This window comes from Pseudomonas sp. URMO17WK12:I9 (genome assembly GCF_900230165.1).
In the GTDB taxonomy this organism is placed as follows: Bacteria; Pseudomonadota; Gammaproteobacteria; order Pseudomonadales; family Pseudomonadaceae; genus Aquipseudomonas; species Aquipseudomonas fulva.
The window spans coordinates 1-55,866 of sequence record NZ_OCMQ01000015.1 but is presented as its reverse complement, the minus strand read 5'-3'; the positions used below and the strand labels follow the sequence as shown (position 1 = coordinate 55,866).

General features: G+C 60.4%; 57 protein-coding genes, 1 pseudogene and 1 riboswitch. Of the genes and pseudogenes, 27 read left to right on the top strand and 31 right to left on the bottom strand.

Annotated features, from left to right (window positions below; genetic code table 11):
- Positions 1-129: 129 nt before the first annotated feature.
- Positions 130-1,458, bottom strand: coding sequence for an MFS transporter (locus tag CRP40_RS20690; RefSeq protein WP_027915625.1), 1,329 nt, complete (start codon positions 1,456-1,458; stop codon positions 130-132).
- A gap of 161 nt (positions 1,459-1,619) precedes the next feature.
- Here CRP40_RS20690 and CRP40_RS20685 point away from each other — a divergent pair, with 161 nt between their 5' ends.
- Positions 1,620-2,717 (top strand): sugar diacid recognition domain-containing protein, encoded by a 1,098-nt coding sequence (locus CRP40_RS20685; RefSeq protein ID WP_027915624.1) that lies wholly within the window; start codon positions 1,620-1,622, stop codon positions 2,715-2,717.
- A 132-nt stretch (positions 2,718-2,849) separates the two neighbouring features.
- Positions 2,850-3,989, top strand: coding sequence for a glycerate kinase (locus CRP40_RS20680; RefSeq protein WP_027915623.1), 1,140 nt, complete (start codon positions 2,850-2,852; stop codon positions 3,987-3,989).
- A gap of 18 nt (positions 3,990-4,007) precedes the next feature.
- Here CRP40_RS20680 and CRP40_RS20675 read toward each other — a convergent pair whose 3' ends face one another.
- Both CRP40_RS20675 and CRP40_RS20670 read right to left on the bottom strand, forming a co-directional pair.
- Positions 4,008-4,994 carry a site-specific integrase gene (locus CRP40_RS20675; protein WP_132578993.1) on the bottom strand — a complete coding sequence of 329 codons (987 nt, stop codon included), beginning with the start codon at positions 4,992-4,994 and terminating at the stop codon, positions 4,008-4,010.
- A 62-nt stretch (positions 4,995-5,056) separates the two neighbouring features.
- Positions 5,057-7,144 carry an EAL domain-containing protein gene (locus CRP40_RS20670; RefSeq protein WP_027915621.1) on the bottom strand — a complete coding sequence of 696 codons (2,088 nt, stop codon included), beginning with the start codon at positions 7,142-7,144 and terminating at the stop codon, positions 5,057-5,059.
- 134 nt (positions 7,145-7,278) lie between these two features.
- Positions 7,279-7,395, top strand: a riboswitch (TPP riboswitch).
- A gap of 82 nt (positions 7,396-7,477) precedes the next feature.
- Here CRP40_RS20670 and CRP40_RS20665 point away from each other — a divergent pair.
- The 3 genes from CRP40_RS20665 to codA all read left to right on the top strand — a co-directional run bounded on the left by CRP40_RS20665 (position 7,478) and on the right by codA (position 10,165).
- Positions 7,478-8,125 carry a TenA family protein gene (locus tag CRP40_RS20665; protein ID WP_027915620.1) on the top strand — a complete coding sequence of 216 codons (648 nt, stop codon included), beginning with the start codon at positions 7,478-7,480 and terminating at the stop codon, positions 8,123-8,125.
- Complete coding sequence (tenA, locus tag CRP40_RS20660; RefSeq protein ID WP_027915619.1) at positions 8,122-8,784, top strand: thiaminase II; 663 nt, start codon at positions 8,122-8,124, stop codon at positions 8,782-8,784. The genes CRP40_RS20665 and tenA overlap by 4 nt, the downstream gene beginning before the upstream one ends.
- A gap of 139 nt (positions 8,785-8,923) precedes the next feature.
- Positions 8,924-10,165: a cytosine deaminase gene (gene codA / locus CRP40_RS20655; protein WP_027915618.1), complete on the top strand. Its 1,242-nt coding sequence runs from the start codon at positions 8,924-8,926 to the stop codon at positions 10,163-10,165.
- Positions 10,166-10,176: 11 nt separating this feature from the next.
- On the opposite strand, the gene CRP40_RS20650 is transcribed toward codA, so the two are convergent.
- The 3 genes from CRP40_RS20650 to CRP40_RS20640 form a co-directional block, all read right to left on the bottom strand.
- Positions 10,177-11,124 carry an ornithine cyclodeaminase family protein gene (locus tag CRP40_RS20650; RefSeq protein WP_027915617.1) on the bottom strand — a complete coding sequence of 316 codons (948 nt, stop codon included), beginning with the start codon at positions 11,122-11,124 and terminating at the stop codon, positions 10,177-10,179.
- The gene (locus CRP40_RS20645; RefSeq protein ID WP_033695114.1) at positions 11,121-12,116 is read right to left on the bottom strand and encodes a threonine/serine dehydratase; all 996 of its coding nucleotides are present in this window, start codon (positions 12,114-12,116) and stop codon (positions 11,121-11,123) included. The genes CRP40_RS20650 and CRP40_RS20645 overlap by 4 nt, the downstream gene beginning before the upstream one ends.
- A 102-nt stretch (positions 12,117-12,218) precedes the next feature.
- Entirely contained in the window at positions 12,219-12,824 is a 606-nt protein-coding gene (locus CRP40_RS20640; protein ID WP_027915615.1) for a PAS domain-containing protein, read from the bottom strand.
- Between the two features lie 258 nt (positions 12,825-13,082).
- Here CRP40_RS20640 and CRP40_RS20635 point away from each other — a divergent pair, with 258 nt between their 5' ends.
- Positions 13,083-14,072 (top strand): DNA-binding protein, encoded by a 990-nt coding sequence (locus tag CRP40_RS20635; protein ID WP_027915614.1) that lies wholly within the window; start codon positions 13,083-13,085, stop codon positions 14,070-14,072.
- Between the two features lie 53 nt (positions 14,073-14,125).
- Positions 14,126-14,296 carry a DUF6021 family protein gene (locus tag CRP40_RS22065; protein WP_165919237.1) on the top strand — a complete coding sequence of 57 codons (171 nt, stop codon included), beginning with the start codon at positions 14,126-14,128 and terminating at the stop codon, positions 14,294-14,296.
- Positions 14,297-14,396: 100 nt separating this feature from the next.
- On the opposite strand, the gene CRP40_RS20630 is transcribed toward CRP40_RS22065, so the two are convergent.
- Together CRP40_RS20630 and CRP40_RS20625 are read right to left on the bottom strand one after the other, a co-directional pair.
- On the bottom strand, positions 14,397-14,666 hold the full coding sequence (locus tag CRP40_RS20630) for a hypothetical protein (protein ID WP_027915613.1): 270 nt from the start codon (positions 14,664-14,666) through the stop codon (positions 14,397-14,399).
- Between the two features lie 7 nt (positions 14,667-14,673).
- Positions 14,674-15,174, bottom strand: a complete 501-nt coding sequence (locus CRP40_RS20625; RefSeq protein ID WP_027915612.1) for a DUF4142 domain-containing protein — start codon at positions 15,172-15,174, stop codon at positions 14,674-14,676.
- A gap of 140 nt (positions 15,175-15,314) precedes the next feature.
- Here CRP40_RS20625 and CRP40_RS20620 point away from each other — a divergent pair, with 140 nt between their 5' ends.
- Positions 15,315-16,895, top strand: a complete 1,581-nt coding sequence (locus CRP40_RS20620) for a sensor domain-containing diguanylate cyclase (protein ID WP_027915611.1) — start codon at positions 15,315-15,317, stop codon at positions 16,893-16,895.
- Positions 16,896-16,913: 18 nt separating this feature from the next.
- Here CRP40_RS20620 and CRP40_RS20615 read toward each other — a convergent pair whose 3' ends face one another.
- A complete protein-coding gene (locus CRP40_RS20615; protein WP_027915610.1) occupies positions 16,914-17,609 on the bottom strand; it encodes an MgtC/SapB family protein in 696 nt (231 codons plus the stop codon).
- A gap of 394 nt (positions 17,610-18,003) precedes the next feature.
- On the opposite strand from CRP40_RS20615, the gene CRP40_RS20610 reads away from it, so the two are divergent.
- From CRP40_RS20610 to CRP40_RS20565, 10 genes are all read left to right on the top strand, one after another.
- Positions 18,004-18,474 carry a sterol desaturase family protein gene (locus CRP40_RS20610; RefSeq protein ID WP_027915609.1) on the top strand — a complete coding sequence of 157 codons (471 nt, stop codon included), beginning with the start codon at positions 18,004-18,006 and terminating at the stop codon, positions 18,472-18,474.
- Between the two features lie 125 nt (positions 18,475-18,599).
- On the top strand, positions 18,600-19,487 hold the full coding sequence (locus tag CRP40_RS20605) for a Dyp-type peroxidase (protein ID WP_027915608.1): 888 nt from the start codon (positions 18,600-18,602) through the stop codon (positions 19,485-19,487).
- 82 nt (positions 19,488-19,569) lie between these two features.
- The gene (locus CRP40_RS20600; protein ID WP_027915607.1) at positions 19,570-20,478 is read left to right on the top strand and encodes an aldo/keto reductase; all 909 of its coding nucleotides are present in this window, start codon (positions 19,570-19,572) and stop codon (positions 20,476-20,478) included.
- Positions 20,479-20,482: 4 nt separating this feature from the next.
- Positions 20,483-21,766, top strand: a complete 1,284-nt coding sequence (locus tag CRP40_RS20595; protein WP_027915606.1) for an MFS transporter — start codon at positions 20,483-20,485, stop codon at positions 21,764-21,766.
- A gap of 146 nt (positions 21,767-21,912) precedes the next feature.
- Positions 21,913-22,086: a KGG domain-containing protein gene (locus CRP40_RS20590; protein ID WP_027915605.1), complete on the top strand. Its 174-nt coding sequence runs from the start codon at positions 21,913-21,915 to the stop codon at positions 22,084-22,086.
- A gap of 60 nt (positions 22,087-22,146) precedes the next feature.
- Entirely contained in the window at positions 22,147-22,344 is a 198-nt protein-coding gene (locus CRP40_RS20585; RefSeq protein WP_027915604.1) for a hypothetical protein, read from the top strand.
- A 21-nt stretch (positions 22,345-22,365) separates the two neighbouring features.
- Positions 22,366-23,712 carry an iron-containing redox enzyme family protein gene (locus CRP40_RS20580; RefSeq protein ID WP_027915603.1) on the top strand — a complete coding sequence of 449 codons (1,347 nt, stop codon included), beginning with the start codon at positions 22,366-22,368 and terminating at the stop codon, positions 23,710-23,712.
- Complete coding sequence (locus tag CRP40_RS20575) at positions 23,712-24,665, top strand: class I SAM-dependent methyltransferase (RefSeq protein ID WP_027915602.1); 954 nt, start codon at positions 23,712-23,714, stop codon at positions 24,663-24,665. The genes CRP40_RS20580 and CRP40_RS20575 overlap by 1 nt, the downstream gene beginning before the upstream one ends.
- A gap of 219 nt (positions 24,666-24,884) precedes the next feature.
- Positions 24,885-25,472 carry a nucleosidase gene (locus CRP40_RS20570; RefSeq protein ID WP_027915601.1) on the top strand — a complete coding sequence of 196 codons (588 nt, stop codon included), beginning with the start codon at positions 24,885-24,887 and terminating at the stop codon, positions 25,470-25,472.
- A 104-nt stretch (positions 25,473-25,576) separates the two neighbouring features.
- Positions 25,577-26,437 carry a Ku protein gene (locus CRP40_RS20565; protein WP_027915600.1) on the top strand — a complete coding sequence of 287 codons (861 nt, stop codon included), beginning with the start codon at positions 25,577-25,579 and terminating at the stop codon, positions 26,435-26,437.
- A 6-nt stretch (positions 26,438-26,443) separates the two neighbouring features.
- Here the strand turns inward: CRP40_RS20565 and CRP40_RS20560 are convergent, their stop codons facing one another.
- Genes CRP40_RS20560 through ligD form a run of 5 tightly spaced genes read right to left on the bottom strand, consistent with a single transcriptional unit; the run spans position 26,444 to position 32,072 of the window.
- Positions 26,444-27,118, bottom strand: coding sequence for a glycosyltransferase (locus CRP40_RS20560; protein ID WP_027915599.1), 675 nt, complete (start codon positions 27,116-27,118; stop codon positions 26,444-26,446).
- Positions 27,115-27,714, bottom strand: coding sequence for a class I SAM-dependent methyltransferase (locus tag CRP40_RS20555; protein ID WP_027915598.1), 600 nt, complete (start codon positions 27,712-27,714; stop codon positions 27,115-27,117). The genes CRP40_RS20560 and CRP40_RS20555 overlap by 4 nt, the downstream gene beginning before the upstream one ends.
- Positions 27,715-27,725: 11 nt before the next feature.
- Positions 27,726-28,481 (bottom strand): PIG-L family deacetylase, encoded by a 756-nt coding sequence (locus CRP40_RS20550; RefSeq protein ID WP_027915597.1) that lies wholly within the window; start codon positions 28,479-28,481, stop codon positions 27,726-27,728.
- Entirely contained in the window at positions 28,478-29,521 is a 1,044-nt protein-coding gene (locus CRP40_RS20545; protein WP_027915596.1) for an acyl-CoA dehydrogenase family protein, read from the bottom strand. Before CRP40_RS20545 ends, CRP40_RS20550 begins: the two co-directional genes overlap by 4 nt.
- Positions 29,522-29,555: 34 nt before the next feature.
- Entirely contained in the window at positions 29,556-32,072 is a 2,517-nt protein-coding gene (ligD, locus tag CRP40_RS20540) for a DNA ligase D (RefSeq protein WP_027915595.1), read from the bottom strand.
- A gap of 147 nt (positions 32,073-32,219) precedes the next feature.
- On the opposite strand from ligD, the gene CRP40_RS20535 reads away from it, so the two are divergent.
- Positions 32,220-32,678, top strand: coding sequence for a hypothetical protein (locus CRP40_RS20535; protein WP_027915594.1), 459 nt, complete (start codon positions 32,220-32,222; stop codon positions 32,676-32,678).
- A gap of 2 nt (positions 32,679-32,680) precedes the next feature.
- Positions 32,681-32,905, top strand: a complete 225-nt coding sequence (locus tag CRP40_RS20530; protein ID WP_027915593.1) for a metallothionein — start codon at positions 32,681-32,683, stop codon at positions 32,903-32,905.
- 178 nt (positions 32,906-33,083) lie between these two features.
- Here CRP40_RS20530 and CRP40_RS20525 read toward each other — a convergent pair whose 3' ends face one another.
- Genes CRP40_RS20525 through CRP40_RS20510 form a run of 4 tightly spaced genes read right to left on the bottom strand, consistent with a single transcriptional unit; the run spans position 33,084 to position 36,935 of the window.
- Positions 33,084-34,037 (bottom strand): lysylphosphatidylglycerol synthase domain-containing protein, encoded by a 954-nt coding sequence (locus tag CRP40_RS20525; protein WP_027915592.1) that lies wholly within the window; start codon positions 34,035-34,037, stop codon positions 33,084-33,086.
- Positions 34,037-35,239, bottom strand: a complete 1,203-nt coding sequence (clsB, locus tag CRP40_RS20520) for a cardiolipin synthase ClsB (protein ID WP_027915591.1) — start codon at positions 35,237-35,239, stop codon at positions 34,037-34,039. The genes CRP40_RS20525 and clsB overlap by 1 nt, the downstream gene beginning before the upstream one ends.
- Positions 35,236-36,021, bottom strand: coding sequence for an endonuclease/exonuclease/phosphatase family protein (locus tag CRP40_RS20515; RefSeq protein ID WP_027915590.1), 786 nt, complete (start codon positions 36,019-36,021; stop codon positions 35,236-35,238). The genes clsB and CRP40_RS20515 overlap by 4 nt, the downstream gene beginning before the upstream one ends.
- Positions 36,018-36,935 (bottom strand): DUF72 domain-containing protein, encoded by a 918-nt coding sequence (locus CRP40_RS20510; RefSeq protein WP_027915589.1) that lies wholly within the window; start codon positions 36,933-36,935, stop codon positions 36,018-36,020. Before CRP40_RS20510 ends, CRP40_RS20515 begins: the two co-directional genes overlap by 4 nt.
- Positions 36,936-37,122: 187 nt before the next feature.
- Between CRP40_RS20510 and CRP40_RS20505 the strand changes: the two genes are divergently transcribed.
- Positions 37,123-37,674, top strand: a complete 552-nt coding sequence (locus tag CRP40_RS20505; RefSeq protein WP_027915588.1) for an ATP-dependent Clp protease proteolytic subunit — start codon at positions 37,123-37,125, stop codon at positions 37,672-37,674.
- A 44-nt stretch (positions 37,675-37,718) separates the two neighbouring features.
- On the opposite strand, the gene CRP40_RS20500 is transcribed toward CRP40_RS20505, so the two are convergent.
- Both CRP40_RS20500 and CRP40_RS20495 read right to left on the bottom strand, forming a co-directional pair.
- Positions 37,719-38,117 carry an NUDIX domain-containing protein gene (locus tag CRP40_RS20500; protein ID WP_027915587.1) on the bottom strand — a complete coding sequence of 133 codons (399 nt, stop codon included), beginning with the start codon at positions 38,115-38,117 and terminating at the stop codon, positions 37,719-37,721.
- Positions 38,118-38,207: 90 nt separating this feature from the next.
- Complete coding sequence (locus CRP40_RS20495) at positions 38,208-42,347, bottom strand: CheR family methyltransferase (protein WP_027915586.1); 4,140 nt, start codon at positions 42,345-42,347, stop codon at positions 38,208-38,210.
- 265 nt (positions 42,348-42,612) lie between these two features.
- Between CRP40_RS20495 and CRP40_RS20490 the strand changes: the two genes are divergently transcribed.
- Positions 42,613-42,840, top strand: coding sequence for a general stress protein (locus CRP40_RS20490; RefSeq protein ID WP_027915585.1), 228 nt, complete (start codon positions 42,613-42,615; stop codon positions 42,838-42,840).
- 131 nt (positions 42,841-42,971) lie between these two features.
- The gene (locus CRP40_RS20485) at positions 42,972-43,241 is read left to right on the top strand and encodes a DUF6555 family protein (RefSeq protein WP_027915584.1); all 270 of its coding nucleotides are present in this window, start codon (positions 42,972-42,974) and stop codon (positions 43,239-43,241) included.
- 25 nt (positions 43,242-43,266) lie between these two features.
- On the opposite strand, the gene CRP40_RS22060 is transcribed toward CRP40_RS20485, so the two are convergent.
- Positions 43,267-43,437: a hypothetical protein gene (locus tag CRP40_RS22060; RefSeq protein WP_154665202.1), complete on the bottom strand. Its 171-nt coding sequence runs from the start codon at positions 43,435-43,437 to the stop codon at positions 43,267-43,269.
- 155 nt (positions 43,438-43,592) lie between these two features.
- Positions 43,593-44,207 carry a response regulator transcription factor gene (locus CRP40_RS20480; RefSeq protein ID WP_027915583.1) on the bottom strand — a complete coding sequence of 205 codons (615 nt, stop codon included), beginning with the start codon at positions 44,205-44,207 and terminating at the stop codon, positions 43,593-43,595.
- A 115-nt stretch (positions 44,208-44,322) separates the two neighbouring features.
- On the opposite strand from CRP40_RS20480, the gene CRP40_RS20475 reads away from it, so the two are divergent.
- Positions 44,323-45,945, top strand: coding sequence for a hybrid sensor histidine kinase/response regulator (locus CRP40_RS20475; RefSeq protein ID WP_027915582.1), 1,623 nt, complete (start codon positions 44,323-44,325; stop codon positions 45,943-45,945).
- 18 nt (positions 45,946-45,963) lie between these two features.
- Here the strand turns inward: CRP40_RS20475 and CRP40_RS20470 are convergent, their stop codons facing one another.
- The 6 genes from CRP40_RS20470 to CRP40_RS20440 form a co-directional block, all read right to left on the bottom strand.
- The gene (locus tag CRP40_RS20470) at positions 45,964-46,260 is read right to left on the bottom strand and encodes a hypothetical protein (RefSeq protein ID WP_027915581.1); all 297 of its coding nucleotides are present in this window, start codon (positions 46,258-46,260) and stop codon (positions 45,964-45,966) included.
- Between the two features lie 396 nt (positions 46,261-46,656).
- Entirely contained in the window at positions 46,657-47,910 is a 1,254-nt protein-coding gene (locus tag CRP40_RS20460; protein ID WP_027915580.1) for an arsenic transporter, read from the bottom strand.
- A 7-nt stretch (positions 47,911-47,917) separates the two neighbouring features.
- The gene (locus CRP40_RS20455) at positions 47,918-49,168 is read right to left on the bottom strand and encodes an MFS transporter (RefSeq protein WP_027915579.1); all 1,251 of its coding nucleotides are present in this window, start codon (positions 49,166-49,168) and stop codon (positions 47,918-47,920) included.
- 309 nt (positions 49,169-49,477) lie between these two features.
- The gene (locus tag CRP40_RS20450) at positions 49,478-50,089 is read right to left on the bottom strand and encodes a class I SAM-dependent methyltransferase (protein ID WP_027915578.1); all 612 of its coding nucleotides are present in this window, start codon (positions 50,087-50,089) and stop codon (positions 49,478-49,480) included.
- Positions 50,090-50,943: 854 nt separating this feature from the next.
- Positions 50,944-51,279 (bottom strand): hypothetical protein, encoded by a 336-nt coding sequence (locus CRP40_RS20445; protein ID WP_050587348.1) that lies wholly within the window; start codon positions 51,277-51,279, stop codon positions 50,944-50,946.
- The gene (locus CRP40_RS20440) at positions 51,272-51,799 is read right to left on the bottom strand and encodes a hypothetical protein (protein WP_141400918.1); all 528 of its coding nucleotides are present in this window, start codon (positions 51,797-51,799) and stop codon (positions 51,272-51,274) included. The genes CRP40_RS20445 and CRP40_RS20440 overlap by 8 nt, the downstream gene beginning before the upstream one ends.
- Positions 51,800-51,890: 91 nt before the next feature.
- Between CRP40_RS20440 and CRP40_RS20435 the strand changes: the two genes are divergently transcribed.
- Both CRP40_RS20435 and CRP40_RS20430 read left to right on the top strand, forming a co-directional pair.
- Entirely contained in the window at positions 51,891-52,166 is a 276-nt protein-coding gene (locus tag CRP40_RS20435) for a helix-turn-helix transcriptional regulator (protein WP_027915576.1), read from the top strand.
- A gap of 120 nt (positions 52,167-52,286) precedes the next feature.
- Positions 52,287-53,563, top strand: a pseudogene (locus CRP40_RS20430) (site-specific integrase).
- Between the two features lie 131 nt (positions 53,564-53,694).
- Here CRP40_RS20430 and CRP40_RS20425 read toward each other — a convergent pair.
- From CRP40_RS20425 to CRP40_RS20415, 3 genes are all read right to left on the bottom strand, one after another.
- Complete coding sequence (locus CRP40_RS20425; RefSeq protein ID WP_027915575.1) at positions 53,695-54,327, bottom strand: hypothetical protein; 633 nt, start codon at positions 54,325-54,327, stop codon at positions 53,695-53,697.
- A gap of 144 nt (positions 54,328-54,471) precedes the next feature.
- Positions 54,472-54,849: a DUF2513 domain-containing protein gene (locus CRP40_RS20420; RefSeq protein ID WP_027915574.1), complete on the bottom strand. Its 378-nt coding sequence runs from the start codon at positions 54,847-54,849 to the stop codon at positions 54,472-54,474.
- A gap of 121 nt (positions 54,850-54,970) precedes the next feature.
- A complete protein-coding gene (locus tag CRP40_RS20415) occupies positions 54,971-55,672 on the bottom strand; it encodes a UvrD-helicase domain-containing protein (protein ID WP_050587347.1) in 702 nt (233 codons plus the stop codon).
- A gap of 78 nt (positions 55,673-55,750) precedes the next feature.
- On the opposite strand from CRP40_RS20415, the gene CRP40_RS22120 reads away from it, so the two are divergent.
- The coding region (locus CRP40_RS22120; protein ID WP_141400917.1) for a transposase at positions 55,751-55,866 on the top strand (116 nt) is incomplete at its 3' end.

Below are 55,866 nucleotides of genomic sequence, written 5' to 3'. Positions count from 1 at the left end.
TCGACGCCGATTTACCCGAACGGGCTGCGTCGAGCTGACGACTGGAGTGCTGTACAGGGAACAAGAGGATCAGCCTTCCTTGCACGGGTCTGGATGACCCAATGCAAGGAAGCGCTGTTGACGCGACCGTCAGTCGGCTATGGCAGGCGCCGGCAGACGAGTACGGGTGGCGCGCAGGGCCACCAGGCTACCCAGCACGATCAACGCCGCCAGGGCGTAGAGGGCAGCGTCGGTCGAGCCGGTCTGGTCCTTGATGAACCCGACCAGGTAAGGGCTGAGAAAGCCCGCCATCTGGCCCACCGAGTTGATCAGCGCCAGGCCTGCCACGGCCGCACCTGCGCTAAGCAACGCCGTGGGCATCGGCCAGAACATGGGTAGGCCAGTGAGGGCGCCCATGGTGGCGATGGACAGGCCAAGGATGGCGATCGCCGGGGTGGCCGCGAAATTCACGGCCATCAGCAGGCCCACGGCGCCCATCAGCATTGGCACTACCAAGTGCCAGCGGCGCTCGTTGCGAAGGTCCGCCGAGCGCCCGCACAGGATCATGAAGACTCCGGCCAGCAAGTAGGGAATGGCGCTCAGCCAGCCAATGAGCAAGGGGTTGTCGAAGCCCATGTTCTTGATGATCGAGGGCAGCCAGAAGTTGATGGCGTACACACCGCTCTGGATGCAGAAGTAGATGAAGCCGAAGGTCCAGATCAGTGGGTTGGCCAGCACGGCCAGGACGCTGTCGCCGGTGGTAGGCGGCTTGCTGTCGGCATCGGCCTGCAGGTCGGCGGCAATCAGCCGGCGCTGCTCATCGCTCAGCCAGGTCGCCTTCTGATAGCCATCGCTGAGCAGGAACACCGCCAGCACGCCGAGCGCAACGGTTGGCAGCCCTTGAATCAGGAACATCCATTGCCAGCCGGCAAGGCCATGTTGCCCGGCGGCGAAGTGTTCGAGGATCCAGCCGGAAAACGGGCTGCCCAACAGACCCGAGACCGGGATCGCGGACATGAACAACGCCATGATGCGGCCACGTCGCGCACCGGGGAACCAGCGCGAAAGGTACAGCACCACACCCGGGAAGAAGCCTGCCTCGGCGGCGCCTGTGAGCAGGCGCAGGGCATAGAACTCGGTGGGGGTCGTCACGAACAGCAAGCAGGTGGACAAGCTGCCCCAGGCAATCATCATCAAGGCGATCCAGCGCCGTGGGCCGAAGCGGTTGAGCGCCAGGTTGCTGGGAAGGCCGCACAGGACATAGCCGATGAAGAAGATGCCGGCGCCGAGGCCGTAGACGGTTTCGCTGAATTTGAGCGCGTCGAGCATCTGCAGCTTGGCGAAGCCGACATTGACGCGGTCGAGGTAGTTGAACAGGTAGCAGATGAAAATGAACGGAATCAGCCGCAGGGTGATGCGCCGGTACAGCGCATTGCGGGTGGTGTCCGTGCCTTGGTCAGGGGCGGGGCTGTGTGCCATGATCGGGTTCTCTGTTGTTATGGTTGTCACCGCGTCGCCTGTTCCGGCGCTCGCCTGAACGAGTCTCGGGGACGGCGGCGTGGCTGTCTTTGTGCTTTTGCACAAGCCATGGGCCTTGCTGCTGTGCCCGAGCCCAACCGCACGCCCCCAAGGACCGTTGAATGTTCGAACTCGACCACGACCTGGCACAGGATATCGTAGACCGTGCCATGGCGATTCTGCCCTGCAACGTCAACGTCATGGACAGCCACGGCCTGATCCTGGGCAGCGGCGAACCAGAGCGCGTCAACACGCGGCACGAAGGCGCCCAGTTGGTGCTTGCCAATGGCCGCATCGTGGAGCTTGACCAGGAAGCGGCACGCTGCCTCAAGGGCGTGCAGCCGGGGGTGAACCTGCCCCTGATGCTCGACGACCGGCTGATGGGCGTACTGGGCTTGACGGGTGATCCGCAGCAGGTTCGGGTGTATGCCGAGCTGGTGCGCATGACCGCCGAAATGCTGCTGGCCCAGCGTCACCTGCAGGCTGACCAGCAGTGGCGCAAACAGCGCTGCGACGATTTGCTGGCCCTGCTGCTGGGCGGAACCGGCGACGCCTCGCGGCTGCTGGACGAAGCGCGCCAGTTGGGGCTCAAGCCGCAACTACCGCGCATTCCCTGTCTGTTCGAGCTGGCCAGTGGGCCCGACGCCGAGGCGCTGGCAAGCTGGCTGATGAGCCGTTACCCGGACAGTTGGTGCGTCAGCCCAGCGCGCCACTCGCTGCTGTGGTGTCGCCCGGCAGGCGTGGCGCTGGAGGCTGCACGGCTGGTCGAGCGCATAGAGCGGCACGGTTGGGCAGTTGAGCGCTTGGCCATGGGTTCTGCCGCGCAGGGTCTTGAGCAGATGCGCCGCGGCTACCGGCGTGTGCGCGACCTGCTTGCCTATGGGCGTGAGGTGGTGCCCCAGGAACGGCTGCTGAGCTTGCAGCGCTACCGCCTGCCAGCCTTGCTCTGGCGCCATCGCAACGATGAGGCGCTGGACGAACTGCTCGAGCCGTTGCTGCGCATCCAGGCCCGCGACAGCAGCGGGCAATTGCTGGCCACGCTGCGCGCCTGGTGCGCCCACGATGGTCAGAGCCAGGCCTGTGCCGAGGCGCTGGGTATTCACCGCAACAGCCTGCGTTACAGGCTTGAACGTATCGCCGAGCTGGGCGAGGTGGACCCGACGCGCCTGGAGGGCCTGCTCAGTTTGTACCTGGGGCTGCAATTGCTGCCTACCCGATAGCGCGCACTGGCTGGGCAGGGCCGCCGGGCGCTGGCATCTGCCCAAACAAACTGTCGGGCGGTTTGTGCATTTGACCGACGCCGCCTTGCTGGTCAGCTGTCAGCATGCCGCTACCCGGACAGGAGAATCATCATGAAGATCGTCATCGCGCCTGACTCGTTCAAGGACAGCCTCGAGGCGGCCGACGTGGCGCGCGCCATCGCCGCCGGCCTGGCCAAAGCATTGCCCGACGCCCAGTTGATCGAGTGCCCCATGGCCGACGGTGGCGAAGGCACGATGCAGGTCATTCTCGCCGCCAGCGACGGCGAGCTGCGCCGGCTTACCGTGCGCGGCCCGTTGGGCACGGCTGTTGAGGCAGGCTGGGGCTGGCTGCCCCAGAGCCGCACCGCAATCATCGAAATGGCCCAGGCCAGTGGCCTGCAACAGGTGCCCACCGGGCAGCGCGACGCTTGCCGCAGTTGCACCTGGGGCACCGGCGAGCTGGTTGCCGCGGCGCTCGACGCTGGCGCGCAGCGCGTGGTGCTGGCGATCGGCGGCAGTGCCACCAACGATGCTGGCAGTGGCATGCTGCGCGCCTTGGGCCTGCGTTTGCTGGATGCAGACGATCAACCACTGGCCGAGGGTGGCCTGGCCCTGGGTGACCTGGCGCGGCTCGATGCCAGCCAGCTGGACCCGCGTCTGGCGCACGTGCAGTTCGAAGTGGCGGCCGATGTCGACAACCCATTGTGCGGCCCACAAGGCGCATCGGCCATATTCGGGCCGCAGAAGGGTGCCAGCGCGCAGCAGGTTCAGGCCTTGGACCAGGCGCTCGGTCACTTCGCCGACCACTGCGCCCGCTTGCTGGGCCAGGATGTGCGCGATTACCCAGGTTGCGGCGCCGCCGGAGGCATGGGCTTTGCGGCCAGGGCCTTCATGGGTGCCCAGTTCCGAGCCGGTGTGGAAGTGGTGGCCGAACTGGCGGGCCTGCAAGCTCATGTCAGGGACGCAGACCTGGTGGTGACCGGGGAAGGCCGCTTCGATGCCCAGACCCTGCGCGGCAAGACGCCGATGGGGGTGGCCCGGGTCGCCAAGCGTCATGGCGTGCCGGTGATCGTGCTGGCGGGCATGCTCGGCGAGGGCTACCAGCAGCTGTATGCTCATGGCGTAGATGCCGCCTTTGCGCTAGTGGATGGGCCCATGACCTTGGACCAGGCGTGCCGCGACACCGCCCGCTTGCTTCAAGCCCGCGCCTGCGACATCGGTCGGCTGTGGGCCTGCCTCAAGCGCGTCTGAGCCAATAAAGGGCGCAGCTCAGGGTGCCAGTACCGGCAGGGGTGTGCTGGGCAACAGGGCCAAGTCACCGAAGCGTTGCGTCGAATCGATGTAACGCAGCGCGGACTTAGCATCCTTCCAGCCCACGTAGCTCATGAGCGACTTGAGCTCCCAGCCATTGGCGCTGGCCCAGGTGGCAAAGCCGCGACGCAGTGAATGACCGGTATACAGCGCTGCTGGCACTTGGGCGCGGGTCAACATGCGCCGCAGCAGGCCCACCAGGCTGTTGCTGTTGAGCGGTTGGTCACCGAGGTTGCCCCAGCGGTCGAGCTTGCGGAACACGGGGCCGTGGGCGATGCCGGCTACCTGCACCCATTGCAGGTAGGCCGTTACCGGGCACAGTGCCTTGAGGGCAGGGGTGCGATGCTGTACGCCCAGTGCCTCGCGGTCGCCTTTACTGCGCGGCACGAACAGCGTGATGCCCACGCCCGCTTCGGCCTGAATGTGTTCGACCCGCAAGCGTGCCAGTTCATCGCCGCGAAAGCCACGCCAGAACCCTATCAGCAGCAATGCCGTGTCGCGCCGGGCGCGTCGCAGCCCGGCCACATCGTGGCTTGCCTGTGCTTGGCGGGCCTCTTGCTCGAAGCAGGTCACGGCCGTTTGCAAATGTTGCAGCAACAAGGGTGCTGCCTGCCTGGGCGGGGTGGGATGAAGCGTGCGGATGCCCCGCAGTACCTGGCGCACCACCGGCGCTTTGGTGGGGTCGGGGAAGCCTTGGCTGATGTGCCACTGGCTGAGGGCCGCCAGGCGCTGGCGCAGGGTGCTGACCGCATGCTGCTGGGCGTGGTCGGCCAGGTATCGGGCGATGCTTTCGGCGGTGGCCGGTAGAAAACCGCCCCATTGGGTTTCGAAATGATCCACTGCCGCCTGGTAGCTGCGGCGGGTGTTGTCACGCGTGGCGGCGCGCAGGTAGCGCTCGATATCGGTCATGGTGCGGGCGTCGGCGGGTGGGTGCAGTGGTACCACCTTAACCCCTGAGGCCTGTTGGCACCAAGGGTTAGCCAGGGGCTTGCATTCAGTGCCTGGCTTCAGTGCAACGCGGCGAGGGGCTGCGCCTTACCCCTGAAGGGCGCGTAGTCACGCAGTTGCGCGGCGGACAGGGGCCGACTGAAATGATAGCCTTGGGCAACATCGCACCCCGCCAGGCGCAAGCACACGACCTGCTCGCGGGTTTCCACGCCCTCGGCCACCACCACCAGGCCCAGGCGCTTGGCCAGGATGATGGTGGAGGCCACGATGGGGCTGTCGTCCGGACTGTTGGAGAGCGAGGCGATCAGGGATCGATCAATCTTCAGCTTGCTCAGGGGCAGTGCATGCAGATGGGCAAAGCCTGCATAGCCCCGGCCGAAGTCGTCCAGGCTGATCCCGATGCCTGCCTGGCGCAGGCGGTGCAGATGCTCGATTGCCGGGCCCTCTGGATCGAGGATGGTGGTTTCGGTGATCTCCAGTTCCAGGTGCTCGGGCCCAATGCCGTGGTCGCTCAGGTGACTGAGCAGACGCGCGGCGAAGTCAGGCTGAAGCAGCTGCAGGGCAGATACGTTGACGGCCAGACGGACCAGTCGGCCTTCCATCTGCCAGGCCGACAAGGCCTCGCAGGCCAGGCGCAGCACTTCCCAGCCCAACTCGACGATAAAGCCGCTGCGTTCGGCCAGGGCGATGAAACGGTCGGGGTAGAGCAGGCCGAACTCCGGATGCTGCCAACGCACAAGCGCTTCATAGCCTGCGACCTGGTGGTCATCGAGATCGATCTGCGCTTGGTAATGCAGGACGAATTGCCTGCCTGCCAGTGCCGTGCCAAAAGCTTGCTCCAGGGTAAATGCCTGGATGTCGGCCACGTTCAGGGAGGGGTCGAAGTAGCGGTACTGCGCGCGGCCTGCCTGTTTGGCCGAATACATGGCCGCGTCAGCGCTGCGCACCAGGCTGTCGATGTCCTGGCCATCGCGCGGGCAGATACTGACCCCGATACTGGGACTAGTATTGACCTCCTGGCCATCCAGGGCATAGGTGGCCGACAGCCTGCGCACCAGTTCGCGTACCCAGGCATCGATCTGCTCCTCGCTGCGCTCGCCTGCGAGCAGCACGACAAACTCATCGCCACCAAAGCGCGAGGCTTCATCGCCGGGTTCGAGCAAGCGCTGGATGCGGCCGGCCACGGCCTGCAACAGCAGGTCACCGACCTTGTGGCCTAGCGAATCGTTAATGGACTTGAAGCGGTCCATGTCGATGAAAAGGATGGCCATCAGTTGCCGCCTGCCACGCTGATGGATCAGCGCAGCACCTGCCACTTCGACGAATTGACGACGGTTGTGCAGGCCGCTGAGATGATCGGTGGCGGCGGCATGACTGCTGCGCCGGTGTGCATCCTCCAGGCGCCCGATCAGCTGCTGGTTGATGTGCTGGGCTTGCTCCAGCGCCGTGAAGGCGTCCTGACGCTTGCGCAGCAGGCGCAGGGTCCAGGCCAGGCTGGCCAGGATCATCAGTGTCATGCCAAGGGTCAGCCAGAACTGCCGGGCATAGGCCGCGTCGACGGCCCCGGTGATCTCGTTCTCGCGCTGGCCAATGATGAGGGTAAAGCCATGCTCGGGCCGGCGCCTGAATACGCTCTGGTAAGCGTCACCTTCCAGGTACTGGGTCAGCACGCCCGCAGGGGGGCCGTCAGTTGGCAGTGGCGGCTGCAAGGCAGCAGTGATCGGCACCAAGCCGCGATCGCCAAAGCGAAGGCGTTCCGTGCCGTCGGCCTGCCAAACACTCACGCGGGTCGAGTCGCCCAACTCCACTTCTTGCAGCAATTGCGCCAAGGGCTGGGCGGCGAGGTGCACTGCAACCGACGTAGTGCATGCTTTGGATTGCTCAGGCGAGGGCCTGAGTACCTGGGAGGCGGTCGCACACGCTGCGCCGTCGGTAACTGCTTGGGCACGGTCGAGCAATTGGCTGACGTTCTCGGCAAGCAGGTTGGCCAGCCGCTGATGTTCGCTGCCACGGTTGATCAGGGCGTCCTGCCGAGCAGTGGATTTCTGCGCAACATGCACCCCCCACAGAAAGGCCAACGAGGCAGCGCACAGCAGCAGGATCAGCAGCCTGAGCAGGCTCGCCGACGAGAGTGAACGTCGTGTCAATTGCAGTGTTTCCCGGCCTTGGGTGAGGCCCGGACATTACGACAGCAACATGACAGGGCCATGACTAATGGCAAATAGCCTGTAGCGATGCCTGTACGAAAGATGACAGCCGCGGGTCAAGTCGGGTATACCTTGCCGCTACCAAGGGGAGCCCGATAACGGGCTGAGAAACCGCTGAGCCTGGTGCAGCGCGGTGACCCTTCGAACCTGATCCGGATAATGCCGGCGAAGGGATGGGGTGCAATTCCACCTGCCTTTCTGCCGGTCTCAAGGCGAGACCCCATTCATGACGATTGTCCAGGTCTCGCTGCCACCTCCACCAAGGACAGCGCCATGACCGAAGGTTTCACCCAGACCCTGCGCCGCCAGAGCGAGGCGACATGGGCCGCCGCCACGGGCCATCGTTTCGTGACTCAACTGTGTGACGGCAGCCTGCCTGACCCGATCATGATCGACTACCTGGTCCAGGATCATCGCTTTCTGGACAGCTTCCTGATGCTGCTGGGCGCCGCCATTGCCAGTGCCGACACCTTCGAGGCGCGCCTGCGCTTGGGGCGATTCGCGGGCATGATCAGCAGCGAGGAGAACACCTACTTTCTGCGGGCGTTCCAGGCGCTGGGTGTCAGCCCGGCGCAGCGTGAAGCGCCGATGGACACGGTGCCCACGGCGGCCTTCAAGGCCATCATGCGCGAAGCGGCCGCCACCCGCTCGTATGCCGCAGCGCTGGCAGTGCTGAACGTCGCCGAAGGCCTTTACCTGGACTGGGCGCTGCGCGCGCCCAAGCCCCTGCCGCCGCGCTTCATCCACGCCGAATGGATTACCCTGCACGACAATGCGGATTTCCAGGCTTTCGTGGCGTTCCTGCACGCCGAACTGGATCGCGTCGGCCCTCAGCAGGCCGCCGTGGCGCAAGACTTTCACCAGCGCACCGTGGCGTTGGAGCTGGCCTTCTTCGACGCCATCTACCCGGAGGCTCAATGAACATGGACATTTTCGATCGGCTCAAGCAGGCCGCTGCACCGCAGTGGCACAGTTACGTGGACCATGCATTCGTGCAGCAGATGGGCGATGGTACGTTGAGTGAAGCCGCGTTTCGGGCCTATCTGGTGCAGGACTATCTCTTCCTCATTCAGTTTGCCCGCGCCTGGGCGCTGGCGGCTTACAAAAGCAGGCGGCCTGCCGATATCCGTGCCGCTCAGGCGGGGCTCGCAGCGATTCTCGACGAAACCGACTTGCACGTGCGTTTGTGCTCACGCTGGGGCCTGAGCCAGGCTGACATCGAGGCCGCCCCCGAGCATCCGGCCACCGTGGCCTACACGCGGTATGTACTGGACTGCGGTGCTGCTGGCGACTTGCTGGAGCTGCACGTGGCGCTGGCGCCCTGTGTAATCGGCTACGCCGAGATCGGGCAGTCCCTGGCCGCACGTATCGGCAACCTGGCCGAGCACCCCTATCGCGAGTGGATCGGCGAATACGCCGGTGCCGGCTACCAGGCCGTCGCAGCAGCTGCACGCACCCATCTGGATTCATTGGCGGCCCGCAGCATGACGGATCAGCGGTTTGCCGAACTGGCCGCGATCTTTGGCCAAGCTTCGCGGCTCGAGGCCGATTTCTGGCAGATGGGTCTGGACATGGCGTGACGGGGCAGCCCCATGCCTGGATCGCCACTGGCTCCGTGCGCCATTGGCTGGCAAGCTGTGGTGCACAAGGGCTGGGTGCGGATGAACGCCGCGACTGGCCCGCAGCGCTCGAATACGATCCAGGACGAGGAAGGACAGCATGAACATCATCAATGCACGGCTGCGTGGCAAACCTGGCCTGTTTCGCATCGAGCTGGCGGGCCAGCGTATTGGCGCGATCACCGCGCAGGACGCGGGCGTGCTGCCCGTGGCCGGCGCTGACCTGGATGCCGGCCAGAACCTGGTGGTACCACCCTTCGTCGAGCCCCACATCCACCTCGACGCGACCCTGACGGCCGGGCAGCCTGAATGGAACATGAGTGGCACGTTGTTCGAGGGGATCGAGCGCTGGGCCCAGCGCAAGCAGAGCACCACCCATGAAGACATCAAGACCCGGGCCAAGACCACCCTGGACATGCTGGTTGATCATGGGATCCAGCATGTGCGCACGCATGTGGACGTTACCGAGCCCGGCCTGGTGGCACTCAAGGCCATGGTCGAGGTCCGCGATGAAGTGCGTGATCACGTTGACCTTCAGATCGTTGCCTTTCCTCAGGAGGGTATTGAATCCTACCCTGATGGCCGCGCATTGATGACCGAGGCGGTGGCCATCGGCGCCGATGTGGTTGGCGGCATTCCCCATTTCGAGAACACCCGTGAGCAGGGTGTGTCGTCGATCCAGTTCCTGATGGATTTGGCAGAACGCACCGGCTGCCTGGTGGACGTGCACTGCGACGAGACCGACGACCCGCAGTCGCGATTCCTGGAGGTACTGGCCGAACATGCTCGGGTCCGGCAGATGGGGGCAAGGGTGACTGCCAGCCACACCGTGGCCATGGGTTCGTACGACAATGCCTACTGCTCGAAGCTGTTTCGGCTGCTGAAGCTGTCAGGCATCAACTTCGTGTCATGCCCCACGGAGAGTATTCATCTGCAGGGGCGCTTTGACACCTATCCGAAGCGTCGCGGGGTCACCCGCGTAGCCGAACTCGACCGCGCGGGCATGAACGTGTGCTTCGGCCAGGACTCGATCGTCGATCCGTGGTACCCCTTGGGTAACGGCAATATCCTGCGGGTACTGGAGGCGGGCCTGCACATTTGTCACATGCTGGGCTATCAGGACCTGCAGCGCTGCCTGGACCTGATCACCGACAACAGTGCGCGCGCCTTGAACCTGGGTGAGGGCTATGGCATCGAGACCGGTCGCCCTGCGAACCTGCTGCTGCTCTCGGCTCCGGACGACTACGAGATGGTGCGCAGCCAGGGCCACGCGCTGGTGTCGGTGCGCAATGGAAAGGTACTGATGCGGCGCCGGCCTGCGCAGGTACAGCGCGAATTTTGAACCCGGCGCTTTCAGGCGCCGATGGCCGCCAGCACACAATCGGCGATCTGCGCATCCTGGATGGCGACGCCGGTCAGGTCGGCCAACGTGATCTGGTCATCAGACTCCCGGCCATGGGCTCGGCTTGCCAGCAGCGTTCCAAGTTCGACCAGTTGGCTAGCTGTGATCAGGCCTTTTGCGATCGCATGGGACACTTCGCCGTACTGGGTGCACTGAGTGACGGAGTCGACGACCACGCGGTCGGCCCTGGCGACCAGCGCAGGGTCCAGCTCTTGCTTGCCAGGCCCGTCCGCACCCACAGCGGTAATGTGAGTGCCTGGTTGTATCCAGTGCGCCTGCAACAGCGGCTGGCGCGAAGGGGTGGTGCAAACGATGAGATTGGCAAGGCCGGCCAGTTCTGCGGCATCCAGTGTACTGCGCACGGTAAAGCCAAGTCCTCGCGCCATCGCGATGTAAGCGCCTAGTGCCTCGGAGTGACGCCCCCAGACGATCACCTGGCGGCAGTCGGTGACGCTGCGCAACTGCGCCAATTGCATCCTGGCCTGCATGCCTGTGCCCAGTATGCCGATGGCCTTGACTTGAGACGGCGCGAGCAGCCGTGCCGCGATCCGCCCCGCCAGTGCTGTGCGCATCGCCGTGAGCCAGCCTTGGTCCTGGAGCAGGGCCAGCGGCTGGCCGGTGTGGGCCGAAAAGACCATCATCAGCCCGTCGTTGCTCGGCAAGCCGTTGGACGGGTTGTCGTAAAAGCCGGTGGACACTTTGACAGTGAACGTGGGGCTGCCGGCTTTGTAGGCTGACTTGATGCAGCAATCCCCGTTGGTTTCGGCGAAGGTGAATGCTTGCACGGGCGGTACCTGGACGTTGCCAGCGGAATAGGCGATAAAACCCTCTTCGATAGCCCTCAGTGCTCGCTCGGTGTCCAGGCTCGTCAGGATCTGGGGCTTGGCGATCAGCTTCATTTCACGGCCTCGAGGAAGGTATCCAAGGCGATGTTACGCCCACACAGCACCACGGCCACACGCTTGCCCTGGTATCGGTGCGCGCATTTTTTCATGGCGGCCACGGCGACAGCTGCCGCGCCTTCGATGATCCAGCGCTCGCTGCTGGCGATGTCGCGCATGGCGGCGCGTATTTGCGCTTCGCTGACCAATACGGTGTCGGTGAGCAAGGCCTTGCACAGGGGCAGGGTGATGGCGCCGGGCTCGACACCGCCCGCCGTGCCGTCGGACAGCGTGGCGCTGGCAGGGACCTCGACGATCTTGCCGGCCTTGAGCGACTGCTCGAGGGCTGGATCATTCTCGGGCCAGCAGCCGATGATATCGACACCCGGTGCCAGGGTACGCAGGGCAGCGCCGATGCCGGCGATCATGCCGCCACCCCCCACCGCGACGAACACGGCGTCCAGGTCCGGCGCCTGCTCGAACAGCTCCATACCGATGGTGCCCTGGCCGGCGATCACCTGCAGATCGTTATAGGGCGATACGAAAGGCACACCCTTGGCCTGGGCTTGCCTGGCCGCTTCCAGTTCCGCGCTCAAGGGGTCGGTCGGCAGGCAGATCACTTCAGCGCCGAGGTTGCGCATGGCTTCGACTTTATAGGTGGACGCCGTCGTGGTGGTGTAGAGGGTCACCGGAACCCCGGCGGTCTTGCCGGCCAGGGCCAGCGCCTGGCCGTGGTTGCCGGACGAGGCGGCGATGACGCCGTGTTCACGTGCACTTTCTGGCAAAAGCCTGACTTTATTGCTGGCCCCGCGAAACTTGAAGGAACCTGTGGGTTGCAGGTGTTCGCACTTGAGCCATACGTCCACGCCGGTCGTTGCCGATAGAGGCTGGCTGCGCGTCAGCGGGGTTGTGCTCACGGCTGGCCGCAATGCGGCATGAGCATGCTTGATTGCCTCGAACAGAGCATCAAGGTCAGTTTCGCAAACGGTTGGCGTTGCAGGGTTGGACATGAGTTTCAAGCTCCGTATGGAATCTCCGTCTACGGTAGACCTGTTGTCTATATTCTTGCAAACACTTCTTTTAGCGCGGAGCAGGCCTCGGCATCGAATTCGTCATGCCTTGAGCGCCTTCAGGTATTTGTAAACCGTCGCACGTCCCATGTTCAGCACATTGGCCACATAGTCCACGCCAGTTCGGCCTTCGAATGCGCCTTCGGCGTGCAAAGCCTGAACAAGACTGCGCTTGTCCTTCATCTGCAGTGTCTGCAGAGACAACGTGCGCGCCTTGAGCCAGGCATGCATGAAGGTATTGATGCGCTCCTGCCAGTCATCACGAAACAGCGCCTGGGGCTGCTCGACCAAGCGTCCCATCTGAAAGAACGCTTCCAACGCTTGGCGGGCGTTTTCAAGCACCGACAGGTCTAGGTTGATGCACAGCAAGTGCCGCGCGTCACCTTGCTCATCACGCAAGACCGTACTGATGGAGCGAACCTTCTGACCGTTCCAGTTCACCTTTTCATAAGGGCCCAGCTTGGCACCGCCGAGCAGGTCGTCCAGATCCTCGGCGATCGCCGAGTCATCACCCAGGCTTCGCTTGGAGATGTTGTTGGCGATATGCACCACCGTCTGGGTCTGCAGGTCATGGACGACGACTTCAGCGTGTGGATATAGCAGCAGGGCGATGCTTTCGGCGATGGCCTGGTAGTTCTCGAGCGACATGCGGGACCACTGTGCATTTTTAGGAAGCGCTTATGGTGGCCCTGGGAGCTCGCTCGCACAAGGCGCCGTATGGCACGCGAGCACAGGGTGTACGCCAACCTGCGCTGATTACGCTCAAGATGGGCTGAAAATCGATATCACATTCGATAAGCCGTGATTATTCCATGTTAGCTAGGTCTTGTGTTTCCGGCTAATAACTAACAAAATCAGTATGTAATTACATATTACATACAACATTACGAAATCGTAGGAGCGCGCATGGCACGTGGCGGGATCAACAAGGTGGTTGTGCAACAGGCCAGGCAGGCACTGATCGCAAGGGGGGAGAACCCCAGTATCGATGCCATCCGCATCGAGCTAGGCAACACGGGCTCGAAAACCACCATTCACCGCTACCTCAAGGAGCTCAACGGTCAGCAACCAATGCCCTCCGAGGGCGGCGCGCCAATCAGCGAGGTGCTAAGCCGCCTGGTAGGGCAGTTGGCGACGCAGCTGCAAGACGAAGCGGACTTGGTGATCGAGCGCGCTGAAAGCGTGTTCACCGAGCAGCGTGAAGCGCTCGAAGTGGCCTTGGCGAAAGCCCAGCAAGCGCTTGCAGCGGCTGAACAACAGCACGAAATCGATGCAGCCGCCTTGCGCGCGGAATCGGAGAAACTCAGCAGCACCCTCAGTACGCTGCAGGCTGAGCAGCTGCGCAGCGCCAGCCTCAACCAGTCCTTGGGGGAACTGCAGGTGCGCCTTGCAGATAAGGATGAGCAGGTCAAATCCCTGGAAGACAAGCACCGGCACGCCCGCGATGCGCTTGAGCACTACCGCACGGCAAGCCGCGAGCAGCGCGAGCACGAGCAGCGTCGTCACGAGGCTCAACTGCAGCAGATGCAGGTCGAGGTACGGCAGTTACAGCAGGCCATGATCGTCAAGCAAGACGAGCTCACTCGCCTGCACCGTGATAACGAGCGCCTGCTGGGCGAGAACCGCCAGGCGAGCAACGAACGGCGGGCTCAGGAGCAGCTGCTTGAGCAGCGCGACGCCCAGATCCAAGGCTTGCGCACGATGCTGGCGCAGGCCCAGGGGGGGAGCGACGAGCTACGCCGCCAACTGGATGTGCAGGCCAGAGTGCTGGAGGACAGTAGGGCGTCGTGTCGGGACCAGGCGCTCAAGCTTGAAGCGCTGGAGCGGGCGTTGGCCGAGAACCAAGCGTCGCTGCGCCTGTGTCAAGACCAGCTACGGGATGGCGAAGATAAATAAAACTTTCTGGCGCACCGGCTTTCTTCCCTAGACAGCCATTTGGAGAAGACCGCATGAGCGAACAAGGCACAACCCACGGCACGCAGCACGGGCCTCACTCGACTGACGATGCCGAGAAACCGGATGATCTTGGCTTTGACCCTGACTCTCCTGACCTCGATGATCCTCAGGTGGACCCGCAAGGCCCCGCTAAACCGCCACGGGATGTAGAGAAGAACACCTGAAAGACACGTACCAAACAAAAGGCCCTGGTCGCTAAGATCAGGGCCTTTTACATGATGCGTCCATATCAGGGCGGGCTTTGCCGGCGGTTACCGGTGAACGTCAGGCTTGCGCCTGTTTGTCCACTTCAGCCTGCTTGGCCGCCTCGACACCCTTGGCCGAGAGCTTGATCGGGTAGTTGAGCGTCACCTCATGATCAGCATCGACACTTACGCTACCATCGTGGATCAGGCCATCGTCCTGCAGCGATTTCAGCATGCCGGCAACGGCTTTTTCACCGCGGTAGTTGTCCAGCAGCTCCTTGCCCAGGCCATGAGGGTGAGCATGGTTGAGTCGAGTCAAAATTTCGCTTTTCAGTGCGTCGTTACTCATGCTTGCCTCACTTGCCGTGATGGGTTTGCAGTGCCTTGGCTTCTTCCAGGTGCTTTTCAAGGGTAGGCAAGGTCTTGGCAGCGAATGCCTTGAGCTCAGCCTTGTCCGAAGAAGCGGCTTCCTTCTTGAACAGTTCGACGGTTTTCTCGTGAGCATCGACTTGATTGTTCACGTAGGACTTGTCGAAGGACTCGTCACGCCATTCCAGAATCACTTTCTTCACTTTGTCGGTAATGGCCGCGTCATCGGGTACCGAGATGTCCAGCTTTTTCGCGATGTCTGCCAGCTCCTGGTTGGCCTGGGTATGGTCGGTCACCATATGCTGGGCAAAGGTCTTGATCTCAGCGTTCTGACTCTTTTCCAGGGCAAGCTTACCGGTCACGATCTCTGCGATGCCGGCTTCGGTAGCCGCGTCTACGAAGTCGTCCGAGCTAGCAGCAAAGGCGTGAACCGAAGCCATGCCCAGCACCATGGAAAGGCCGACGCGCTTGATGAAGAGATTGCTCATGTTTCACTCCTTAAACGATGCCGCGACATCAGTGTCGCGTACTGTTGAGGGCGCGCGCAGGCCAAAGGTTTCATCTTTTTTGCATCATCAGGGTGTGGCAGTGGTCAACTGCGTTGACGAAGAACGTGCAGGGGATGTGCATGCGAAGCGCCAGGCAGACCGACGAAGAAACAGCCCTTGCGCTGGCGGGCCAGGGGCGAGCGGTGGCCCTGTTTCGTCTGGTGCTGGCGTTCATGTTGGTGGTCATGACGACGTTCGCAGCCGTAGAGGGCTGGCGAATCTGGCGTGATTACCGGGACGCGTTCCACAATGCCGCGAACATGGTGACCAATTTGGCCCAGGCCACCGCACAGCATGCCGAGGACGCCATTCGCCAGGTCGATTCAATCAGCGCGGCGCTGGTGGAGCGGGTGGAGGGCGATGGGTTCGAGCACTTGGATCGCAAGCGCCTGCATGGGCTGCTCAGCCAGCAAGTACGCATCATTCCGCAACTTCACGGCCTGTTCATCTACGACAGCCACGGTCGCTGGCTCGTCACGGACCGGTCGACAACGCCACCAGCTGCTAACAATGGCGACCGTGATTACTTCATCTATCACCGCGACCATCCTGACAGCGCCATTCGTATCGGTGCAGTGGTGCGCAGCCGCTCGACGGGTGACCTGATCGTACCTATTTCAAGGCGTCTGAATTACCCGGATGGACGTTTTGCGGGGGTACTGCTTGGCACCATCAAGGTCGACTGGTTCGTGCGTTACTACGGAGAATTCAAGATCGACGAGCGTGGTGCGCTGGTGTTGGCCAAGCGCGACGGTACGATTTTGGTGCGGCGTCCATTCGTCGAGCCGCTGCTTGAACGCAACCTGGCCAACAGCGACATTTTCAAACACCACCTGCCATACGCTCCCCAGGGGTTGGTCGAAGCGGTAGCCGTTGTCGACGGCACGCCGCGCCTGTATGCCTACCGAGCCTTGGCCAGCTACCCACTGGTGGTCGAAGCGGGCCTTTCTCGCGAGTCGATCATCGCCCCCTGGCGCCAGGACGCGATCAAATCGCTGCTCGTGTTACTGGTGCTGGTCATGGTCCTTGCGTTGTTCGGTTGGGTGGTCCTGCGCCAGGTGCGCGAACGCATCGTGATCGAGCGCGCCCTGCACCAGGCACACCAGACGCTCAAGACCCTCGCCTTGACCGACAGCCTGACAGGGTTGGGCAATCGTCGCAGGTTGGACGCGGTGTTCGAGGCCGAGCTGCGCCGTGCCCGACGACAGGCGTACCCAGTGTGCGTGGTGATGCTCGACCTGGATCACTTCAAGGCCTACAACGACCGTTACGGACATGGGGCAGGCGATCAGTGCCTGCAGCGCGTTGGCGAACTGCTGCGCCAGGCTGCCCAGCGTCCGGCAGACCTGGCGGTACGCTACGGGGGCGAGGAATTTACCTTGCTGTTGCCCGACACGGATGTACGGGGAGCGAAGGCGTTTGTCGAGTCGCTGCAGCAAGCCCTGCGCAAGGAGATGATGGTGCATGCGGGCAGCCCACTTGGGATTGTTTCATTCAGTGCGGGTATTGCGGTGGCGGAACCCGCGCGCAGTGAACAGAGTGCGCAGCAGCTATTGGAAGCGGCAGATGCGGCCCTGTATGAAGCCAAGCGCCAGGGCCGGGACCGCTACGCGGTTGCTGATCCTGAAGTACGGCATGGGGATGCGGGCAGCCCGGCCTAGCCCCGGCAGGCACTGGCCTCACGCCTGAAGTTGCCAACGTACCGAACTGACGCCTTTCTCCAAGCTGACCCGGCTGACCAGCCGCTCCAACTGGGCTGGCGCCTGTGAGGTACCCAGTAGCTGGGCGCGCACCTCCAGCCGGGCCGGTTCTGCCAAGTCCTCGCTATGCAAGGACTGCAGGCGCAGTTGAGTCTCGCCGAAGCTGTGCAGCATCAAGCTGCGGACCTGAATTTCATCCTGGGCTCGACAGACGATACGCACCTCGAACTGCTGCTCCACCTCCGTGGCAGGCACAACCTCCTGGCGGTCGAGGCGCTGGGCAATATCGCGCAGCAAGATGTTGGCGCACAGCACGACCACTGCACCCAAGGTTGCTTCGAGTAGCAGCCCCAAGCTGCACAACACGCCAATGGCCGCGGTGCACCATAGCGTTGCGGCGGTGTTCAGCCCACGCACGTTGAAGCCGTCACGCATGATGACGCCGCCGCCCAGAAAACCGATGCCCGACACCACATAGGCCGCCACCCGGGAGGCATCGGTAGGTGCCATGCCCGGGACCGTCTGGGTCATCAGCACGAACAGGCAGGCACCCGTGCTGACCAGGCCATTGGTGCGCAGGCCAGTCAAGCGCTGACGCAGTTGACGCTCGGCGCCGATCAAGGCCCCTAGCAGCAGGGCGGTGCTGACACGCAGCAAGAATACGTTCCAATCCATAACAAACCTCTTCCGCGGGCACAGGCCCGCTTCAACGCCATCACTCAGGAGGGCGCGGTGGTAACAACCAGAGATGCGAAAGGACCACGGGAAAGGAGGGGGCGATGCTGTGCATCGGCTACCTTGGCAACTCGGCCAGGCAGCATGGGAGACTGACTGGCTAGCGCGCTGCGTGGGCCTGTCGCAAGCGACTGGGGCTAGTGTCCAATGGAGGGCTCCTGTTGATGAATGCAAAAGTGCGGCGCGGACGATAAGCCCGACCCTTGATCAGGTCAAGGGTAAAAACATGACAATGGCTTCATCCGGAAAAGCCTGACAAGCCGGCGGGTACGATGGAAAAATCCACGTTCAATGGTTAACCTTTTGCTTTTTACGGACCGTCGCGGGCTGATTCATGCTGTTCAATATCCTCGTCCTGCTTGGCACACTGGTGGCCATGGAGGGTGTCGGCACCTTGGCGCACAAGTACATCATGCATGGCTGGGGCTGGTGGCTACATCGCTCGCACCACGAACCCCACCTGGGCGTGCTTGAAACCAACGACGTTTACCTGCTGGCACTGGCGGTCATTTCGCTGGCACTGGTGGCGGTTGGCAAGGCCGGGCACGCGCCATTGCAATGGGTCGGAGGCGGGGTGGCGGCTTACGGCGCGCTGTACGTGATTGCGCATGATGGCTTTTTTCACCGTCATTGGCCGCGCAAGATGCGCCCGGTGGGGCGCTACCTGACGCGCTTACACCGCGCCCATCGGTTGCACCATGCCGTCAAAGGGCGCGAGGGTGGTGTGTCGTTCGGTTTTTTCTACGCACCTCCGCTAAAGCGCCTGGTGCGCGAGCTGCGGCGCAACAGGGACGCCGGTCACTGAGATCTCACGCGCACAGGCGCTTTAGCTGAGCGAGTTCCCCCGCGATCCTACCGGTTCGGGCATACATTGCACTGTCTGGGTCTGCGCAGTAGCATGCGCGCTTTTCAGCCCAGGACTCGCTCTTCATGTCGTATCAGCAAGGTCTGCTTGCCACGCCCGTGCCGGTGCACGCGCGTCACCTGTTCTTTTCCATCGAGTCAACCGAGGCCGTGCCTGCGGCGTTAGACGCCTTGCTGGGCCATGTCGACGGCCTGCGCGTGACACTGGGTGTGGGCGCGCCGTTGGCAAAAGCGCTGAACGCTCACGTCGAAGGCCTGACCCCGTTCCCGCTGCTGGACGCCGCGGTCGAGAACCCCAGTACCCAGCACGCGCTGTGGCTATGGTTGCGGGGTGACGAACGCGGGGACCTGTATCTGCAGGCCCAGGCGCTGGAGCGCCTTCTAAGCCCGGCGTTCGCGCTGGTTGATCACGTTGATGGTTTCCTTCACCAAGGCGGCCGGGATCTGACCGGCTACGAAGACGGCACGGAAAACCCCAGTGGCGATGACGCCATCGAGGCCGCCATCCTGGGTGAAGGTGCGCCAGGGTTGCAGGGGTCGAGCTTCGCCGCATTTCAGCTGTGGAAGCACGACATGCAGTATTTCAAATCGCTGCCTCAGCAGGTGCAGGACAACATCATCGGCCGTCGCCTGAGCGACAACGAAGAGCTGGATGATGCGCCCGAGTCAGCGCATGTGAAGCGTACTGCCCAGGAAAGCTACGCGCCCGAAGCTTTCATGGTGCGTCGCTCGGTTTCCTGGGCTGACACCCGCGGTGCGGGGCTGGCATTTGTGGCCTTGGGTACGTCTTTCACCTCGTTCGAGGTCCAGTTGCGCCGCATGAGTGGGATGGAAGACGGTGTGATCGATGCTCTGTATCAGTTCACCCGCCCGCTAACCGGAGGCTATTACTGGTGCCCGCCGATGACGCACGATGTTGTGGATCTGCGCCTGCTGTTGCAGGCTGAGCGTTAAACATCCAGATACACAAGATGATCGCAAGGCGTCTATGAAGAACTAGCATTGGATATTTCCGCTGTGTTACCGGAGAGTTCCTATGTATGGACGTCGGGAAGTCCTACGTGCAGGCGCTGCGATCGGTCTGCTGGCCGCCAGTCCCTGGCTGAGCGCAGCTGCACCGGCGAGCATGCTGTCGCGCCCCATCCCGTCAACGGATGAGCGACTGCCGGTGATCGGCGCTGGCACGTCAGGCAGCTTCGAAGTCGCGGCAGGCTCAGCGGACTATCGGCAGCTGTATCAAGCGCTTGAAGCCTTCTTCGCAGGTGGCGGGCGGGTCATCGACACCTCTCCCAATTATGGCGGAGCAGACAGTATCCTGGGGCAGTTGCTCGACGAAGGCGGGTGGCACCGCCAGTGCTTCATTGCCACCAAGATCGCCGCCAACAGCCGCGCAGATGCCCAGGCCCAATGGGCCGGCACGCTGCGCAGCCTGCGCACGGACAGCGTGGACCTGCTACAGGTGCACAACTTGCGTGACTGGCAGCAGCAGTTACCTTATGCACGTGAACTCAAGCAACAGGGCAAGACGCGGTATGTGGGCATTACCCACTATCTGAACGCTGGGCACGATGAAGTGGCCGCAATCGTGCGCAGCCAGGCCCTGGACTTCATCCAGATCAACTACGCGGTCAATGCCCCCGGCGCTGCGCGTGAGCTTCTTCCCCTGTGCCGTGACAAGGGTGTGGCGGTGCTGATCAACCGCGCCTTCGATGACGGTCGTCTGTTCGCCACGGTCAAGGACCGCGCGCTTCCAGAATGGGCACAGGAGCAGGGCATCGGTAGCTGGGCACAGCTGTTCCTGAAGTTCGCCCTCAGCCACCCGGCGGTCACCGCCGTCATACCGGCTACTGGCCGACTGGACCGTCAACTGGACCAGCTCAAGGCAGGGCAGGGCCCGTTGCTTACCCAAGCGCAGCAGCAAGCGCTCATCGAGCAGTTCTCCTGACATCATGGTGACGTGGCGGCAGCGCCTGCAGCGGATGCTGGACATGCGGCCCGGGGAGGCGCCAGCCGTCCTGGCAGGCAGCCTGCTGTTCTTCATGCTGTTCACGGGCTATTTCATGCTGCGGCCCGTGCGTGAAACCATGGGCGTTGCCGGTGGTGTCGAAAACCTGCAATGGCTGTTCACCGGTACCTTCATCGCCACTGTGGTATGCCTGCCTGTGTTTGGCTGGCTGGCCTCCCGTGTACGACGCCGGTACATACTGCCTTGGACCTATGGCTTCTTCATCTGCAACTTGCTCGCCTTTGCAGCGTTGCTGGCACGCCACCCCGACGGGCCTTGGGTGGCACGAGCGTTTTATATCTGGTTGTCGGTATTCAATCTACTGAGTATCTCACTGGCTTGGAGTGTGCTTGCCGACCTGTTCAGCACCGAGCAAGGCAAGCGCCTGTTCGGTGTAATGGCAGCAGGGGCAAGCCTGGGCGGGCTGAGCGGGCCGCTGCTCGGCACACTGCTGGTGGCGCCTCTTGGACACCCAGGCTTGTTGACGCTCGCGGCGTTACTGCTGCTGGGCAGCGTACTGGCCGCCTGGGTGTTGCAGCATTGGCGTACGACTAACCCTCTACCGACCCGCGAAGCCCCCCATGAAGGCCGCGCGCTGGGTGGCAATCCGTTTTCAGGCGCAGCGGCGGTGATGCGTACGCCGTATTTGCTCGGGATCGCCGTGTTCGTCGTGCTGCTGGCCAGTGTCAGTACATTCCTCTATTTCGAACAGGCCCGCATCGTCAGTGAAACCTTTGCCGACCGCACTCGCCAGACGCAGGTGTTCGGCGCCATAGATGCAATCGTTCAGGCACTGGCTATTCTGACGCAGCTGTTTCTCACCGGTCGACTCGCCCGACGCCTGGGTGTGAGGGTATTGCTGGTGGCAGTGCCCCTGGCCATGGCCGCTGGGTTCGTATGTTTGGCTTTGTCACCTGTCTTCGTTTTGTTCGTCATCGTGATGGTCGTACGGCGTGCCGGCGAGTACGCCCTGGTACGGCCAGGACGCGAGATGCTGTTCACGGTGGTCAGCGCCGAAGACAAATACAAGGCCAAGAACTTCATCGACACCGTGGTGTATCGAGGCGGTGACGCGGTCAGCGGCTGGATAAAGCGGGGCCTGGACCTTATCGGGGACCATCCACAAGTGGCCATGTTGATCGGGGCGACACTCGCCGTTTGCTGGGCCGCAACCGGTCATTGGCTAGGTGGCCAGCAGGGCCGACGGGACAAAACGCCAGGCCGGTGACGGGGGCGCGAACTATTGGGCATACCCTTGTTTAAGCCGTTTGTCCGAAGCCTTCTCGATAATGCGAATCCTGGCGGACGTCCGGACTCCCAATTCATGTACGGCATTGGCGCCGTGCATTCCGAAGTCATAAGAGGTTTCAGATCATGGCCACTAAAGACAATAGCCGTAGCGGTAACCAGCAGGGCAGCCAAGGCGGTAGCAAACATTCGGGCAACGTCGCCAATGACCGCGAGAAGGCTTCCGAAGCCGGCAAGAAGGGGGGCCAAGCAAACGCTGGCCACTCCAGCGAGTCGGGCCGCAAAGGCGGCAAGTCATAAGTGAAGCCTTGCAGTGCGAGGCCCGCCTGGCACTGCGTTTACTCGAGCAAGGAGCCTGCCATGCGCACATTCCCACTGATCATACTGATTGGTGCCTTGACCATCGTCGGCGGTTGTTTTGACCGCGACAATAATCACCCCGGCAAGGATTCCGATGCCAGCAAGCCGTCCTTGCAGATGCAAAAACCCGATGAAAACGCTGCACCCCGTTCTGCGCCAGCCCCTGAGCCGATGACAGGGCAGAAAGCCAATCAATAATACGCGCACGAGGAATATGCCATGACGGTCATGACCCGCCAGACCGCCGCGATGGTCCAAGCCCCATCTGTCGCCCCCAGCCTGAAGGACCGTTACCACGCCTTGCTCGAGGGCCATGACACCAGCAGCCGGGCCTGGCTTGATGCCCAATTGGAGCAAGCTCAGGACATGCCTGACGACTTGCCAGATGATCCGGCGCAACTCGACGCCTGGAGCTTGCAACACGCTGCCGGTGTGGCCGAGGGCTACAAGGCCTATCTGGATCAGCGCAAGCAGGGCGGCCCGCGGCGCTTTTTTGCTAACCGGGCCCAGGCCTTGTGGTTCCTGCAACAAGTTGAGCCCACCAAGGTTGTAGACGGTGCCTGGCTGTTCAGTGCTTTGCGGGAATGGCAAGATCCACGCTATCACGGTCTTATCCGTACGTACCTCGAAGAACTGGGCAGCGGTGATCCTCGCTGCAACCATGTATTAATCTACCAGCGCCTGATGAGCCGGCTCGGCTGCCTGGAGCGTCCGGACCTGGAGGATGGTCGCTACTTGCAGGCATCCTTGCAATTGGCGCTCGGCGAGTATGGCCAGGACTATCTACCCGAAGTGATTGGCTACAACCTTGGCTATGAACAGCCGCCTTTGCATCTGCTGATTACAACGTACGAATTGGCAGAGCTGGGTATCGACGGATTTTACTTCCAGCTGCATGTCACCATTGACAATGCCGCCAGCGGGCATGCCCATCTGTCGCTCCAGGCGCTGCGCCAATTGTGCCCGGCCGATGACGTGGCGGGTTTTTATGAGCGCGTCCGTCGGGGCTACCAGCTCAATGATCTGGGGATCAGCACCCCTGCGCTCATCGCACGTTTCGACTTGGAAGCAGAGCTGCTCCAGGCCCTGGAACACAAGCGCAATTTCGGTCAGTTCATGCATTCGGACCACTGCCGTCTGCAAAAGCGCACCATTAATCAGTGGCTGGCCGAGCCGGGCGCCATGCCGGCCTTTCTTGAAGCCATGCAGGCCCAAGGCTGGATTCGCCGAGGCGAGGCTCCCGAGCAAAGCCGCTGGTGGAAACTGATCGAGGGGCCGACCGCGCCCATGTATGGTGTATTTACCGCCTACGAGAAGCAGTTGTGGCACGACTGGATCGCCGCAGGGTCGCAATCGCGCATTCGCCGGGTGCTACCGGGTACCTGGGAGGCAGCCCTGCAATTGCAGGGCCAGACGTCAAGTAATCGACGGCCGTGCACTGCGGACTACGACATGGATACGCTGATCGGTGCCATGTCCGGCAACAAACATGCGACGCCCGAAGGATTGGTCGCGACCCGGGCTTACATACAGGCCACTGGCCTGCTCCAGGAAGGATCTCACTGATGCCCCTCGATTCATCTCAGACAGCCGCAGACCAGGCCTTACTCCAGTTGGGTAAGCGCCTTCGCGCCGATGGTTATCATTTTACCTGCGTGACACCCGCAACCCATGCTTTGGTCAACGCCCGGCCAGGCGCCGAGAAGGCCTGCACCGTCCGCGATGTGTTTGGTTGGAGTCGGCCGTTTGCCGCCTCGATGCTGTCGGACGATGAGCTCGACCTGATGAAAACCGCCGGCGTAGTGAACACTCATCGAGACCTGCTGGCCAGCACCGTCCGTTGGTCGACCCTGGACGGGGTGATGCTGGTGCACTCGGCTTACCCTACGCAGGCCAGCGATGCGGTGTTCTTTGGCCCTGACAGCTATCGTTTCGCCCATGTGATCCAGGATCACCTGCAATCGACCCTCAAGCGCATTGAGCGTGCGGTGGACATCGGCTGTGGCACAGGGGTGGGCGCATTGGTGATCGCCCGGGCTGCGCAGCATGCACAGGTAACCGCTGTGGACATCAATCCCAATGCATTGCGTTTTACTGCGGTCAATACAGCCCTCGCCGACGTCAGTAATGTCTCTGTTCAACACAGCAATATTCTTCAGGACGTGACGGGTCAGTTCGACCTGATCGTGGCCAATCCTCCCTACATGCTTGATGACGGGGAACGCACGTATCGTCATGGCGGAGGATCGCTTGGGGCTGACTTGTCGCGTCGCATCATCGAGCAGAGCCTTAAGCGACTGACCGTGGGGGGATCACTGTTGCTCTATACCGGCGTTGCCATCGTTGAGGGGCAGGACGCTTTGCTCGAAGGCGTTCGCGAGCAACTGGCCGGCCCTGAATTTTCCTGGGTCTATCGAGAGATCGACCCTGACGTGTTCGGCGAGCAATTATTGGAGCCAGGCTATGAGCGAGTCGAACGTATTGCGGCTGTGGCACTGACGGTTACGCGTAATCGGTGATGGTACAGGATTGAGCGATATCCAGATGTGCCCCATGGGGCGCACAGCGGTCTCCGGGGTTCGGTATCACATCACACATTTCATCTTTACCGCTGCTTGCAGGGGCGCTCTGGCCGGGTGCCTCTTTGGCAGTCCGGCCTTCGTACGTAGGTGTTTGATTTCACCACCGGTTCAATGAGAATAGCGGGATCCATCACCGTTGTGCCAAGGACCGTAACCATGATGCTGACCCCGCTGTTCCCACGTGTAGCCCTTGAAGACACGCTGTTCGTCTTCGCCTTGGAGGCAGAGGCGGGTGGTTTGTTCGGGCATATGAATACGGTCTTCACCGGCATTGGCAAGGTCAACGCGGCGATTGCACTCACCCGCGCCGTTACCACGCGCAGGCCCAGGCTCATCGTCAATCTCGGTTCGGCAGGCAGTCGGCTGCATGGCAAGGGCAGCCTGGTGTGCTGCACACGGTTCGTCCAGCGTGACATGGACGTCACGCCCCTCGGGTTTGCGCGCTACGAAACACCGCTGTCCGACATCCCTGTCGTGCTCGAGCATGGGCTGGCCATTTCAGGTTTACCCGTAGAGACCTGTGGCACCGGGGACAATTTCGAGATCAGCCACGGTGATGCACCTTATGACGTGGTCGACATGGAGGCCTACGCGCTGGCGCTCATCGCACGCTCCGAGAACATCCCGTTCGTGTGTCTGAAATACATCTCGGACGATGCCGGGAGTGATGCGGCCAGCGACTGGTCCGTGCAGGTGCACTTGGCGGCCGAAGCCTTCAAGCGGGTGCTCTTCAATCCTGGCTGAGTTTCTGTCCAACGGCTGTGTTAGCCATCCAGCGCTGCGGTTAAACCTTTGCCTAAGTAGCGCAGTCACTTGAGGTATCAGCAGATCACTCAGGGAGCATGTCAATGGCCAGGGCAATCTGGAAAGGCGCCATCAGTTTCGGTTTGGTACACATACCCGTGGCGCTCAATTCCGCCGTCAGCAGTGAACGCGTTGATTTCGACTGGCTGGACAAGCGCAGCATGGACCCGGTGGGCTACAAGCGCATCAACAAGGTCACTGGGAAGGACATTGACAAGGAAAACATCGTCAAGGGCGTGGAGTACGAGAAGGGCCGCTATGTGGTGATCAGTGAACAGGAGATCCGCAAGGCGCGCCCGGAAGCCACCCAGACGATCGACATCTTTTCGTTCGTGGATGCGGGGGACATTCCCCTTCAGCACTTCGATACCCCTTACTATCTGAGCCCTGACCGGCGTGGGGGCAAGGTCTACGCGCTCTTGCGCGAAACGCTGGCTACCACCGGCAAAGTGGCCTTGGCGACAGTCGTACTCCACACCCGCCAGCACCTTGCACTCATCCGGCCCCTGGACGAGGCCCTGGTGATGATCACGTTGCGCTGGCCAGATGAGGTGCGTGGGCTCGACACGCTCGAACTGGACACTTCAGTGACCAAGGCCAAAGTGGACAAACGAGAGCTGGATATGGCCAAGCGTCTGGTTGAAGACATGGCCGGCACTTGGTCACCGGACGAGTATCATGACGCGTTTCGAGACACGATCATGGAACTGGTTGCCGAAAAGGCCAGCAAGGGCAAGATCGAGACGGTGGAAAAAGGCGAGGACACCAGCGGCGAGAAGGGCGCAGATATCATCGACCTCACCGAGCTGCTCAAGCGCAGCCTCGGCGGCAAAGGCCCTGCGCCTTCCAAAAAGAAACCTGCTGCCGCGAAGAAGCCCGCCAAACGCACGCGCAAGGCTTCCTGACGGCAGTCACAAGTGCTTGGCCTGCAGCTGCTCCTGCAGGCCGGCCAGGTAATCGCCAAACCCTTCGCGTGCGCGACACTCGCGTCGGCTGCTGGTAGCCACACTGTGCCCGGCTGACCAACTGATCGGTACCCCCAGCGCTTCCAGGTCCCGGACCAGACGCACATCCTCGTGGGCCGCCAGAGGCTGGAACCCGTCGACGCTCTGATAGGCCTGTGCGCTCACGCCGAGATTGGCACCATGGATATGACGATGACCATCACGTGCCTCGTAGCGGCTCAGATAGAGTTTGCGCAACGCAGCGGTTTGCCAAGGCTGCCAGTGGCTCACATGGACCGTACCGCACACGACTTCAGCGCCGCATTCGAGCTGTGCCGTCAGCCAGTGGGCAGGGACCTGGCTGTCTGCGTCTGTGCAGGCAAGCCAGGTCGCACCGCGCGCGAGCATCCATTCGGCACCCGCGCGCCGGGCCATACCGACGTTGCCAGCTTCGATCGCGAAGGTGTGTGCTCCGTGGCGCTGTGCGACGGCGGCGGTGCCGTCGGTACAGCGATCCAGAACCACCAGAATGGCGACGTGATGACCTGCCGCCGCAGCGTATTGGGCAGCAGCCGAGGCGGCCTTCAGGCATCGCCCCAGACGCCGGGCCTCGTTGTGGGCCGGAATGACGACGCCGATCATACGCACGTCTCGTCAAGGTCTACCACGCTGGGTTGGTTGGACCAGTAGGCCATGATGAAGTCGGCCTCGTCGTGGCAGAACACCGGGTATAGCGGCAGGTGTTTGGACAGCATCCGATGCACCTCGCGCCCGTCCTGCGGACACCCGGCGATGGGATGCTTCCAGTGGCACGCCAACAGGCCTCCATCATAGGACAGGCTGGCAACAGACTGCTCGATCACCTGCAACCAGTCGGTGGGATCAAGGTAATACCCCACTTCGCTGAGCACGATCAGATCGAAACGCCCGCCCGGCCAGTCGGCAGGCAGGCGAGCGCGTTCTACCCGTGCGTGGCGGATATCGGCCAGGCGATCGGTGGCCAGGCCCACGGCTTTCGGGTCGAGGTCCTGGCACACCAGCTCGGCACAGCGCTCGGCGAGCAGCACACTGAGTTCGCCATTGGCGCAGGCCGGCTCGAACACACGCTCGTAGCACTGCCGGGGGAGGCTGGCCATGACCAGGTCGCGCTTGCGTTTTTCATACCAGCGGGTACGAAAAGCCCAAGGGTCTTCATTGGCGGCATACAGGTCGGCAAAATATTGGGCATCGATACTCATGGCAGATCCTTTTACAAGAAGACCAGTTCGAAGGGCTGTAGCACGCAGTCCAGCAAGTTGGGGCGTAGCACCGGCGGTGTACAACCGTCAGGTTCGAACTGGCTGACGTGTGCAGCGATGGCTTTGCGCTTGCGCCCCACCTGATCCTCATTGAGTTGCAAGCGGTGCGCACGTTCCCAGGGCAGACGTGGATCCTCGGGTTGGCCCCAGTGCCATGCCCATACGGGGACTTCCACCAACTGGGCCTTACGCGCCAACGCTGCCTGCGCGCCGGCCCGGCCTACCGCCTCGTGATCGCAGTGGCCGTCACCGCGCCAGGTTGTCATCAGCACATCTTCCGGGCGCAGCAGCTGAGTCAGGTGGCTAACCAGAAAGGCTTCCTCCCTGGCCAGTTGACTGTCCTTCAGGTGCAGGCGGCGCCAATCGATGCGCTTGGGGTCCAGCCCGAGCTGCTCGATGGCCTTGCGGCTTTCTTGCGGCCGGTCGCGACGCAGGCGATGCTCTGTCCAGCGAGTCGAGCCAGGATGGCTGCCTTCGCCGTCGGTCGCCGAGATCAGCACCAGGTCCTCTTCGCGCCCTGCAAAATCGGCCAGCAGACCACCGGCCATGAGAATCTCGTCATCTGGATGTGGGGCGATCAGTACCAGGCGTCGACCCGGTGGGCAGAGCTGCTGGGCAGAGACCCAGGTGGCCCGGGCCAGGTGGGCCGAGTGCTGCCACGCTGACCAGGGCGTGCCGTCATTGGACTGGATCAGGTCTTCACTCATAGCTGCCATGCTCCGGAAGAAAGCTGTGCGATCTGCGCGCCGAGTGCTGCAAGGTCTCGTTCGGCGTGACTCTGACGAATGAACACTGGCAGGTCAGCGCTCAACCGCGCAAAGTGTGCATTACGGCAAAACGGTGTTGCGCCCAACGCGCGGCCTACATGTCGCATGACGTGCTCCACGGCGTGTTCGACGTGGGCGCGCACGCGCTGCACGATGAGACTGGCATCGGCGCGTGGATTGCGATCGATCCAGGCGGCACATTCACGTAATGCCGCCCGAGCGCCGCACAGGGCGGCATCCACGGCGCCCAGGTGCGCATCGGCGTGGGGGTCCGGTTTGGGCTTGCGGCAATGCTCGCGCAGGTAGTCGGCCAGCGCTTCGGCCGCCCCATACCAACAGGCGGCAATGCCCGCGCCGCCGTGCCAGAAGCCAGGCCTTGATAAATACTCGCCCGCCGTACCGACCAGCACACCCGGCGTGTCGTTGAATTCGACCTCGACGCTGGCGGTGCTTGCCATGCCTACGGCCTGCCAGTGCTCGATATTCAGACCCAGGGTTGGGTCGGCCAAGCGGATGGCAACCAGCTGCGGTTGACCCGACTCGTCCCAGGCGGTGATCAAGGCCTGGTCGATTTGCAAGGCGCCCGAACACCACGCCTTCTTCCCGGCAAGGCGAACGCAATCTCCGTCTCTGGATGCAACGACGGCGCGAGCATCCGGCGGCTCTGCGGCCCACACACCCCAGATCCCATCGCCTACAAGATGGCCAGCGCCACATTCGGCCAGAATCGCCAAAGCGTCAGTGTGGCCCTCATAGAGCTTGGCCAAAGCCAGGTCACAGCCGGCCACGCGCGACAACGTCTGCCAGCGCTCCAGCGTCCTGCCGTGACCCGGGCGCGGTAGGACGTCCAGGCACTGGGACCGCAAGGTTTTCATCAATTCGAGTGACTGGGTATCGACATTGAGGGGCTGCAGCCGCTCCTCGTAAGTGCGCAACAAGCGGTCCAACGGGGTGAGGTCGTGGTCCTGAGGCATGCTCATGCGCGAAACTCCCTGTAGCGGTAGACGTCGGCCATCACGTGAGGCCAAGTTGTTTGCGCATCCGCGCCGTGATGGATTGACGGGTCTTGCTCATGTCGGCCCAAGGGTCCTGGGCATCGGCCAGTCGCTCGCCAACGGTGGCGATGGTCCACTGGTTGGCCCCCTTGAGCTGCGCCAGCTCTTCACGCCAGACGGGCACTGAAACCGGCAAGCCCTCGCGAGCACGCAGCGAATAGGCGCACACCGTGGTGGCGCCTTTGCCATTGCGCAGGTAGTCGATGAAGATACGGCCCACACGGTTCTTGGGGCCGGACACCGCGGTGAGCCGATCAGGGAACAGTTTTGCCAGGTAGGTGACGATGGCGTGACTGAAATCCTTGACGTCGTCCCAGCTCGCTTTTCTCGTCAGCGGGACAACGAGGTGGATACCTTTGCCCCCGCTGGTCTTGATGAACACCTTCAGACCCAGTTCGTCCAGCAGGGTCAAGGTCAGCTGCGTGGCCTCCAGCATCGCTTTCCAGGGCAGGGCCGGGTCAGGATCCAGGTCGAGCACGAAACGATCTGGCCGGTCGAAGTGCGTGTCCGTGGCGTTCCAGGTGTGCAGTTCGAGCATGTTCATCTGCACAGCGCCCAGCAAGGTGTCGGGGCGGTTGATCACCATGGCGGCTTGGCCGGCCTGCTCTTTGTCGTATGTACGCACGTTTGGAATGTGCAGCTGACCAGCGTTCTTCTGGAAAAACAGTTCCCCGGCGAGGCCGTCTGGCGCGCGTACGAGCGCAACCGGCCGGTGCTTGAGGTGCGGCAAGATCCATTGGCTGACCTGGGCGTAGTATTCGACGACGTCGCGCTTGGTCATGCCTGAGGTGGGATCGATCACGCGATCAGGGTGGGTCAGGCGCAGGTCGCCCAGCGTCTCGGTGTCCTTGGCCGCCTTGCGCTTATGGACGGTCTTGCTCGGCATGGCGCGCTCCAGGTCGATAGCAGTGGCCGGCTTGTCGTCGCGCAGGCCGTGAAATACCGCGTGGCGTACTACACCGTCACGCGTCATCTGGGCAAAAGCGATCTCGGCCAGCAAGGTGGGGTTGAGCCAATGTACACCGCGGGCCTCGGCTCCAGTGGGGGGGTTGGCCACAGGGGGGCTGGCGGTCTGCAGGGGTTCGAGTCGTGCGTGCAGCGTATCCAGAGTGGTGGTACTGAAGCCGGTGCCGACCTTGCCGGCGTAACGCAGCGTGCCCCCGTCGCCCTCGTGCAGAGCCAACAGCAAGGCGCCGAACCCATTGCGGCTCCCCTTGGGGTCGGTATAGCCCACTACCACGAACTCTTGCCGCCGCTTGCACTTGAGTTTGATCCAGTCGGCGCTGCGCTTGCCTGTGTAGCTGCTGTCGGCGCGCTTACCTATCAGGCCTTCAAGGCCCAGCGTACAGGCGCTTTCAAGCAACGCTTCGACCGGCTTGTCGAAGTCTGCGGAGTAGTTGAGGTTGTCCGCAGTGTTGTGCTCGAGCAAACGCTTCAACGCGTCGCGTCGCTGCTGCAAGGGAAGGGCGCGTAGATCCTGGCCGCCCAGGAACAGCAGGTCGAAGACGTAATAGGTAATTTGTTCATCATGAGCGGTATCGAATGCATTCTGCAGGGCCTGAAAATCTGCAACCCCTTGATCGTCATTGACGACCATCTCGCCATCGAGCCACGCAGAGTCCACGCCTAATGCGCGTAGCGCAGCGACCTGGCCGGGCATTTTGGCGCTCCAGTCATGACCATTGCGGGTGTAGAGCCGTACATCATCGCCCTCAATGCGCGCAAGGATGCGATATCCGTCGTACTTCACCTCATACCGCCACTCCCCGGAAGGCGGTGAATCGACCAACGTGGCTAACTGCGGCTGTAGGTGGTCTGGTAGTTTACCGGACTTGGACTTGGACTTGGACTTGGCGGCCTGCTTGGCCGGGGCAGGCTTACTTTTAGCCTGTTTGGCCGTCTTCGCAGAAGGCTTGGGGGTCAATGTCCGGTCGCTCAGCACGCTGTCGGGCTGTTCCTCGACGATACTGTACTGCGCCTCACTGCGGGCCTGGCTGTCGTTTGACTTGACCAGCATCCACTGCTCTTTCTTGCCTGCCAGCCGTGTTCGGAACAGGTTCCACATGCCAGCGAGCTTCTCGCCTTGCAGACGAAAGCGTAGCTTTCCTTTCTCGTACCCCTCACGCGGATCACCGTCCGGCTCCCAGACGCCACGGTCCCAGACGATGACATCGCCGCCACCGTAGTGACCTTGCGGAATATGGCCTTCGAACGTGGCGTAATCGAGCGGATGGTCTTCGACATGCACGGCCAGGCGTTTGACTTTCGGATCCAAGGAAGGGCCTTTTGGAATCGCCCAACTTTTAAGCGTGCCGTCGAGTTCCAGCCGGAAATCATAGTGAAGATGGCTGGCGTCATGCTTCTGAATGCAGAACTGTAATGCGTGGGCCGCTTTGGTGCGGCCGGATTTGCCGCTCGGCTCAGGCGTGGCGTTGAAATCGCGCTTGCGCGCGTATTCCTCGAGGGGCTTGGCCATGGGAACTCCGGAACCTGCGCTGTCTTGATCTTGGGAGGTGGCGAACAGCGCTGGAGTTCAAAAAACCACCGGTAGCCGCGTAAAACTCTGAATCTTCCTGGGTGCAGAGCAGTCGACTTTGGGTAAGCCAACTGATGGAGAGGCGTAATGTCCAGACCCGATGAACCCAAAGCCTATACCCCGACCGAGATCGATGACATCGAGGATCGAATGGGCAGCGTGCATGAGCTGAACTTCAGTGATCGCCTTGATGACCGTCAGGGACGGGTAGGTGATGAGCGGCCAGAAAGTGAAGTGGAGCAGGAGTTTCCGGAAGAACGGGTGCGCCAGAGCGGCTTGACCGGCGGCGAGGCACTGACCGACAGCCTGCATGAGGACGGCGTCACCGATGACGACCTGAGCCCGGACACGCTGCTGGATGAGACCGGCGCCCGAGATCCTCATGAGCCTGGATATGGCGGCCCTGCCGATCAGGCCCTGACCGAAGTAGACGCGATGGAAATCGGCGGCGGCCGTGGCCTTGACGAAGCAGAACTGGCCCGCACCAACCCGCTTGACGGGAAACCGTGGACTGATGATGCAATTGAAGAAGACGAAAGGAGCTGATCATGAGCGAATTACGCTGCGCTTGTACCGAGTGTTCCTGCACGGTGAGCACCTTGCCGCAGAATGGCAAGGCCTACTGTTGCGAGGCGTGTGCAACCGGACACCGCAACGGCGAGCCATGCCGCATGCCAGACTGTACCTGTGGCAAGGTCGAGCAAAAGAAGGAAACCAGTGTGGACAATGCACTGGATGAGACTTTCCCTGCCAGCGATCCTATTTCGCCGTGAGGGATATTGAGCCGGGTCTGCTCGGGCAGACCCGGCCTGTTCAACCTGCTTTGCATTGTTTGTGATAGCTAGCGAATTTCCGTGTGTGGGCGCGGCCTCGCCGGCGCCCCGGCAAGACCGCTCCAAGGAGCTGAGCTAAGTCGGGATCTGCGCTATCCCTGCTCTACTTACCTGTCAATCACGTTGGTGCTGCCGAGTCTTGCCGGCGCATGGCCTTGGCGCGCTTCTCCAGCACGAGGTAGGTGATGACCGCCAACACCAGCGGTATCAGGTAGTACAAGGTTCGATAGGCCAATAGGGCTGCAACCAGGCTGCCTTGTGGAATCTGTCCTTGGAGCAAGCCTAGGAATACCGTCTCCAGCACCCCGAGCCCTGCCGGTATGTGGGCCACTACACCGGCCACGCAGCTGATCAACAGCACCCCCAGAATGGAGGGATAGAATGCCTGATCTGGCAGCAGCCAGAAGATCAGCAGCGCCATCATTGCCCAGTTGCTGGCACCCAAGGCCACCTGGCATAGCGCAAGGCGCAGCGAGGGTAACGTCAGTTCATGTTCGCGCCAGCGCCAAGTGCGTTTTTTGGCAAAACCGCAGGCTAGCAGGTAGCCGATCGAGATGGCCAGCAACGCAAAGCCAATCAGCTGCAGCCCGGTGGTGCCGACGGCCCAGTTTGCCGGCAACTCAACCAGGCGCATTGCAAACACGCCGCCTGCCAGCAGCATGTAGCCCATCCAATTGGTCAATAGCCCCAAGGTCAGGATGCGTGTGATGGTGGGGGTATCGAGCCCGAGCCTGCCATATAACCGATAGCGCAACGCGACCCCGCCTACCCAGGTGGTGAAATTGAGGTTGAAGGCGTAGCACACGAAAGCGATCGGCAGCACTTGACGCACCGGCAACTTGTGACCGGTATAGGCACGAGCCAACAGGTCATAGCTGGCGAAGATCAGGAAGCTCATCAGTGCCATGACCAACCCGACAGCCAATGTGCCGGGCTTGTAGGCCAACAGCGATTCACGTACCTCGTTCCAGTCCAGGTTGCGCGCCAGCGTGAACAACAACGCCGGGATCAGCATCAGGAACAGGACCGTGAACAGACGCTTGGCCCACACTTGCCAACGTTTTCGTTCCATCAGGTGTTGCCCTCGTGCAGGTTGCCTTGGGTCTCCACCGCTTGCCCTGGCGTCTTTAGGCGCTTGCGATGCGCAGGTAGCCAGCCGGCAATGCGCGGGAAGTGACGTATGACATGGAAGCTCAAGAAGATCAGCGGCGCCCGCCACCAGTAGCCGCGGATCATTCGCTCAAGGGTGACCGTCTTGCACTGTTCGCTGGCCAGCGACTGCAAATGGTCGTGGAGCTGTTGGTTGAAGGCGCGGCTGCGGATGAACAGGTTGGCTTCAAGGTTGAACGACAGGCTCAGCGGGTCGAGGTTGCTCGAGCCGACCGTGGACCATTCGTCGTCCACCAGCGCGACTTTGCCGTGCAGGGGGCGTCGGCAATACTCATGGATCCGCACCCCATCGCGAAGCAGGTAGTTGTAGAGCAGGCGAGCCAGCGTACGCACCCACCACATGTCCGGCTCACCTTGCATGATGAGGGTCACTTCAACCCCTCGACGCGCGGCGTTACGCAGTTCGCGCAATAGGCGATAGCCTGGGAAAAAATAGGCATTGGCTACCACTATGCGCTTACGAGCGCCACGCAGGGCTTCGAGGTAATACGCTTCGATCGCTGTGCTGCGTTGGCCGTTGTCCCGCTCTACCATCACGGCGGTGATGTCGCCAGTGGGGTCGGTAACCGGGCGCACCTCGCTTGGGGGCTCCAGCACCGGCGACATCAGTCGACGGCTCACGGCATGCACCTGGGCGACCACTGGACCGGTGACCTCCACGGCGTAGTCCTGCTTGGCCATCGGCCCATAGTCGCCGAGATGATCGGCGCTATAGTTGATGCCGCCAATGAACGCACGCTCCCCGTCGATCACGACGATTTTGCGATGCAGGCGGCGGAACAGGTTGGTGCGCAGGCCAGCCAGACGAGGCTGGGGATCGAACAAGTGAAACCTCACCCCCGCTTCGGTCATCGCTCCGATGAATTCAGCTGACAGGTCAGCGGTGCCATACCCATCGGCAACCACTTCGACACGAACCCCACGTTGCGCTGCCTCGATCAGGGCACGCTGCAACTGATGGCCAACCTTGTCCTCGTAGATGATGAATGTCTCAAGGAGAATTTCATCGCGCGCCTGGCCCATGGCCTCGAAGACTCGCGGGTAGAACGCCTCACCATTGATCAACAGCTCGACGCTGTTGCCATCGACCCAAGGTCTTTTCACACGTTGATCTCCGCAGCCAAGGGGGCGTGGTCGGACAGGTGCGACCACGGATAGTTGGATAAAACCTTTGCAGCATGGGGCATGGCATTGCGCACGTAGATCCGGTCGAGCCGAAGCAGCGGCAGGCGCGCGGGAAAACTGCGGGCTGGCGAGCCGAAACGCTCCCCGAATGCCTCAATCAGTCGCTCTGACAACACGGCATCTGCCTTCAAGCGCCAGTCATTGAAATCCCCGGCGATGATCACGGGCGCCTTGGCAGGCAGGCGGTCGAGCAACTCAAACAGCAAACTCACCTGTTTCTGGCGGTGTGCCTCCCGTAGCCCCAGGTGTACACAGATTGCATGCACCTCGTCATGGCCCGGCACCTCCAGTTGACAATGCAGCAGACCTCGCTGTTCGTTTCCCTCGACCGATACGTCGAGGTTCTCTGAACGTACGATTGGGAATTTGGAGAGCAAGGCGTTGCCGTGATCGCCATGGGGGTAGACGGCGTTGCGCCCATAGGCGAATTGCGGCCACATGCTGTCTGCCAGAAACTCGTACTGGGGCGCCTCCGGCCAGGCGGGATGGCTGATCGCATGCTGCTGGTGGCTGCCATGCACTTCCTGGAGAAACACTAGGTCGGCGCCTGTGGCCCGTACCGCATCGCGCAGCTCCGGCAGGATGAAGCGGCGGTTGAAGAAGGTGAAGCCTTTGTGCACGTTGAGCGTCAGCACGTTCAGGCGGTGCACGGCGGTGATTTTGTCGATGATGCAGTTTGGCGCGGGGAGTGTAGGGTTCACAGCTTAACCTCCGGCTCGGCGCCCGGCTCGGTCATCAATTCGTGGTCCAAGTGCATCTTTTCCAGCAGTCGGCGCGCGTCGTAAGGGGCATGGACTTTCTGATCGTTATCGAAATAGCAGTACACGTCACGCGTTGGGCACCGGGGTGGCGGCCCTTGTACGATCAGATGTGCGTCGTCGGGCTGGCTTCCCTCAGTCCACTGTTCGATACGTTTCTTCCAGCGGCGAAGCGCGCTGACGGTATACCCGCTGCTATAGAGTTCGACATCGCCATGCAGGCGCATATACATGAAGTCTGCGGTGACGTCTTCGACGTAAGGCCACTTACCCGCGCTGTCGGCCACCACCAAGGCAACGTTGTGCTGGCGCAGCAGTTCCACGAAGCGATCGCACAGGAAGCTTTCGTGGCGTATTTCCACCGCATGGCGTAGGGGTGCATTCCCGCTTATCTGCGTACCGCCGTTACCTTGCAGGCGTTGCTCGCAGCCATTGGCGCTACGTTTGGCAGCGGCTCGGTCACGCGGTAGCAGCTGCAGAAATGCACCGAATCGCTCAGCGTCGAAGCGCATGTTGGCAGGGAACTGCCATAAGAAAGGGCCGAGCTTGTTGCCCAGAAGAAGCGGCCCGGAAGCGAAGAAATTGGCCAATGGCGTATCGATGTCCTTGAGTCTGCGGATGTGGGTGATGTATCGCGGTGCCTTGACGGCGAAGACGAAGTCATCGGGTGTGGCGTCATGCCAGGCTTGATAGCGTTCGGGCGTTTGCAGGCTGTAGAACGAGCCATTGATCTCGATGGTCGTGACCGCCCTCGATGCGAAGGCCAGTTCGTCATCCTGGCGCAGACCCTTGGGATAGAAATCCCTGCGCCAGGGGCCGTATCGCCATCCTGAAATGCCAATGCGTACCTCGCTCACGCTGCCTCCTATCGCATCTCCATTCCATTCACCATTGCGACCAGCGCAGCGGCAGGAGGGTTCAGGCGCAGTTGATCAATGGCGGTGGCCGGGGGGTGGAATTGAACTTTGCAGATGAGCTCGATTCCATTTTTAGACAGGCAGGGTGGTGACCGACGCTCTGTATCGACACTTCTTGGAGGTGCGCATGGCCAGACACATCATCCATTTCACCGGCCCTATCAATTCTTCTACCTGCGGCAACCTGATCAACACCTGTACCAAGGCTGTGAACCAGGGGGCCGAGGTGGTGCAGCTGAATGTCGCCACCATGGGCGGCGAGTGCAGCTACGGGTTTACCTTGTACAACTACCTGCGGACTTTGCCTGTCACTGTGCACACGCATAACCTTGGCACGGTCGAGTCGATGGGCAACATCCTGTTTCTGGCCGGCGAGCGCCGCACCGCGTGCACCTACAGCAAGTTCCTGTTCCATCCCTTCCACTGGACGCTGCACGGTTCCATCGACCACTCTCGGATGGCCGAATATGCAATGAGCTTGGATTATGACTTGCGCCTGTACGCCCAGATTGTGGCTCAGCGCACGGAAGGCGCGGCGCAGGCGCTTGACGTGCCCCGCTACCTGATGGCGGCCCCACGGATCCTTGGCCCACAAGAGGCTCTGGACAGCGGGATGATTCATGCGATCGACGATTTGCCGATTGAGGCGGGCGACTGTCAATGGAGCGTGCACGCCTAAAGCGGCACGCCTGTACTCCAGATAGCAGCCAGTCGAGGAGGGCGTCAGCGAACAGACGCCGCAGTAGCCGCGTCACACTCGAGCAACGAGCGAATCAACTTCCTGATGTCTTGCTTGAGCGTGCTGACGTGTTCGAAATGCGCGAACTGAAAGTCAGCGATCTCATGCAAGGCGCAAGGCTGGGGCGCTTCATCAAACTCGGCCTCGAAGACATAGTGCATGCGCTGGGGCGTCTCGTGGCGCATCAGCAGCGTGAAATTGTGGGCCTGCAGACCTGTCTCCTCTAGCAATTCACGCTGTGCCGCCTCAAGCGGCGTCTCACCAGGCTCAACTTTGCCACCTGGCAGCGTCCAAGGGGCGTTTTGCTTGCGAACCCATAGCCATTTATGAGCGTGTTTGCCATGCCGACAGATAATGGTTGCGCGGGGCTTGGCAGATTTCATGGGTACTCCGGCGAATCACATTCCTATGAGGAGTTAGTCGCCGAGAACCGTAAAAAAGTCATAAAACTGTAACAATTCACCGACGAACGGTCAGTAGAGAACCGAACCGTGCAGGCTTTCGATGGCCTCTACCAATTCGTCATAGCCGACGGGCTTGTTCAGGTGGCGATCAAAGCCTGATTGCTTCGACCGGTGCTGATCGGCGCTCGCCCCATAGCCAGTCAGGGCGATGGCCGGCGTGTGCTGCAGGTGCTTCATGTTTCGCAGGGCCTTTATCAGTGCATGGCCGTCCATGACTGGCATGCCGATGTCCGACAGAATGACGTCGTACTTCGTGTCCCTGGCGACCTCGAGCGCCTGGCGCGGGTCAGCGAATGCGCTTACCTGCGCACATTCCATTTCCAGGAGCTGTTGCATGACGTCGAGCACTTCGGGCGAGTCGTCCACCAGCAGCACGTGCAAGCCATCAAGGCGACCCATGCGCTCAGGTTGCTGGCAGGCAAGCTGCTCACCTCTACCACTCTGGGACAAGGGCAGAGTGACGCTGAACGTACAGCCTTGACCGAGGCCTGCGGAGTACGCGCTTACGCTTCCGCCATGGGCCTCCACTAACTGACGGACCAGCGACAACCCTATTCCCAGACCCTCTCGAGCCGCGTGCCCGAGCGGCGACGCTGCCTGGCTGAACAGATCGAAAATGTGCTCCAGGCTGTCTGCCGTGAGGCCGATGCCCTGGTCTATCACGCTGAGCGACACCTGCGTGTCATCGTGGCTGAGCGACAACCGAATGGCGCTACCGGGCGGGCTGAACTTCAGGGCGTTGTTGAGCAGGTTCCAGATCACTTGCTCCAAGCGTGTGCTATCCCCGTCGATGAACAGCGGTAGACGGTCAGCAGGCAGCTCCAGCACCACTGCCGAGTCAGGCTGCTCGCTGACGACAACCCCATGGATACCCTCGACGATGGCAGCCACGTCTACTGCTTCGGTCTTGAGCTTGAGCTTGCCGGTTCGGATACGGGCCACGTCCAGGAGATCGTCGATGATGCGCGCCTGGCTGGCGACAGCCTCGCGGATGGTGGCTACCGCCTTGCTCGCAGCGGCGATGTGGGCGATCGAAGGCAGACGACGCAGGATCTCGGCGTTGAGCTGTATCAGGTTGAGCGGGTGTTTGAGCTCGTGGGACATGATGGCAAAAAACTCATCCTTCATGTGGCTGCTGCTTTGCGACTCGGCCAATTGCTTGCTCTGTTCATCGTGCAGGCGCTTGTGCCCGGTCAAGTCACGAGCGATCTTCACGAAACCACGCAATGAATTGCCTTTCAAGCGCGAGATCTCACCGCTGGCATAGAAGCGGCTATCGTCATTGCGCATGTGCCAGCGCTCATCCTGGCTACGGCCGTTGGTGCGCGCCCTTTGCAACTCCTGCTCGGGAATGCCGTGCTGGCGATCTTCCTCGGTGAAGATGAGCTGGTAATGCCGGCCCACCACATCGGCCTTTTCATGGCCGAAGATCAATGTGGCGCCTGTGTTCCAATCAGTGATCAAGCCCTGCTCATCCAACAGGATGATGGCGAATTCGTGGGTACTTTCAGCGACTACTCGCATGCGTTCCTCGCCAAGTCGCAGACGCTCCTCGGCCGCGCGGCTCTTGCTGATGTCGATAAAGGTAAGCACGGCCCCGTCGATCTTCTGTTCGCTTGAGCGATAGGGCAGCAACCTGGCCAGGTACCAGTGGTAGGCCTGGCCTCCGATTTCGCGCTCGATGATGTGCTCGCCATTGACCACGGCACGCGCATCATCTGCCAGAGCGGGGTAATCCAAGCGATGAGTGATGTCGAGCAGAGAGCGGCCTGTGTCCACCGGCAGCATGTTGAACAGGTCGGTCGCACGCGGGGTGAACCAGCGAATGTGCAGGTTGCGGTCGACGAACACGGCGGCGATGTCAGTGCTGGCAATCAAGTTGCGCAGGTAGTCATTGACCTTGTCGGTCTCCTCGACCTTGTTCTTGAGCTCGTAGTTGACGGTCAACAGTTCTTCGTTGATCGACTGCAGCTCTTCCTTGCTGGTTTCAAGTTCTTCGCTGGCCGAGCGAAGCTCTTCGTTGATGGTCTGCATCTCTTCATTGGAGGCGGTGAGCTCTTCACTGGAGATCTCCGACTGCTCGATGGTCTCCTGCAATTGCAAGCGCGTGCGCTGCAACTCTCGCTCCAGGTTGTTCAGCACCATGCTGTCGGTCTGGCGAATGGCACCGACCAAGGGCAATGACGGATCGGGCGCGCGCTCTTCGAACACTACCAGCAGGTATTCGCCGGCTGTCTGCTCATCCTTATGCGGTTGCACCGTAATCTCTACCTGGCAGCGCTGGTCATCCTCGCCCAGGTCCACAGGGCGAGAGGTGACCGCATGGGTGCCCTGGCGCGCCTGGAACAGGGTGCTGCGAAGCGCCAGTCGCAGGCTGGGCAGTACCAGGTTGAGCAAGTTACGGCTCAATTCACCGCTGCCCAGTTGCATGAAGCGCCCGACCCCTTCACTCAGATGAAGGATGGTACCCTCACCGTCGATGATCAGGCTCGGCGGGGTTCGGCGCGCCAGTGCGCGGTGGTGCACCTCTGCATAGGAGGGCTTGCGCTGGGCTCTGCTTTTGGCGGTGGCCGGCTGCTTCAGAGCGCCTAGATCACCCCCTTGCAGCTGACGCCCCGGACGCGTGCCGGCACCGGCGACCTCGCGCGCCCGGTAGATGCGATTACGCTTGTCCACCACTGCAAACAGCTCGCCAGCCAGCTCTGCCGATTCGGACGAGCCCAGGAACAGGTACCCACCCGGGCGCAGGGCGAAATGGAACATGCGCAGGATGTCACGCTGGATTTCGCGGTCCAGGTAAATCAGCAGATTGCGACAGACGATCAAGCCCAATTGCGAGAAGGGCGGATCGGACAGCAGGTTATGCCGCGCGAAAAGCACTTTCTCGCGTATTTCCTTGCGTACTCGATAATGCTGGTCTTCCTTGACGAAGAACTGGCGCAGCCGCGATGGCGGCACGTCGGTGATGATGGACTCTGGATACAAACCCGTGCGGGCATGGCCAATGGCGCGCTCGTCAAGATCGGTGGCGAACACCTGTACGTTATTGGCACGTTGGTCCACGGCCAACTGCTCGCATGTCAGCATGGCCAGGCTGTAGGACTCCTCTCCTGTCGAGCAGCCGGCGGACCAGATGCGAATCTCTGCCGGGTTGTCAGCCGAGTCCGGCTCGCCCACCAGTTGGGGCATGACAATTCGTTCCAAGGCTTCGAACGCTTCACGGTCGCGGAAAAAATTGGTGACGCCTATGAGCATGTCCGCCAGTAAGTCGGCGGATTCCTCCTTGTGGTTTTCGAGGTAGTGCAGGTAAGCCCGCAGGTCGGCCTGCCCCGTGACATGCAGGCGCCGCTCAATCCGTCGTAGCACGGTGGCGCGCTTGTAGTGCTGGAAGTCATGCCCGGTAGCACTACGCAGTTGCAGCAGGATCTCTTCCAGCAAAGGTTCGCATGACTCCGGGTCGCCCGCCCGGGTACCCAGCGCAGGCGGCAGGCTGTCATCCTCGATGCGTGGGAGGTTGACCTGCCGTGCGTTATGCCACAGCTCCATCAGCTTTTGGGCAAGCTCTGCCGCCGGGAGCACAACGTCGACCAGCCCGGTTTCGATGGCCGCCCTGGGCATGCTGTCATACTGGGCATCATCCGGGCTTTGCACCAAAGTGACGCCGCCTTGCTCCTTGACGCGCGCCAACCCTACGGCGCCGTCTGCGCCGGTGCCGGACAGTACCACGCAAAAGGCATGGTCCTTGTGTACGTCGGCCAAGTCACGGAAAAACAGGTCGATCGCCACATGGTCACCGCGTCGCCTGTTGGCGGGTGCCACACGCAGATAGCCGTCATTGGTCGACAGCCGATTGGCAGGGGAGATCACGTATACATGGTTGCGTTCAATCGGTACCGGCGCCGTTACCTGGCTCACCGGCATGCCGGTGGTCTCCTGAATGATTCGATCAGCGACACTCTGATGGTCTGGAGACAAGTGCAGCACGATGACGAATGCCATGCCAGAGTCGGCAGGCATCTGCCTGAACAGGGTACAGATGGCTTCGATCCCCCCTGCAGAGGCACCAATACCCACCACCGGGAAATTGAGATGACTAGGACTCAGGTTCGAAGGATGGGGCGCGGCGGGCTGGTTAACGGTCGACTTCATGGCGGTGCCCTGTACAGACCTGACGGACAGCCCATCGACATGTCGCGGGGCAGGAGGAGCGACATTATAGGCAACGCGCGAGGATATTCGCGAGCGCCTTTACGAGGCGCTAATGGCTGGCCCGCAAGTGTTCGGCCAGAGAATCCATTCGCGCCACCGATCTGCAATCCATGCCTTGGGACTGAGTAGCCTGTCATCGCACGGGTTCTGATGAAGGGCGCGGCTTCGTGCCATGCGCATTTCCAGAACCGCAAGGAGAAACGATATGGCTCGTGATCAAAAATCGACCGGTCAACGTGGCGGCACCAAGGAAACCAACCCGGGCAATTTCGCCAATGACCGCGAAAAGGCCTCCCGTGCTGGGCAGAAAGGGGGTCAGGTTTCAGGTGGAAACTTCGCCAATGACCGTGAGCGCGCTTCGCAGGCTGGCCGTAAGGGTGGTCAGAACAGCCACGGCGGCGGGCGTAGTGCAACGAACGAAGCGCGTGGCTGAACTCATCCTGGGTGCCTGCCAAAGGCTGTGCCAGGCACCCCTTGGGAGCAATGACGCATATTCGATTGAATCTTTATCGCCGAGCTGCACTCCATCGCAGGGTCATCCACGCAAAAGAGGAGGGTGCAGCGATGCCTAGTCCCCAGTTGTACATCATCGATTATCGGCTCCATGGCGAGCCCCGCACCTTCATCATTCGTCTTGAACGCCTGGATAACGCCGAAGCCTGGCACTGGGCGAGCTGCGATGCAGGCATTGGCATCATTCCGAAATTCGGGCGCGAGAAAATCCGCAAGGTCAGCCGGCCCATGGCCGAACGCTACGGCGTCACGGACGTGACCTGGCGCCTATCAGGCAGCAAGCCTGGACAGTCCCTGGAAGACCCTGCCACCACCGCCTGATTGCGCAGCCTGCATCATCAACCGATCACGCACCCGCCTCGGGATCGCTGGCAGGCACGCCTGGCCGATCCTGGTCTTCATCGGTCAGACCGGGATCAGTGTCCGGGTCATCGACCTTATCATTGCGCTGCTCTTGCTCAAGCTCGGGCCAGTCGTCCTGGACATTGCCGCCCCCCATCATCAGTTTCTGCATCATTGCGCGCGCCTCCGCTGGTTCTAAAAAAAGGCCCGCCCTGACGGCGGGCCAACACAGGAGTGAGGGGCACAGCCATTGCCAGGCCTCTCACTTGTTCAGAGCACCACCGCACGCGTAGAAGTCCGTCTAGGCAGGCGCAGGTCTGACCAACGGTGCTACCCGGCCGAGTACTTGACGGCAGCAGCGGTACGCGAGCTGACATTAAGTGCCTTGAGCAGTGACGAAACGTGGATGCGCACCGTGAAGGGCGAGATATCCAAGGCCTTGGCTATCTCCTTGTTGGTCTTGCCCTGAGCGATCAAGCGCAGCACGTCTTGTTGGCGTTGAGTCAGGTGCTCGGTACCCGAGTCGGCATTGGCGACCGGCAGCAGCCCTGAGGGCGCGAAGCGCACCAACACTTCTCCGGCTCGAACGGCAAGGATCGCAGCGCCCATTTGCTCGGCGCTCAGGCTTTTGCCGATGAAACCATCAACGCCGCAAGCCATGACTTGGTCGATGATGACCGGATCATCCACCATCGAGACGACGATCAAGGTCGTGCGCGGCAGTTGGCGTTTGAGCTGGGCGAGGCGGCTGACGGAATCCAGGCCCGGAAAACGCAGGTCAAGGATCAAGGTGTCGAGGGCCTCGCCGACGCTGGCAAGCTGCAGTACCTCATCCAGGCTGCCGGCCTCAGCTACATGGGCGCTTGGCAGCACACGGTAGACGGTACGCACCATGGCTTCCCTGAAAAGCGGATGGTCGTCCGCCACGATTATTCGACTGGTCACGCTTGGCAACTCCCTTTGGCCGCAGGTCGATCGGGCCATGTTAACGTAGCAGCCCTGGCAAGTGCGTGCCGCCCCGTCACGGGAGCAAAGCCGCCTGATGAAAAGGATTCCGGCCATGGCCCTGGATAAAAACAACGAGCTCGATCAAGCGAACTTGCGTCTGGTCGTTGGCAGTTGCGCCTTCGCCTATGTGGCGATGCTGGTCTTTCTGCTGGACCGTTCTGCTGCGCTCTACGTGCCGGTGGTCGTCTACATTGTCGTCTTTCTCCTGGTATCGGTGCTTCTGCGCCAGGCCATCGCACGCTGGCCGGGGCACTATCCGTGGCGCCGGGTGCTGGGCATGGTGCACGACTACACAGGCACCTGCTTCGGCCTGGTAGTCGGCGGTGAGGCGGCGCTGCCCCTGTATGCCGTGATGGTGTGGGTCAACCTGGGCAACGGCATGCGTTTCGGCTCCCGGTACCTGGCCATCGCGACCGGACTGGCGCTGATCGCCTTGGTTGCGGTGTACCAACTGACGCCTTACTGGCAGGCCAACCCTTTTCTGGTGCTGATGTTGCTGACCACCAGCACCGTGATCCCCGTCTATGCGCACTTGCTGCTCGAACGCACGCGCCGAGCTTCGGAGCAGGCCGCTGCAGCCAATCTCGAGAAGTCCCGCTTTCTGGCCCAGGCGAGTCACGACCTGCGCCAACCCATTCACTCCATCAGTCTGTTCACCGCTTGCCTGCGCGAGGCGCGGCTGGGCGAGGAGGAACGCAGGCTGGTGGACAGCATTGATCGATCGCTGCTGAATGTGTCCCAGCTGTTTCGTTCGATTCTGGACCTGTACACCTTGGACAACGGGCGCGTGCAGCCGCGCCATGAGAGCTTTGCCCTGGGCGATTTTCTCGAGACCCTTGCGCGTGAGCACGCCGAGGCTGCTCGCTGGGCGGGGGTGGAGATACGGGTGCGGCCTTGTGCCTACTGGACGCGTGCAGACCGCGGCATATTGACGACTATGGTCCAGAACGTCCTTTCCAACAGCCTCAAGTACGCACCGGGACGGCCACTGTTGATGGGTGTCCGACGCTGCCAGGGAGGTCTTGCCATCATGGTCTGTGATCAGGGGCGAGGCATCGAACCTGCACACCAGACGCTGGTGTTCGAGGAGTTCTACCGGGTCAGGCAAGTGCGCGACAAGGACGTCGAGGGCGTCGGATTGGGCCTGTCGATCGTTCGTCGGCTTGCACGGCTGATGGACGTGCAGGTGCACCTGCAATCTCGACCCGGCCACGGCACTACCGTGAGCCTGAAGGGGTTCGCGCAGATAACGCCTCAACCTACACTGCCAGCGCCTGAGCACGAGCTTGCCGCTGCAGGTTTGCTCAGCGGCCTGCGAGTCTGCCTGATAGAAGACGACCATAACGTGCTCAGGGCAACGTCGGCCCTGTTGCAGCGCTGGGGGTGCGAAGTGGATGGGCACAGTTCTGCTGCCGCTTCGAATGAGGACTGTGACGTCATCGTTGCCGACTATGACCTTGGCCAGGACGCCACCGGAGTCGATTGCATCGAGCGGCTGCGCAGCGAGCGGGGCTGGGCTGTACCAGCCTTGATCATGACGGGGCATGATCCGGACCGAATACAGGACGCGGTACAGGGTCGCGATATCGCAGTGCTGTCCAAGCCTGTGCGCCCGGCCGAATTGCGAGCCATGCTGCGCACGCTCTGTGGTGAGCCCACATTGCCTCCCTGTTGAAAGCGGCCGCAGCCCTGGTCACAGGCGGCCGGTCTGGCCTTCTTTCACGCAGCTGGGGGTGGGTTGATAAATGCCCATGCCCGCCGCAGCGACAAGTGCACCACTGGGCATCTGGCATTCGAACCGCCCTTTGCCAGTCGTGGCGGTGTAGTAGGTGATGGTGCTGTCGCTGCGCACATCTTCCACTTTCGACACTTTGGTGTTGAGCACGAACTCGGTACGCTTCTTCAGGGTGTCATCAGACGGCTTGACCGTTTGGCAGCCGGCCATGGCCAATAGAGCCCCGGTAATGGCGATCAGCTTGAAGGGGGTCATGGGGATGGTTCCTTAGCGATGAAAGAACCGAAATATAGCGTGGGCGGGATGCAGGATCGATTAGGGCAGATGTGCTAAATGGCATTTAGCTACTCAGTATCCGACAGGCAGATATCAAGGCCGCTATTGGTGTATCGCCGCACCTGCTGCGCAAGGTCGAGCAGGGGTCGCCTCACGTCGACTTGCGCTCCTTCATGCTGGTGCTATGGCGGCTCGGCATCAAGGATACCGTCCTGGAACATCCCGAGAGCGGCCAAGTGGTCACCCTCGGCCGCCTAACCCTGAAGGGCAAACTGGGCACCTGCGCTTCGCGATCACTTTGCCACCTTCCTCGCGGATGTCGACCTAGACAGCGCGTGCGCAGCGGCGAGCAGTGATCGGATGCCCAGTTGAGCCTCAGACCATAAGGGCCAACAGCGCTGCGGCTAGAGCTGGCGGCATGACCAGCAGCCCCAGGCGCAGAAATTGCCAGGCGCTGACAGACTCGCCTTCACGTCGAATCGCCACCAGCCAGAGCAAGGTTGCAAGGGATCCGGTAATGGACAAGTTCGGACCTAGGTCGACCCCAATCAGCAACGCGGCGGTAGTTTGCCGAGGGAGGTGGGCGATATCGACCATGGAGCCGGCAATCAGCCCACTCGGCAGGTTGTTCATCAAGTTGCTAGCCACGGCTACACCCACCCCCGCGGTCCAGCTCGCAGCGGTCTGAGACGTCTGCTCCAGGGTCATGAGCGCATGCGCCAGCTGTTCGATCGCGCCTGTCTGAGCCACAGCTTCGACCAACACGAACAAGCCCGCAACCAATGGCAGCACACTCCAGGCGACGTGTCGCAAAACTGGCATCGGACTGCGCCGCTGGCGCAAATGGATCAGCGCGGTGGTCGCAATACCAGCGCTAAAGGTAGGTAGGCCTAGTGGTACGTCCAGCGCCGATGCACCCAGCAGCACGCAGGCAGTCAGCGCAATGCCCCATGCACACAGGCGCGCACCGGCTGGAAGAGGCTGTATTTGCACGGTCAACGCAAGCGGCTGGCAGATCTGACGGCGTTGGGTGATACGCAAAATGACATAGGTCGCCGCGATGGCTGCCAACGAAGGCAAGGTGAACTGCTTTAACCAGTCCAGCAGAGGAGGCATCTGGCTGCCGAATACCACCAGGTTGGCGGGATTGGAAATGGGCAGAACGAAGCTTGCGGCATTGGCGATGAATGCACAGATGAACAGGTAGGGCAGAGGCTCAGCCTTGGCGGCCTTGCAGGCGGCATACACTGCTGGCGTCAGAACCACGGCAGTGGCATCGTTCGAGAGAAAAACGGTCACCAGGGTGCCGACCAGGAAAACCAGATTGAACAGCCGTTGACCAGACCCTTGGGCATGGCCTACGGCATAACGAGCCACCCAATCGAAAAGTCCCTCCTGGCGGGCCACTTCGGCCAGAACCATCATGCCGATCAAAAACAGGTAGACGTCGCTCCCCTTGACCACCGCCGCCAAAGCGTTCATCGGGGCAATCAGCCCAAACAGCACGAGTACGGTGGCACCGCCTAGGGCCCAGATGAATTCGGGCACCTTGAAGGGTCTGAGTATGACGCCAGCAGTGGCCAGGGCCGAGACGATCCAGATGATCAACGATGTTTGGCTCAGGTGCATCACGGGTTCAGTTTCCGGCGGCTGACGGCATAGAAGAGGAGGGCGCATCGCCCTGGCGTGGGTGCGTTTCGGGGAGGGCGACCAGCACAAGAACAAATGCGCAGGCTGCGATCCCGGCCAGCGTCAGGAACGCGGCATTGTAGCCCGCCGCTTGGACGACGAACCCCGCCAGACCAGGGCTCAGCGCAGCACCAAGGCCGAACACGGCGGTGAGCGCGCCAAGGCTTACGTTGAACCGCCCGGTACCCTCGGTGAGGTCCTTGACGATGATCGGGAACAGCGCCCCGAAAATGCCCGCGCCAATGCCATCGAGTAGCTGCACGCCTACGAGCCAGAAGGGGTTGTCAGACAAGGTGTAGAGCGCGCCGCGCAGTGGAAGTATCAGGAACCCCACGAGCATGAACGGCTTGCGCCCCCATTGTTCGGCACGCGCCCCGACCAGCAGCGCCATGGGCACCATGACCAACTGGGCTGCCACGATGCAAGCCGAGGTCAATGGCGTGGCCAGGCGCAGGTCGACTTGAGAGAGTTTCTGGCTTACCAACGGCAGCATGGCCGCATTGGCCAGATGGAACAAGGCACAGCAGATCGCGAAGAGCAGCAATGTGCGGTTATGCAACAGCAGCGCCAAGCCCGCCGGATTGTCCTGATCGTTCGGGCTATGGGTCAGGCCTCGAGCCACGTGATGGTCAATCTCAGCGCCCGGGACGCAGGCTACCGCGATGATGCTGGCCACGGTCAATGCAGCCATCAGATAGAACACCACCACCGGCCCATACAGGTAGGCGAGGCCACCGGCCAGTAGTGCAGAGAAAGCATTTCCAGCATGGTTGAAGGTCTCGTTGCGCCCCACGCGTCGCGTGAACGCCTTCGGTCCGGTCAGCCCCAGAGAGATGGCTGCGATCGCCGGCGCGAACACGGAGCCGGCCAAGGCGCTGATGGTTTGCGTTACGGCAACCCAAATGAATGATGTGATGAAAGGCAGTAACAGACAGCTCCCGGTTACCAGGACTGCCGCTATGACCACAACGGCACGTTTGGCGGGCGTACGGTCAATCAGGGCGCCGGCGGGCGTCTGAGCGAGCAGGGCAGTAACACCGGCAATCGTCATGACCAGCCCTATGCTCGCGGGCTGCCATTGATGAACGGCGAGCAGATAGATGGCAAGGTACGGTCCAAGTCCGTCACGTACATCGGCAAGGAAGAAGTTCAACCAGTCAAGCGAGCGATGCGGGGCGGATTGCCTAGGATTTTCCAAGGACGTGCTCTCGAGAGGGCCACGTAGCCATCGCTGGCATGGGCCAGGGTATGAGCGGCGGGCGAGTGGTGATGCTGGGGTATCTTTGGCAAAGACTGTGCACGGCGAGGATAGGTTCCAGAGGCGGATTTAAGTTATCTGGATGAGGGCCGGGAATTCGGCGAGGGATGGAATGGCGGGCTCGGTCGGCACGCATCGCCCAATGAAAACCTGGTACGGAAGGGATGGATAGGCGACGACAACCTAGGTCAATTATATAACTAAACTAAATGAATATTTAGTGTAGTTATTACTGAGAAGAATATTGAGTTAGGGTAGGAGACGCCCTAGCCATACTGTCAGTCCCCCGGAATCCGGATCTTCAACAACGTGATCAAGCACCTCGAACCCGTTGGCGTGTAACTGATCGACGTATTCATTGGTACTCAAGCTGGCGTGATACAACGTCTCGCCCTCGAATGTACCCAAGGCTTCGCCATGGGAGGGCCCACTTGTAAACATGAGCAACGCCCCTGGGGCCGCATGGCGACGAAAAATCGGGAACATCAGGCGCTGATCGGTGGGCTTTAGGTGGAAAAAGCTGTTCCAAGCAATGATTGCGTCGAACTGACAGCCCAATGTAAGTGTGCGCATGTCTGCGTGAATCCATTGCTGCTCAGGAAACTGTGCATTGCACAGGATCAGCATCTGTTTGGACGAATCAACACCCACAACGCAGGCGCCGATTTCGACCAGGTGTCGCGCCACAGGTTGGCCAGAGCCGCAGCCCAGATCCAGAACACGTGCTGACGGCTTCAGCATGGTCCCGAAATGCGCAATCCATTTGCGATCAGTGAAGTGATTGGCGCGCTTTTGGTGCCAAGTAAATGCATGGCGGTCGTAAAGGTCGATGATGTGGTCTGCTGATGGATGGTGGGACATGGGAGGACGGTTTCCTTAAACGATCTTACGAGAGGACGCTGTGAGCGATTCGTGGCTTCAAATGTACCCCGGGTTGGTATCGAGCAGGAAATTCCTGGGTGCGCATAATGTGTATTATGTTAAATCATGTATAAGGCTTCTGGGGCTGGATCTGTCACCAGCCCCCGAAAACCAGACTTTGCCTCGATTGACCATACAACCCTCGAATCAAGCCGTTACGTCCCATCCCTTCTGTCAGGATGCCCTAAAAAAAGTAATCGGCCCTTAAAAACAATAAACCAGAATAATCAATGAGTTATCCTGAATCTTCTCCCCTAGGCAAACTCTACGAATCGCAATCGGTCCGTAAAAAAAATAGGACGCGTGCCACTCCAGCGCTATAAACGCCATATTGCCTATCCTTAAAAAAGTAAAACCTTAAAAAGAATAATTTTTTTAAGGGTTGATCTGATCACTCTCCCGACCGATTGTCTGGGGGTAACTACGTGGCTGTTAGGGATCCGCAAAAAGGATAAATACTCCTAAAAAAGAATAATTACCGCACATCAGTTGCTTGAAATGCTCCGTCGCCGCTCTCGATAGCGACACACTACCGCCAGTATTTTTAAAAGGATGGATTCACAGCCCCTAGGTCCGCTCTGCGGAGCCCTCAAAGAAGATAAATATTTTGAAAAAAGATAACCTGTTTTAGAGGCACAGCGCGGAGCAGATGTGGCTAGTCTTCAGCGAACCTGGCACTACTAGGCTCAACCCTCCTTCAGGCCTAGTTCTGCATGAAAAGCTAGGCGCTGACCTTGATACGAAAAAGTTCCACCGTGGAACTCAAGTACTTTTGGTTCAGGGCCTCTGGGGAGCTAGCCCATACTCAGCGCCTGAAGGCGCTTTGCGCATTCTCGTAGGGATGCATAGGTTCCATCGCTTATTTTCTCCAGCGGAGTGCTTCCCTCAAAATAATCGTTGTCATTTTTCATGGACATAAAACCTGCGATATTCTTAGGATTCTCAAAAATCTTGTTCAAGTAGCTATTCATCTCAAAAATAACGCTTAGGCGGAGCTTGATCTCTTGAGCGGCACAATCGGGCATGCCGATTATACTATGTGCGACTTGCTCTTCAGCGCCCCAAGACATCAATAGTGACAGCGCTGACAAACAAGCCTGAAACGACTCACTCCCGGTTGTATCAGCCACGACTTGCTTCCGTCCTCTGCTGCATGTTGAACTGCTCATTGATCAGTTCGCCTAATATCCTCGCAATCCAGGCTTGGTATGCACTCAGTACTGGATCGCTCGAATTAGCATTTGATGCTTGGTAAATGCTTCTCTCGCTCCTCACAACCTTGAGAGGTATTTCATTACCATCAACATAATAGCGCCCACTCGCAATACGGTAAGCATACGAATCTAAGGTTCTCTCGGGCTGCGCCAATATAACCCTTGCGAAGTCGACAACAGGCTCTACCGTCCACTTTTGGTTAGGACTCAACCGCGGCGGCAATGCGAGTTGAAGACCTACCACGCCTCTAGTGGCATTGGGCCTGTCGAGCTCGTTCAAGAAGTCCAATGTGCTCTGGCCCGTTTCAAAAATCCTGATGTCAATAATCTCTTTTTCTTCCAAAAGGTCCAGCACGCAAACGATTAGAAATGTGGATCCTGCCCCTAGGGATGCTACTTCTGAGAAGCTTTCAGGGTTTACTCGCAAGGTCGTCATAGCTCTCTCCCAACGAAAATGAACACTATAGATTGTAGCACTATAGGATTCAAAGAGGCTTCATCATTCCTTTTGTGGATCAAATACGCAAATGGAGCTCAAAACAGCCCTCGCTCAAGCGCTACGCAAAACTAGGACTAGCCGAGGCCTGACCCAGGAGGATTTTGGCGATGTCAGCAGCCGTACCTATGTAAGCTCTCTTGAGCGCGGCCTCAAGAGCCCCACCCTCGATAAGCTGGTCGAGCTGGCGACACGTATGGACGTGCACCCGCTATCCCTACTTGCAGAGGCCTTTTTGCTGATCGACAATGAGCCCGACATCGAAATGCTGTTCTCCCGAATCCGTCAAGACCTACATCGGCAGTGAACCGATGGCAAAGCAAAGGCCTCTACGCACGCAATATCCGATAACTGTCAGACCCGGATATTGCATAGCACCTCATTCGAAAGCATCCTTGATAGATCTGCAACCTCGTCTGAGTAGCCCATGCGCGTAGATCCACAACATCTTTTTGATACCTTTGGGAAATTTAACCAACTCAGTTTTCTCGGGGTGCATCAGGAACTACCATTGGTTCTTGATTATCTGAAACGATTCGCTCCTGATTGTAAGGCCTTAGAGAGCTACCTTGTGGTGCGAAGTTTTTTACGCTCATATGCCGGCAACCAGACGACATTCAACTCGTTTCGCACACATGTCGAGCGTCTCTTGCTCTGGTCCCAGATCATAGCGAAAAAATCCATTCTTGATATTCGTCGTGTAGATGCTGAAATGTTCATGGAGTTTTGCCTACAGCCTCCAGCAGAATGGGTAGGACCAGTAGTGAAATCGAGATTGTTCGTCTGGGGGGCGAAAACGACTTGAGTCAGATGATTATGTTGTGAACAAAGACTGGAGGCCGTTCAGTAGTACGGCTAGCAAACGAGATCGTAAAATCGCTGTAGAGTCGTCGAAAGACCTTCCAATTCGCCCCTACCAGATGGCGCAAGGATCGATTGCGCAGGTGGTAGTTTTTTTCAGCATGCGATGGACGAAGGCTTGACCGAGTCGAATCCTTTCCGCGCAATAAAACAAAAGTCCATCATAAACAACGTGCGGTATTGGACGTTTCCGCACAATCGCTTACAGAGCTTCAGTGGAGTTTCGTTATCGACTGTGCAGAGCAGATGGCTGCGGAGGATCCGAGACACGAACGCACTTTATTTATTGTGGCAACTATCTTTTCGATGTATCTCAGGATCTCTGATTTATTCGGCAGAGAAAACTGGCGCCCCTCAATGGGTGACCTGCGCTGAGATACTGTTGGCAACTGGTGGTTTCATGTTGTCGGAAAGGGAAATAAAGCAGCCCGAATTAGCGTGCGCGATGACTATGTTGATTGTTACTTAACTCGATATCGCCGCTATTTAGGACTTTCTCCCCTGCCCTCACCTCAAGACGTTTGCCCCCTAATTGGAACGCTAAATGGTCGCGGCGGCCTGTCTGATCGCTACATCCGATCTTTGCTTCAAGTAGTGTTTGTCCGTGCACTAAAACGAATGCAGGAGGAAGGCTGGAGCGACGATGAAATTGATCAACTTCGCTCGGCATCACTACACTGGCTTCGTCATACATCCGCTACTTTCGATGCGCCTTTGCGAGATATGAAGGACTTGCAGGCAGACCTTAGGCACAACAGCCTAAGTACTACCCAGAATATTTATTACAATAGCCTGGATGAGCAGCGAGCTTCGTCTATGAAAGGGCTTAAAATTCGAAAATAGCCGATCGGTCATTAATCAAACTCGAACTGCTTGCCTCAGGTCGTCGCAACCGAGCACCGGTTACGGCTACGGCTACGGCTACGGCTACGGCTACGGCTACGGCTATGCTTGTGCTCAAGATGAGTATTTTGCTAGCACTCCAACTGATTAAGTGGACCGGTTGAAATGAAACCCTGCAAAGGTTCCCGGCGGGAGCTTGACCAAATCTGGTCCTGCAGAGAACTTAGCTCGCAGTCCGCTGGAATCGACCGAAGCGCCTGCGTCGTCTGATCATATACGTAAACGTGAAAGCCCAGCTGCAGTGCACGAGACATCTGCCGATGCCAGTAGAATTTCCCATCGCCTGTGATCGCGTCCTCGCCTAATAGCAGGTCATAGCGCGGGAGGATGTAGCCGAAAAGCACAGTTCGCGAAATTTCGGAAAGCGCTAGAGAATGACGCGTACTTGCCGATCGCCAGACCCGATGTCTCGCAAGGTATCGGCTACTGACTTCAGGAGCGCTGAGCAGTGTGACTTTGGTGTAAAAAGCCACGGAAGCCTCGGCATCGTCTACCAAAGCGATCTCGAAATCGTTGGCACTGCCTTCATGCGGCCGATGGTCGACGCGTATCAAACGGTAGCCAGGCTGAGCACTGTAGCCCGCGGTTTCACCGATATCGCTGATCCCGTCGACCCGAGTAAGGCCGGCGTAAAACGCAGAATTACCGGCAGTGCGTGTGAGCAGCTCCGGCAGTTCAGGGAGCGCTTTAGTAGCAAGGTACATAGTGGTGTCTCGATGAGAGCCTGATTCCATCTGCAACCCTAATGGAAACTCCAAGACTTCACAAACCCTCACGATGGGGTACGTACTGGTGTTTCTGGAATCCCATTATTGAGTGGCTCAATTCAACAGTCCAGGCTAGCGCGCTCATGCGATGTCCAGGCCAAGCCGCTCCCTCAGCACTTGCTTCCCGTACGCTTTTCCGATTTCCAGCATCACTGCCAAACTCACCCCTCCGGCTTTCTCAGCGCCAGCTTTGGTGAGGCGCCACACCTCGGTGTCCCGAATCGTGTCTAAGTATTCGTGCCCTCTGATGGTCAGGCGCTGGGGGCGCCAGTCGAAGTCATCCATCGCGGACAGATCCTTTGCAGCCAATAAGCCAGCCTCATGCAGTAACATGACGTGATAGGAAACTACGCTATGGGTCTGATCATCGAACTCAAGATCAATCCACGAATCAGGTGTCTGGTCGCTCTCTTCCACTGCAAGCAGAATCTGACGAATCAATTCTTTATCTAATCTCAAGGAATCGTTCCCCCGTCTCCTTTTTCCTGGTTGTGAACAGCTGGCATTCTAAATCGGATGGCATCGTAAATGCGCAATGCCTCTCCACTGGTCTTGGCATGCACGATGTAATGAGCGTTAGTCACGGTTCCCAGTAAGGAATAATGGATTGTCCTGGCTTATCAAGCACAATAGCGACGCTCTGCTGTGCCCGGGTTACCGCCACGTAAAACGTCGCCGCTGGGCCAGGGTCAAGCGACTTACCTCGCTGCAGAAAAGTTGCGATTGGGCCTGTTGCGATGATCAGCACGCGCTCGTAGGTTGCACCCTTGGCGACCTTGAAGTTGATGTAATTCAGGTCGAACGCAGTGCCCGACCTTACGTTCACGCGTAGACACTGAGGGTTAAATCTCTCCACATATGCATGAACGTTACGCTTGGCGAGCAGAAATACACCGTCATGATCAGTCGTAACCTCGTTGAGTGACTCCGTTCTAGGGAAGCCCCACACGGGATTGAAGATGGTGTCTGAGAAGCTCGCAATACCAGGTGTACAGCGCCACGTCGTGTTTCGAAATTGAATCTCGAGCTCTCCTCGTCTCTGCTTGCTGAGGAACCACGCTAGGGCCTTGGCGTAGGCATATTGCTTGTTCTTCCGGCTTCGAGGGCTTGTCGATAGCACTGATTGCCGAATATCGCCAACCATCCGGATGTCGATACGGGACGTGAACAGTTTCTCTAAAAGCTCCCAGTCCCAGCCGCTGAGATCTTGAACCTCATCCACTAGGATTTCGTCGTATAGGCTCTCCAATCTGTAGAACAGAGCACCGTTGCTTTGCTCCACAAGAAGGTTGGCTATGTAGTGGTCTACTAACCCCGGACACCCATTTAGGCGAGAATGCTCGCCACAGAGAGGTGTCCGATGACCAAGCAACGCCGTACCTTTACCCCTGAGTTCAAGCGCGAAGCTGCCTGCCTGGTGCTCGATCAAGGCTACAGCCATGCCGAAGCGGCCCGTTCGCTCGGCTTGGTCGAGTC

Excerpts from the sequence above, each read along its gene's own strand:
- CRP40_RS20690 (WP_027915625.1), bottom strand. The coding sequence starts at position 1,458 with ATGGCACACAGCCCCGCCCCTGACCAAGGCACGGACACCACCCGCAAT.
- CRP40_RS20685 (WP_027915624.1), top strand. The coding sequence starts at position 1,620 with ATGTTCGAACTCGACCACGACCTGGCACAGGATATCGTAGACCGTGCC.
- CRP40_RS20680 (WP_027915623.1), top strand. The coding sequence starts at position 2,850 with ATGAAGATCGTCATCGCGCCTGACTCGTTCAAGGACAGCCTCGAGGCG.
- CRP40_RS20665 (WP_027915620.1), top strand. The coding sequence starts at position 7,478 with ATGACCGAAGGTTTCACCCAGACCCTGCGCCGCCAGAGCGAGGCGACA.
- tenA (WP_027915619.1), top strand. The coding sequence starts at position 8,122 with ATGAACATGGACATTTTCGATCGGCTCAAGCAGGCCGCTGCACCGCAG.
- codA (WP_027915618.1), top strand. The coding sequence starts at position 8,924 with ATGAACATCATCAATGCACGGCTGCGTGGCAAACCTGGCCTGTTTCGC.
- CRP40_RS20650 (WP_027915617.1), bottom strand. The coding sequence starts at position 11,124 with ATGAAGCTGATCGCCAAGCCCCAGATCCTGACGAGCCTGGACACCGAG.
- CRP40_RS20645 (WP_033695114.1), bottom strand. The coding sequence starts at position 12,116 with ATGTCCAACCCTGCAACGCCAACCGTTTGCGAAACTGACCTTGATGCT.
- CRP40_RS20640 (WP_027915615.1), bottom strand. The coding sequence starts at position 12,824 with ATGTCGCTCGAGAACTACCAGGCCATCGCCGAAAGCATCGCCCTGCTG.
- CRP40_RS20635 (WP_027915614.1), top strand. The coding sequence starts at position 13,083 with ATGGCACGTGGCGGGATCAACAAGGTGGTTGTGCAACAGGCCAGGCAG.
- CRP40_RS22065 (WP_165919237.1), top strand. The coding sequence starts at position 14,126 with ATGAGCGAACAAGGCACAACCCACGGCACGCAGCACGGGCCTCACTCG.
- CRP40_RS20630 (WP_027915613.1), bottom strand. The coding sequence starts at position 14,666 with ATGAGTAACGACGCACTGAAAAGCGAAATTTTGACTCGACTCAACCAT.
- CRP40_RS20625 (WP_027915612.1), bottom strand. The coding sequence starts at position 15,174 with ATGAGCAATCTCTTCATCAAGCGCGTCGGCCTTTCCATGGTGCTGGGC.
- CRP40_RS20620 (WP_027915611.1), top strand. The coding sequence starts at position 15,315 with ATGCGAAGCGCCAGGCAGACCGACGAAGAAACAGCCCTTGCGCTGGCG.
- CRP40_RS20615 (WP_027915610.1), bottom strand. The coding sequence starts at position 17,609 with ATGGATTGGAACGTATTCTTGCTGCGTGTCAGCACCGCCCTGCTGCTA.
- CRP40_RS20610 (WP_027915609.1), top strand. The coding sequence starts at position 18,004 with ATGCTGTTCAATATCCTCGTCCTGCTTGGCACACTGGTGGCCATGGAG.
- CRP40_RS20605 (WP_027915608.1), top strand. The coding sequence starts at position 18,600 with ATGTCGTATCAGCAAGGTCTGCTTGCCACGCCCGTGCCGGTGCACGCG.
- CRP40_RS20600 (WP_027915607.1), top strand. The coding sequence starts at position 19,570 with ATGTATGGACGTCGGGAAGTCCTACGTGCAGGCGCTGCGATCGGTCTG.
- CRP40_RS20595 (WP_027915606.1), top strand. The coding sequence starts at position 20,483 with ATGGTGACGTGGCGGCAGCGCCTGCAGCGGATGCTGGACATGCGGCCC.
- CRP40_RS20590 (WP_027915605.1), top strand. The coding sequence starts at position 21,913 with ATGGCCACTAAAGACAATAGCCGTAGCGGTAACCAGCAGGGCAGCCAA.
- CRP40_RS20585 (WP_027915604.1), top strand. The coding sequence starts at position 22,147 with ATGCGCACATTCCCACTGATCATACTGATTGGTGCCTTGACCATCGTC.
- CRP40_RS20580 (WP_027915603.1), top strand. The coding sequence starts at position 22,366 with ATGACGGTCATGACCCGCCAGACCGCCGCGATGGTCCAAGCCCCATCT.
- CRP40_RS20575 (WP_027915602.1), top strand. The coding sequence starts at position 23,712 with ATGCCCCTCGATTCATCTCAGACAGCCGCAGACCAGGCCTTACTCCAG.
- CRP40_RS20570 (WP_027915601.1), top strand. The coding sequence starts at position 24,885 with ATGATGCTGACCCCGCTGTTCCCACGTGTAGCCCTTGAAGACACGCTG.
- CRP40_RS20565 (WP_027915600.1), top strand. The coding sequence starts at position 25,577 with ATGGCCAGGGCAATCTGGAAAGGCGCCATCAGTTTCGGTTTGGTACAC.
- CRP40_RS20560 (WP_027915599.1), bottom strand. The coding sequence starts at position 27,118 with ATGATCGGCGTCGTCATTCCGGCCCACAACGAGGCCCGGCGTCTGGGG.
- CRP40_RS20555 (WP_027915598.1), bottom strand. The coding sequence starts at position 27,714 with ATGAGTATCGATGCCCAATATTTTGCCGACCTGTATGCCGCCAATGAA.
- CRP40_RS20550 (WP_027915597.1), bottom strand. The coding sequence starts at position 28,481 with ATGAGTGAAGACCTGATCCAGTCCAATGACGGCACGCCCTGGTCAGCG.
- CRP40_RS20545 (WP_027915596.1), bottom strand. The coding sequence starts at position 29,521 with ATGAGCATGCCTCAGGACCACGACCTCACCCCGTTGGACCGCTTGTTG.
- ligD (WP_027915595.1), bottom strand. The coding sequence starts at position 32,072 with ATGGCCAAGCCCCTCGAGGAATACGCGCGCAAGCGCGATTTCAACGCC.
- CRP40_RS20535 (WP_027915594.1), top strand. The coding sequence starts at position 32,220 with ATGTCCAGACCCGATGAACCCAAAGCCTATACCCCGACCGAGATCGAT.
- CRP40_RS20530 (WP_027915593.1), top strand. The coding sequence starts at position 32,681 with ATGAGCGAATTACGCTGCGCTTGTACCGAGTGTTCCTGCACGGTGAGC.
- CRP40_RS20525 (WP_027915592.1), bottom strand. The coding sequence starts at position 34,037 with ATGGAACGAAAACGTTGGCAAGTGTGGGCCAAGCGTCTGTTCACGGTC.
- CRP40_RS20505 (WP_027915588.1), top strand. The coding sequence starts at position 37,123 with ATGGCCAGACACATCATCCATTTCACCGGCCCTATCAATTCTTCTACC.
- CRP40_RS20500 (WP_027915587.1), bottom strand. The coding sequence starts at position 38,117 with ATGAAATCTGCCAAGCCCCGCGCAACCATTATCTGTCGGCATGGCAAA.
- CRP40_RS20495 (WP_027915586.1), bottom strand. The coding sequence starts at position 42,347 with ATGAAGTCGACCGTTAACCAGCCCGCCGCGCCCCATCCTTCGAACCTG.
- CRP40_RS20490 (WP_027915585.1), top strand. The coding sequence starts at position 42,613 with ATGGCTCGTGATCAAAAATCGACCGGTCAACGTGGCGGCACCAAGGAA.
- CRP40_RS20485 (WP_027915584.1), top strand. The coding sequence starts at position 42,972 with ATGCCTAGTCCCCAGTTGTACATCATCGATTATCGGCTCCATGGCGAG.
- CRP40_RS22060 (WP_154665202.1), bottom strand. The coding sequence starts at position 43,437 with ATGATGCAGAAACTGATGATGGGGGGCGGCAATGTCCAGGACGACTGG.
- CRP40_RS20475 (WP_027915582.1), top strand. The coding sequence starts at position 44,323 with ATGGCCCTGGATAAAAACAACGAGCTCGATCAAGCGAACTTGCGTCTG.
- CRP40_RS20470 (WP_027915581.1), bottom strand. The coding sequence starts at position 46,260 with ATGACCCCCTTCAAGCTGATCGCCATTACCGGGGCTCTATTGGCCATG.
- CRP40_RS20460 (WP_027915580.1), bottom strand. The coding sequence starts at position 47,910 with ATGCACCTGAGCCAAACATCGTTGATCATCTGGATCGTCTCGGCCCTG.
- CRP40_RS20450 (WP_027915578.1), bottom strand. The coding sequence starts at position 50,089 with ATGTCCCACCATCCATCAGCAGACCACATCATCGACCTTTACGACCGC.
- CRP40_RS20440 (WP_141400918.1), bottom strand. The coding sequence starts at position 51,799 with ATGACGACCTTGCGAGTAAACCCTGAAAGCTTCTCAGAAGTAGCATCC.
- CRP40_RS20435 (WP_027915576.1), top strand. The coding sequence starts at position 51,891 with ATGGAGCTCAAAACAGCCCTCGCTCAAGCGCTACGCAAAACTAGGACT.
- CRP40_RS20425 (WP_027915575.1), bottom strand. The coding sequence starts at position 54,327 with ATGTACCTTGCTACTAAAGCGCTCCCTGAACTGCCGGAGCTGCTCACA.